General features: G+C 67.3%; 60 protein-coding genes and 2 pseudogenes (2 of these 62 cut by a window edge). 34 read left to right on the top strand and 28 right to left on the bottom strand.

Annotated features, from left to right (window positions below):
* The 3 genes in view from QE397_RS04890 to QE397_RS04880 are tightly spaced (each overlapping or abutting the next) and all read left to right on the top strand, a layout consistent with a single transcriptional unit that may run on beyond the window.
* Positions 1-162, top strand: partial view of a twin-arginine translocase TatA/TatE family subunit gene (locus QE397_RS04890; RefSeq protein ID WP_027505561.1) — the 3' portion only. Its footprint begins 72 nt before the window's first position; the window shows 162 of its 234 coding nt (coding positions 73-234); its start codon lies off the left edge, out of view; it ends in the stop codon at positions 160-162.
* The gene (gene tatC / locus QE397_RS04885; protein WP_307092099.1) at positions 159-941 is read left to right on the top strand and encodes a twin-arginine translocase subunit TatC; all 783 of its coding nucleotides are present in this window, start codon (positions 159-161) and stop codon (positions 939-941) included. Before QE397_RS04890 ends, tatC begins: the two co-directional genes overlap by 4 nt.
* Positions 929-1396 (top strand): preprotein translocase, encoded by a 468-nt coding sequence (locus tag QE397_RS04880; protein WP_307092096.1) that lies wholly within the window; start codon positions 929-931, stop codon positions 1394-1396. The genes tatC and QE397_RS04880 overlap by 13 nt, the downstream gene beginning before the upstream one ends.
* A 154-nt stretch (positions 1397-1550) precedes the next feature.
* On the opposite strand, the gene QE397_RS04875 is transcribed toward QE397_RS04880, so the two are convergent.
* Positions 1551-2498 (bottom strand): ABC transporter substrate-binding protein, encoded by a 948-nt coding sequence (locus tag QE397_RS04875; protein WP_307092095.1) that lies wholly within the window; start codon positions 2496-2498, stop codon positions 1551-1553.
* Positions 2499-2824: 326 nt separating this feature from the next.
* Between QE397_RS04875 and QE397_RS04870 the strand changes: the two genes are divergently transcribed.
* Positions 2825-3166: a hypothetical protein gene (locus QE397_RS04870; RefSeq protein ID WP_307092093.1), complete on the top strand. Its 342-nt coding sequence runs from the start codon at positions 2825-2827 to the stop codon at positions 3164-3166.
* A gap of 9 nt (positions 3167-3175) precedes the next feature.
* Here QE397_RS04870 and QE397_RS04865 read toward each other — a convergent pair whose 3' ends face one another.
* Positions 3176-3796, bottom strand: coding sequence for an NAD(P)H-dependent oxidoreductase (locus QE397_RS04865; RefSeq protein WP_307092091.1), 621 nt, complete (start codon positions 3794-3796; stop codon positions 3176-3178).
* Positions 3797-3894: 98 nt separating this feature from the next.
* On the opposite strand from QE397_RS04865, the gene QE397_RS04860 reads away from it, so the two are divergent.
* From QE397_RS04860 to QE397_RS04850, 3 genes are all read left to right on the top strand, one after another.
* A complete protein-coding gene (locus QE397_RS04860; protein ID WP_307092089.1) occupies positions 3895-4470 on the top strand; it encodes a TetR/AcrR family transcriptional regulator in 576 nt (191 codons plus the stop codon).
* A 100-nt stretch (positions 4471-4570) separates the two neighbouring features.
* A complete protein-coding gene (locus tag QE397_RS04855) occupies positions 4571-5788 on the top strand; it encodes an FAD-dependent monooxygenase (RefSeq protein WP_307092087.1) in 1218 nt (405 codons plus the stop codon).
* Positions 5789-5818: 30 nt separating this feature from the next.
* Positions 5819-6289, top strand: coding sequence for a MarR family winged helix-turn-helix transcriptional regulator (locus tag QE397_RS04850; RefSeq protein WP_027505555.1), 471 nt, complete (start codon positions 5819-5821; stop codon positions 6287-6289).
* Positions 6290-6292: 3 nt separating this feature from the next.
* On the opposite strand, the gene QE397_RS04845 is transcribed toward QE397_RS04850, so the two are convergent.
* The gene (locus tag QE397_RS04845; RefSeq protein WP_051613303.1) at positions 6293-7573 is read right to left on the bottom strand and encodes an EAL domain-containing protein; all 1281 of its coding nucleotides are present in this window, start codon (positions 7571-7573) and stop codon (positions 6293-6295) included.
* A 199-nt stretch (positions 7574-7772) separates the two neighbouring features.
* On the opposite strand from QE397_RS04845, the gene QE397_RS04840 reads away from it, so the two are divergent.
* The 3 genes from QE397_RS04840 to QE397_RS04830 are packed head-to-tail and all read left to right on the top strand — an operon-like array spanning position 7773 to position 9987.
* Positions 7773-8624, top strand: a complete 852-nt coding sequence (locus QE397_RS04840) for an NAD(P)-dependent oxidoreductase (RefSeq protein WP_027505554.1) — start codon at positions 7773-7775, stop codon at positions 8622-8624.
* 59 nt (positions 8625-8683) lie between these two features.
* A complete protein-coding gene (locus tag QE397_RS04835) occupies positions 8684-9337 on the top strand; it encodes a TetR/AcrR family transcriptional regulator (protein ID WP_027505553.1) in 654 nt (217 codons plus the stop codon).
* Positions 9334-9987 (top strand): enoyl-CoA hydratase-related protein, encoded by a 654-nt coding sequence (locus QE397_RS04830; RefSeq protein WP_307092084.1) that lies wholly within the window; start codon positions 9334-9336, stop codon positions 9985-9987. Before QE397_RS04835 ends, QE397_RS04830 begins: the two co-directional genes overlap by 4 nt.
* A gap of 18 nt (positions 9988-10005) precedes the next feature.
* Here QE397_RS04830 and QE397_RS04825 read toward each other — a convergent pair whose 3' ends face one another.
* The gene (locus tag QE397_RS04825) at positions 10006-11508 is read right to left on the bottom strand and encodes an NAD(P)/FAD-dependent oxidoreductase (protein ID WP_056448723.1); all 1503 of its coding nucleotides are present in this window, start codon (positions 11506-11508) and stop codon (positions 10006-10008) included.
* 156 nt (positions 11509-11664) lie between these two features.
* On the opposite strand from QE397_RS04825, the gene QE397_RS04820 reads away from it, so the two are divergent.
* Positions 11665-12519, top strand: coding sequence for an alpha/beta fold hydrolase (locus tag QE397_RS04820; protein WP_027505550.1), 855 nt, complete (start codon positions 11665-11667; stop codon positions 12517-12519).
* On the opposite strand, the gene QE397_RS04815 is transcribed toward QE397_RS04820, so the two are convergent.
* Complete coding sequence (locus QE397_RS04815) at positions 12500-13381, bottom strand: bifunctional 2-polyprenyl-6-hydroxyphenol methylase/3-demethylubiquinol 3-O-methyltransferase UbiG (protein ID WP_162246787.1); 882 nt, start codon at positions 13379-13381, stop codon at positions 12500-12502. The two genes, QE397_RS04820 and QE397_RS04815, sit on opposite strands and share 20 nt — an antisense overlap.
* Before the next feature lie 48 nt (positions 13382-13429).
* Here QE397_RS04815 and QE397_RS04810 point away from each other — a divergent pair, with 48 nt between their 5' ends.
* Together QE397_RS04810 and QE397_RS04805 are read left to right on the top strand one after the other, a co-directional pair.
* A complete protein-coding gene (locus QE397_RS04810; protein ID WP_222629860.1) occupies positions 13430-14242 on the top strand; it encodes a class I SAM-dependent methyltransferase in 813 nt (270 codons plus the stop codon).
* A complete protein-coding gene (locus QE397_RS04805) occupies positions 14233-15219 on the top strand; it encodes a phytanoyl-CoA dioxygenase family protein (protein WP_222638521.1) in 987 nt (328 codons plus the stop codon). Before QE397_RS04810 ends, QE397_RS04805 begins: the two co-directional genes overlap by 10 nt.
* Before the next feature lie 24 nt (positions 15220-15243).
* Here QE397_RS04805 and QE397_RS04800 read toward each other — a convergent pair whose 3' ends face one another.
* The gene (locus QE397_RS04800; protein ID WP_222638522.1) at positions 15244-15411 is read right to left on the bottom strand and encodes a hypothetical protein; all 168 of its coding nucleotides are present in this window, start codon (positions 15409-15411) and stop codon (positions 15244-15246) included.
* A gap of 37 nt (positions 15412-15448) precedes the next feature.
* On the opposite strand from QE397_RS04800, the gene QE397_RS04795 reads away from it, so the two are divergent.
* Entirely contained in the window at positions 15449-16708 is a 1260-nt protein-coding gene (locus QE397_RS04795) for a hypothetical protein (RefSeq protein WP_307092080.1), read from the top strand.
* Positions 16709-16811: 103 nt separating this feature from the next.
* On the opposite strand, the gene aztA is transcribed toward QE397_RS04795, so the two are convergent.
* Entirely contained in the window at positions 16812-17456 is a 645-nt protein-coding gene (aztA, locus tag QE397_RS04790) for a zinc ABC transporter ATP-binding protein AztA (protein WP_307092078.1), read from the bottom strand.
* 54 nt (positions 17457-17510) lie between these two features.
* Between aztA and aztB the strand changes: the two genes are divergently transcribed.
* The 5 genes and pseudogenes from aztB (at position 17511) to aztD (ending at position 21789) form a co-directional block, all read left to right on the top strand.
* Positions 17511-18368: a zinc ABC transporter permease AztB gene (aztB, locus tag QE397_RS04785; protein WP_231476305.1), complete on the top strand. Its 858-nt coding sequence runs from the start codon at positions 17511-17513 to the stop codon at positions 18366-18368.
* Between the two features lie 33 nt (positions 18369-18401).
* Positions 18402-19619: an ABC transporter gene (locus tag QE397_RS04780; protein WP_307092075.1), complete on the top strand. Its 1218-nt coding sequence runs from the start codon at positions 18402-18404 to the stop codon at positions 19617-19619.
* Positions 19619-20029: pseudogene (locus tag QE397_RS04775) on the top strand (metal ABC transporter solute-binding protein, Zn/Mn family); the annotation flags it as partial. The gene QE397_RS04780 and the pseudogene QE397_RS04775, both read left to right, overlap by 1 nt.
* A 28-nt stretch (positions 20030-20057) precedes the next feature.
* Complete coding sequence (locus tag QE397_RS04770) at positions 20058-20543, top strand: metal ABC transporter solute-binding protein, Zn/Mn family (RefSeq protein WP_373425209.1); 486 nt, start codon at positions 20058-20060, stop codon at positions 20541-20543.
* Between the two features lie 70 nt (positions 20544-20613).
* Positions 20614-21789, top strand: a complete 1176-nt coding sequence (gene aztD, locus QE397_RS04765) for a zinc metallochaperone AztD (RefSeq protein ID WP_307092070.1) — start codon at positions 20614-20616, stop codon at positions 21787-21789.
* A gap of 54 nt (positions 21790-21843) precedes the next feature.
* On the opposite strand, the gene QE397_RS04760 is transcribed toward aztD, so the two are convergent.
* Complete coding sequence (locus QE397_RS04760; RefSeq protein ID WP_307092068.1) at positions 21844-22296, bottom strand: hypothetical protein; 453 nt, start codon at positions 22294-22296, stop codon at positions 21844-21846.
* A gap of 29 nt (positions 22297-22325) precedes the next feature.
* Entirely contained in the window at positions 22326-22997 is a 672-nt protein-coding gene (locus QE397_RS04755) for a DUF6745 domain-containing protein (RefSeq protein ID WP_307092066.1), read from the bottom strand.
* Between the two features lie 770 nt (positions 22998-23767).
* Here QE397_RS04755 and QE397_RS04750 point away from each other — a divergent pair.
* The 4 genes and pseudogenes from QE397_RS04750 (at position 23768) to QE397_RS04740 (ending at position 25262) form a co-directional block, all read left to right on the top strand.
* On the top strand, positions 23768-23944 hold the full coding sequence (locus QE397_RS04750) for a hypothetical protein (RefSeq protein WP_156380573.1): 177 nt from the start codon (positions 23768-23770) through the stop codon (positions 23942-23944).
* 61 nt (positions 23945-24005) lie between these two features.
* Positions 24006-24437 (top strand): hypothetical protein, encoded by a 432-nt coding sequence (locus QE397_RS04745; protein WP_027505539.1) that lies wholly within the window; start codon positions 24006-24008, stop codon positions 24435-24437.
* A pseudogene (locus QE397_RS21755) lies at positions 24379-24744 on the top strand (hypothetical protein); the annotation flags it as partial. The gene QE397_RS04745 and the pseudogene QE397_RS21755, both read left to right, overlap by 59 nt.
* 56 nt (positions 24745-24800) lie before the next feature.
* Positions 24801-25262, top strand: a complete 462-nt coding sequence (locus QE397_RS04740; protein ID WP_307092063.1) for a hypothetical protein — start codon at positions 24801-24803, stop codon at positions 25260-25262.
* Positions 25263-25316: 54 nt separating this feature from the next.
* Here QE397_RS04740 and QE397_RS04735 read toward each other — a convergent pair whose 3' ends face one another.
* From QE397_RS04735 to QE397_RS04720, 4 genes are all read right to left on the bottom strand, one after another.
* Entirely contained in the window at positions 25317-26744 is a 1428-nt protein-coding gene (locus QE397_RS04735) for a serine hydrolase (protein ID WP_307092062.1), read from the bottom strand.
* Complete coding sequence (locus tag QE397_RS04730) at positions 26741-27229, bottom strand: DUF3995 domain-containing protein (protein ID WP_307092060.1); 489 nt, start codon at positions 27227-27229, stop codon at positions 26741-26743. The genes QE397_RS04735 and QE397_RS04730 overlap by 4 nt, the downstream gene beginning before the upstream one ends.
* 162 nt (positions 27230-27391) lie before the next feature.
* Entirely contained in the window at positions 27392-29503 is a 2112-nt protein-coding gene (helR, locus tag QE397_RS04725) for an RNA polymerase recycling motor ATPase HelR (RefSeq protein WP_307092058.1), read from the bottom strand.
* Positions 29504-29628: 125 nt separating this feature from the next.
* A complete protein-coding gene (locus tag QE397_RS04720) occupies positions 29629-29829 on the bottom strand; it encodes a helix-hairpin-helix domain-containing protein (protein ID WP_285186157.1) in 201 nt (66 codons plus the stop codon).
* A 227-nt stretch (positions 29830-30056) separates the two neighbouring features.
* Here QE397_RS04720 and poxB point away from each other — a divergent pair, with 227 nt between their 5' ends.
* Entirely contained in the window at positions 30057-31790 is a 1734-nt protein-coding gene (gene poxB, locus QE397_RS04715) for a ubiquinone-dependent pyruvate dehydrogenase (protein ID WP_056448978.1), read from the top strand.
* A gap of 172 nt (positions 31791-31962) precedes the next feature.
* On the opposite strand, the gene QE397_RS04710 is transcribed toward poxB, so the two are convergent.
* The 4 genes from QE397_RS04710 to QE397_RS04695 all read right to left on the bottom strand — a co-directional run bounded on the left by QE397_RS04710 (position 31963) and on the right by QE397_RS04695 (position 34973).
* A complete protein-coding gene (locus QE397_RS04710; protein ID WP_307092056.1) occupies positions 31963-32919 on the bottom strand; it encodes a hypothetical protein in 957 nt (318 codons plus the stop codon).
* A gap of 90 nt (positions 32920-33009) precedes the next feature.
* Entirely contained in the window at positions 33010-33270 is a 261-nt protein-coding gene (locus tag QE397_RS04705; RefSeq protein WP_155957006.1) for a hypothetical protein, read from the bottom strand.
* 582 nt (positions 33271-33852) lie between these two features.
* Complete coding sequence (locus tag QE397_RS04700; RefSeq protein ID WP_027505531.1) at positions 33853-34056, bottom strand: three-helix bundle dimerization domain-containing protein; 204 nt, start codon at positions 34054-34056, stop codon at positions 33853-33855.
* Positions 34057-34253: 197 nt separating this feature from the next.
* Complete coding sequence (locus QE397_RS04695; protein ID WP_373425208.1) at positions 34254-34973, bottom strand: alpha/beta fold hydrolase; 720 nt, start codon at positions 34971-34973, stop codon at positions 34254-34256.
* A 703-nt stretch (positions 34974-35676) separates the two neighbouring features.
* Between QE397_RS04695 and QE397_RS04690 the strand changes: the two genes are divergently transcribed.
* The 5 genes from QE397_RS04690 to QE397_RS04670 all read left to right on the top strand — a co-directional run bounded on the left by QE397_RS04690 (position 35677) and on the right by QE397_RS04670 (position 40967).
* Complete coding sequence (locus QE397_RS04690) at positions 35677-36978, top strand: alpha-hydroxy-acid oxidizing protein (RefSeq protein ID WP_307097351.1); 1302 nt, start codon at positions 35677-35679, stop codon at positions 36976-36978.
* A gap of 405 nt (positions 36979-37383) precedes the next feature.
* Entirely contained in the window at positions 37384-37599 is a 216-nt protein-coding gene (locus QE397_RS04685) for a hypothetical protein (protein ID WP_307092050.1), read from the top strand.
* Positions 37596-37766, top strand: a complete 171-nt coding sequence (locus tag QE397_RS04680; RefSeq protein ID WP_307092048.1) for a hypothetical protein — start codon at positions 37596-37598, stop codon at positions 37764-37766. Before QE397_RS04685 ends, QE397_RS04680 begins: the two co-directional genes overlap by 4 nt.
* Before the next feature lie 521 nt (positions 37767-38287).
* Entirely contained in the window at positions 38288-39316 is a 1029-nt protein-coding gene (locus QE397_RS04675; RefSeq protein WP_307092046.1) for an LLM class flavin-dependent oxidoreductase, read from the top strand.
* A 220-nt stretch (positions 39317-39536) separates the two neighbouring features.
* Positions 39537-40967 (top strand): SgcJ/EcaC family oxidoreductase, encoded by a 1431-nt coding sequence (locus QE397_RS04670; protein ID WP_307092044.1) that lies wholly within the window; start codon positions 39537-39539, stop codon positions 40965-40967.
* A gap of 50 nt (positions 40968-41017) precedes the next feature.
* Here QE397_RS04670 and QE397_RS04665 read toward each other — a convergent pair whose 3' ends face one another.
* From QE397_RS04665 to QE397_RS04640, 6 genes are read right to left on the bottom strand one after another with little or no spacing between them, the layout of a single operon-like run.
* On the bottom strand, positions 41018-41968 hold the full coding sequence (locus tag QE397_RS04665) for an isocyanide synthase family protein (protein WP_307092043.1): 951 nt from the start codon (positions 41966-41968) through the stop codon (positions 41018-41020).
* The gene (locus QE397_RS04660; RefSeq protein ID WP_307092041.1) at positions 41965-43197 is read right to left on the bottom strand and encodes a cytochrome P450; all 1233 of its coding nucleotides are present in this window, start codon (positions 43195-43197) and stop codon (positions 41965-41967) included. The genes QE397_RS04665 and QE397_RS04660 overlap by 4 nt, the downstream gene beginning before the upstream one ends.
* On the bottom strand, positions 43194-44411 hold the full coding sequence (locus tag QE397_RS04655; RefSeq protein ID WP_307092038.1) for an MFS transporter: 1218 nt from the start codon (positions 44409-44411) through the stop codon (positions 43194-43196). The genes QE397_RS04660 and QE397_RS04655 overlap by 4 nt, the downstream gene beginning before the upstream one ends.
* Positions 44412-44413: 2 nt before the next feature.
* A complete protein-coding gene (locus QE397_RS04650; protein ID WP_197074852.1) occupies positions 44414-45214 on the bottom strand; it encodes an ABC transporter ATP-binding protein in 801 nt (266 codons plus the stop codon).
* A complete protein-coding gene (locus QE397_RS04645) occupies positions 45211-46275 on the bottom strand; it encodes an iron ABC transporter permease (RefSeq protein ID WP_307092035.1) in 1065 nt (354 codons plus the stop codon). Before QE397_RS04645 ends, QE397_RS04650 begins: the two co-directional genes overlap by 4 nt.
* Positions 46265-47305, bottom strand: a complete 1041-nt coding sequence (locus QE397_RS04640; protein ID WP_037185744.1) for an ABC transporter substrate-binding protein — start codon at positions 47303-47305, stop codon at positions 46265-46267. The genes QE397_RS04645 and QE397_RS04640 overlap by 11 nt, the downstream gene beginning before the upstream one ends.
* Positions 47306-47565: 260 nt before the next feature.
* On the opposite strand from QE397_RS04640, the gene QE397_RS04635 reads away from it, so the two are divergent.
* From QE397_RS04635 to QE397_RS04625, 3 genes are read left to right on the top strand one after another with little or no spacing between them, the layout of a single operon-like run.
* Entirely contained in the window at positions 47566-48270 is a 705-nt protein-coding gene (locus QE397_RS04635) for a DUF5134 domain-containing protein (RefSeq protein WP_307092032.1), read from the top strand.
* On the top strand, positions 48267-50231 hold the full coding sequence (locus tag QE397_RS04630; RefSeq protein ID WP_307092030.1) for a cytochrome c oxidase assembly protein: 1965 nt from the start codon (positions 48267-48269) through the stop codon (positions 50229-50231). The genes QE397_RS04635 and QE397_RS04630 overlap by 4 nt, the downstream gene beginning before the upstream one ends.
* 10 nt (positions 50232-50241) lie before the next feature.
* Positions 50242-50412 (top strand): hypothetical protein, encoded by a 171-nt coding sequence (locus QE397_RS04625; RefSeq protein ID WP_155957002.1) that lies wholly within the window; start codon positions 50242-50244, stop codon positions 50410-50412.
* On the opposite strand, the gene QE397_RS04620 is transcribed toward QE397_RS04625, so the two are convergent.
* From QE397_RS04620 to QE397_RS04605, 4 genes are all read right to left on the bottom strand, one after another.
* Positions 50409-50942, bottom strand: coding sequence for a vitamin K epoxide reductase family protein (locus QE397_RS04620; RefSeq protein WP_307097349.1), 534 nt, complete (start codon positions 50940-50942; stop codon positions 50409-50411). The genes QE397_RS04625 and QE397_RS04620 overlap by 4 nt on opposite strands.
* A 50-nt stretch (positions 50943-50992) precedes the next feature.
* Positions 50993-51724, bottom strand: coding sequence for a thioredoxin domain-containing protein (locus QE397_RS04615; RefSeq protein WP_307092028.1), 732 nt, complete (start codon positions 51722-51724; stop codon positions 50993-50995).
* 76 nt (positions 51725-51800) lie between these two features.
* A complete protein-coding gene (locus QE397_RS04610) occupies positions 51801-54098 on the bottom strand; it encodes a cation-translocating P-type ATPase (protein ID WP_307092026.1) in 2298 nt (765 codons plus the stop codon).
* A 49-nt stretch (positions 54099-54147) separates the two neighbouring features.
* A complete protein-coding gene (locus QE397_RS04605) occupies positions 54148-54906 on the bottom strand; it encodes a zf-HC2 domain-containing protein (protein WP_027505518.1) in 759 nt (252 codons plus the stop codon).
* 83 nt (positions 54907-54989) lie between these two features.
* Here QE397_RS04605 and sigC point away from each other — a divergent pair, with 83 nt between their 5' ends.
* Complete coding sequence (gene sigC, locus QE397_RS04600) at positions 54990-55562, top strand: RNA polymerase sigma factor SigC (RefSeq protein ID WP_027505517.1); 573 nt, start codon at positions 54990-54992, stop codon at positions 55560-55562.
* Here the strand turns inward: sigC and QE397_RS04595 are convergent.
* Positions 55559-55909, bottom strand: coding sequence for a helix-turn-helix domain-containing protein (locus QE397_RS04595; RefSeq protein WP_042576608.1), 351 nt, complete (start codon positions 55907-55909; stop codon positions 55559-55561). The genes sigC and QE397_RS04595 overlap by 4 nt on opposite strands.
* Positions 55910-55972: 63 nt before the next feature.
* Between QE397_RS04595 and QE397_RS04590 the strand changes: the two genes are divergently transcribed.
* On the top strand, positions 55973-56438 hold the 5' portion of the coding sequence (locus tag QE397_RS04590) for an SDR family oxidoreductase (RefSeq protein ID WP_027505515.1). 377 nt of this gene lie beyond the right edge of the window; 466 of the gene's 843 nt are visible here — the first part of the coding sequence; its start codon is at positions 55973-55975; the stop codon falls past the right edge of the window.

The following is a 56438-nucleotide window of genomic DNA, read 5'->3' as shown; positions in this document are numbered from 1 at the left end:
AAGCTCCCCTCCCTCGCCAAAGGCGTCGGGCAGTCCATGCGCATCCTCAAGGACGAGGTCCGCGACGACACCCCCACGCCGTCGACGGGACGCGTCGACGCCGTCGACTCGACCACGACCGCCGCGGACGGCGTCCCGGTGCCGTACCGACACGCCTCATGACCACGACCACCGCCGCGCGAGGCACGATGCCCCTCGCCGGGCATGTCAGCGAGGCACGCCGCCGCGCGACCCGCGCGGCGGTGTCGCTGGTCGTCGGAGTGATTCTCGGCTTCGTACTCTCCGACCAGATCCTCGACGTCCTGCGCACACCGGTGGAGGAACTCGCGCAGTCCCGTCAGGCCAGCCTCAACTACGACACCGTCACCGGGGCCTTCGACCTGCAGATGAGGATCGGCCTCTTCTCGGGAATCATCCTGTCTAGCCCGGTCTGGCTGCGAGAACTGTTCGCCTACCTCACCCCCGGCCTCACGGCTCGGGAGAAGAAGTACGTCCTCGGCTTCACCGCGGCGGCGGTGCCACTGTTCGCCGCCGGGTGCGCCTTCGGCTTCCTCATCTTCCCCCGCATGGTCACCGTCCTCGCGAGCTTCTCCTCCGAGGAGGACAGCACCATCCTCGACGCCTCCTACTACGTGGACTTCGTCATGAAGATCGTCCTCGCCACCGGGGTCGCGTTCGTCCTGCCCGTGCTGCTGGTGATGCTCAACTGCCTCGGAGTCCTGTCCGCCCACCGGCTACGCAGCAGTTGGCGGACCATCGTCGTCGTCATCGCCCTCTTCAGCGCGCTCGTCACGCCGGCGGCCGACGTGCTGTCGATGTTTCTCGTCGCACTGCCGATGTCGGCGCTCTTCGGAGCCGCCGTGGCCATCACCACCGTGCACGACCGGCGGGCACTCACCTCGAACCCCACCACGATCGGGAGAACCCCATGTTCGGACTGACTCTCGAGAAGATGTTCTTCGTCGCCGTCATCGCCGGCCTCGTCCTCGGACCGAGCCGGCTGCCCGGCTCCGCACACCACCTCACCCGCGCGATTCGAACGCTGAAGCAGTTCGTCGAGACGACGCGCGCCACGGCGGAGCGGGAGATGGGCGTGCCGCTCCACCGTTCGGAGTGGGAGTCGCTCGACCTACGGCAGTACGACCCACGACGCATCGTGCGCAACGCACTCCACGACACCACCCCGAAGACCGTCGTGACCGACGAGATGATCGAGCAGGCGGAGCGGATACGGCCGGGCCAGAAGTACCTGGTGACAGGACCGTCCTCGCACCCCGTCCGCACCCTCATCGCCTCGTTGCCCGCCGACGACCCCCGACGAATCGCTGCGAGACTCGTGACGGAGGCAGACGCGCCTGCCGCTGATGCGAAAGACCTCCAGCGAGAGACGCTGTAGGGCTTCCAGTCGGCAGTGTCGCTCGACATGAGGGACGCCGCACGGGTTCCACGTCGTCCACACCCCCTTCAGCCGGCTGGAGGGGGTGTGGTGCGCTGCGACCCGTGCAGCTGGTCGACGACGCCTGTGCCGAGCACTCCGCGCCGGTGACCGCTCAGCCGGCCGACCCGTACATCTGCTCGACGAGGTCGAGTGACCACTGCGCTGTGATCGGCCCACCGTCGTTGGTGAACTTGTCCGTTCGCACCACCCGCCCGTCCCGCACAGCCGGCAGATCGGCCCAGAGTCGATTCGACTCCAGTGCTCGTAGATCGTCACTCGACGTGATGGCCGCGAGAAGAACGTCCGAATCCGCTGCGACAGGGATGTTCTCCGCTGCGAAGTCGGCCTCGGGACGAGCCGATTGCCAGGCCTGTCCGAATCGAGCTCCGACGTCCTCCAGCACCAGCGAGGTGATTCGCTCCCTGTTGATCGAGATGCCACCGCCGTCTCCGGTGGCGATCGACAGCACCGTCGTGTCACCGAGAGGTCCTGCGAGTTGTTGTCGGAGCGCGGCGACGCGGTCCGAGTACTCGTCGAGCAGGGTGGCGGCCGTGTCCTCGCGACCCAGTGCCGCACCGACCCTGGTCACGTCGTCCTGCCAGGACACCCCGGAATCGGTCGACCCCACGGGGAGCACAGGCGCGACGGCGCTCAACTGGTCGTAGATCTCCTCGACCACCTCGTCACGCGCGATGATGAGGTCGGGATCCGCTGCGGCCACGGCTTCGATGTCGATGCTGTTGCGCGGGAACAGCTCCGCGACTCCCCGCGACAGCAGGTCTCGGGTCGGTGCCGTCAACGGCCCCGGGATCTCCGGCGGAGCCTCGGACTCGACGGGCATGCCGACGACAGGGAGGCCGAAGGACAGGGCGATGTCCAGATCCCGACGCCCGTCGATGACCACGACCGACTGGATCTCGTCGGGGACGACGATGGCCCCCAGGCTGGTGTCGACCGTGCGGCCCGTGGCGTCGTCGGCCGAGACGTCCGCACTGCAGGCGGTCAGCACCGCGACGGCACCGGCAACTGCGAAGACTTTGGTAAAGGATTGGTAATGCACGCCTCACCGTAGCGAGGTGGCCGACAGCATTGTGGTGCCAGCTCGGGCCCGAGCATGTGTGAACGGTCACGATGCGTCAACGACACCGCAACGCCGACCGGACTCGCGCTCACCCACCACCCTGGTCCCTTTCGTCCCGTATCGTGCCACTCGCGTCTTCCTCGTGGTTCAGACGTCTGGCCGTCACAGGTTCCGCAGTCGTCGGCGTACTCGCGACATAACCCGGCCTCGCATCGGCCCACCACCAGGAGTTCACACCCTTCCCGTACAACATCTCACTGGGCCGGGGAATGTCGTTGCCGTGCGCCGGCGAGGTGGATGGCGACGTGTACACACCCCACGACAGGCCCGGCATCGCCGTAGTCACTCTGACCTGGAGGACGTTCGTCACCGACGCGTGCCCACTGGCCGTCTACGTGAACTTGAACAACACCGACGCACCTCGCGTGGATCCCTACAGCGGCGCGAAGCCGACAGGCGGGACCTGGATGGTCCATCTCGAGTCGGCCGCCATCGGCACGGTCCCACCCGCGGGCAGGAAGTGGACCGAGCAGATCGCGATCGACATCGGTTCCGGCCGAGCGGGACTGACCCTCACCACGGACGCTCCACTCAACACCACCCTGCTCGACCCCGCGGGCAACACGGTTCGCTTCACGGTGGCCTAGCCACCGAGTTCACGCCCGCGCACCGGAAGCCTCCGCCGCCGAGGAACGGACCCGGGCCGCCACGCCGTCCACGATCGCCCGCGCTTCCCGGGCGAGAGAGTCACGTGAGCGCGACTCCGCGTCGTGGACGATTCCCGTGTGCCCGGTTCGCGCGCCGGTGTATCCGAGAATGCCAGTGATGATCTGGGTGGACAGGGCGGTGTCGTAGCCGCGCTTCGCGAAGCCCTCGGCGTCCTCCCCCGCGACCATGGCCAGATGCACGGTCAGGTGGTCGAGCCTGCGTCCGGTCGGCGTGACTCCGGTGTCGAATGCCCACCCGTCGGTGAAGACGCGATCGACCCACCCCTTGAGGAGCGCGGGCATCGACCACCAGTAGACCGGAAAGACCAGAACCAGGTCGTCGACACCGTCCAGGCGACGCTGTTCGGCGAGCACATCCGCAGGAGGAGTCCCACCCGCCGGATATCCGGCGCGGTCCTCGAGCGAGAACCGTGGATCGAAGCCCTCGGCATGAAGGTCGGCGACAGCGGTGGACACGGCGTCCTCGGCGAGTCGGTCGGCGACGGAGCGAGCGAGACGCTGGGTGAAGGACGTGGGGTCGGGGTGAGCGACGACGACGAGCGCGGTCATGACGATCCTCTCGGTCGGGATGTACCATCAGTAGGTTACCGATGGTAGGTTACCAACGGTACATAGGAGACGGGGCGGTGTCGATGACACGGGTGCGAATGACGAGAGAGGATCGCCACGGGCAACTGGTGACCCTGGCCTGGACGATCGTGCGCGAGGAAGGCGCCGACGCACTGACGCTGGGTCGACTCGCGCACGCGGCCGGTATCACCAAACCTGTTGTCTACAGTCACTTTCCCTCACGCGCAGCCTTGCTGGTGGCCTTGTTCGAGGCGTACGACGCGACGCAGACACTCGCACTGGAGCAGGCGCTCGACGCGGTCGAGCACTCACTCGCCGAGCGAGCGCGCGCCATCGCCACGGCGCACGTCGACTGCGTGGTCACCCACGGGCGCGAACTGGCGGGCGTCGCCGCGGCCCTGGAAGGCGCACCCGAGTTGGCCGACTACAAGCGCCGGTCTGACGCCGCCTACTCGGATCGGTGTCGATCATTCCTCGAACCGTTCGCCGAGGGAGTGCTTCCGGCGTCGACCATGACCGCCGTTCTCGGTGCAGCGGAGGCACTCTCGGCAGAAGCAGCTGCGGGAAACTTGGACACCCGGGAGGCGTACGACGAACTGACGGCGACCATCGTCGACGGAGTGGAACGCAGCCGTCGACGCGTCGCCGACTGACCGAGACGAGGTCGCAAAATACTCTTCATGGTGAAGTTACTTCACAGTGAAGTTATAGTGGTGGCGGGTCGGCCTCGACCCCCCATCGAAAGGCTCGACCGTGACCGCCTCACAGCAGCACCCCGTCCGCGTCCTCGTCACCGGCGCGAGTGTTGCCGGCCCGACCCTCGCATGGGGGCTTGCACGCACCGGTTTCGACGTCACCCTTCTCGAACGGTCGGCGTCGCCGCGTGAGACGGGACAGAACATCGACATTCGCGGCCTCGGCCGAGAGATCGTCCGACGCATGGGTGTCGATCACTCGATCATGGAGCACCTCACCGGGGAAGAAGGCACCCGCTTCGTCGACGAGCGCGGAGAACCCTCCGCAGTCTTCCCTCGCGAGGAGGGTCGCGACGGCCCCACCGCGGAAATCGAGATCCTGCGGGGCCGACTGGCGCAGATCCTCGTCGACGCGGTCCCCGACAGTGTCGAACGCCGCTTCGGTGACTTCATCTCCGCCGTCGAGCAGGATGCCTCCGGTGTCGACGTGACCTTCGACAGCGGATCCACCGAGCGCTTCGACCTGGTGCTCGTCGCCGAAGGACGCAGTTCTCGCACACGGCGCCTGATATTCGGAGCCGAGACCGAACTGCGCGACTTCGGTGTGAGCATCACCTACGGCACCCTCGATCGGCGTCCCGAGGACGTGAACACGTGGGACTGGTACACGGCGACCCGCGGACGCGTCGCGTCCGTCAGGCCGGACAACGAGGGCACCATCAGAGCGAGCATGTCCTTCCGGTCCGAGCCGTTCGGCTTCGAGAAACTGCCCGTGGCAACCCAAGTGGAGATTCTGCGTGAACGGTTCCGCGGTGCCGGATGGCAGACGGACCGCATCGTGGCGGGGTTCGCGGCCCGGCCGGACGAGTTCTACACCCAGCGCATGGAACAGGTACTCGTCTCCACCTGGAGCAAGGGCAGGGTGGCGCTCGTCGGGGATGCCGCGTGGGGCTCGGGTCCGACCGGAATGGGCACCACACTCTCCCTGGTCGGAGCGCACATCCTCACCGGCGAGTTGGCCGCGCACCCCGATCGACCGGACCTCGCCTTCGCTCGCTACGAGGAGCTCATGCGTGGCTACGCCGACAGCGCGCAAGGACTCCCCCGCGGCGGCGCGAAGCTGCTGCATCCGATGTCTCCCACGGGAGTGCGGGCACTCCGCGTCGGCCACCGCGTGGCGGCTTCGGCGCCGGTGCGCAGACTGTTCCAGTCGACCCTCCTGACGAGCGAGAAGCATGTTCCCCGCCTCGCGGAATACCCTCATCTCCGTGCCTGACATCGCCCACGCGGGAAAGACCACCCACCGATGACCTCACCCCAGACGCGCGTTCTCCAGGCCCTCCGGCTGTACGCGGTGAGGTACCAGGAATCGGCGCATCTCCTCGCCCGCTGGATGGACCTGCCGACCACGGACGGAACCGCACTGGGAGAGGTGATCTGGGCCGAACGCGAAGGCAGCCCGCTGACTCCCGCGGCGCTGTCGCGGCGGGTGGGCCTCACCTCCGGTGCCACCACGGCGTTGATCAACCGGCTGGAAGAGAGGGGGTTCGTTTCCCGCAACCGCGAGAGCAGAGACCGCAGATCGGTGACGCTGCGGGCCACCGAGGCCGCCCACGAGCGGATCGACCCCTTTCTTCGACGGTCCTCGGCGGCGCTCGACACTGCACTCGGGGACTACGACGCCGACACCGTGGACGCGATCAGCGAATTCCTCGTTCGATTCGCCGATGTGCTGCCGGGGGTCTCCGACGCGGAAGGTCACGTCGAGGACGCGTGAGGATCATCCGCGAGACGGCAGCACGCGCCTCATCAGCGACCGTGCCGCCGACACGACCAGACGACGGTCGTGCGTGAGGATGAACTCGAATCGCCGATCGGCGTCGGGAACGTCTACATCGCCGAGGTCGCGAGCGATCAGCGCCGCGAAGTAGTGCCGGCCCACCGCCGTCACCGTCCACTCGCCCGAGAATCGTTCTGTTGCATCCAGTGCGGCACCGCGCACTCCGGGGGCCGGCTCGTCCGGCAGGCCCACCCCCAGCGCGGCGATGAACGGGTGCAGGGCCGCGAGATCGGCGTACCGGTCGACCACGTTCGGCGCGAACCACCGGGCACGTTGGAATGCCGAGAGCACGATGAGTGGGTCCACAGCGCCGCGGGCGTGGTCCTCGATCTCACGAGCCATGCTCAGCACGAACGCTTTTCGCCCCACCAGGGGTGGGATCTCCCCGAACAGGTCGGACGGCACCTCCGGCACTGCGGAACCGGCCGACGACCGTCTACGTGACACCACCGACGGCGTCCGGTCGAGAACGTCGCGGCGTCGCGACGTGTCGGACGGCAACGCCGCGGGTCGGCCGAACAACCAGCCCTGCCCCAGGGTGGCACCGAGCGCTCTGGCACGGGCCAGATGCTCCTCGTTCTCCACACCCTCGGCGAGAATCGTCGCGCCGGTGAACTCGGCGTGCGCACGCACCGCAGCGATGACACGCGCTTGTGCCGGACTCGGATCGGACTGCACCAGCGTGCAGTCCAACTTGATGATGTCCGGTGCCACGAACTCCAGCATGGTGACCGTGGCCTCGTTGGCCCCGACGTCGTCGAGGGCCACCGAGCACCCGAGTCGTCGAGCAGCGTCGACCACCGCCAGCAACGTGGCGGGATCGGACAGCAGCGACCTCTCGGTCAGTTCGATCACGACGTTGATCGGCCGGTCGAAGCTGTCGAGCATTCTCCGTGCGAAGTCGGGTATGACGGGCCCGTTGTGCGGTTCGACGTTGATGAAGACGCTGTACTCGGTACTCAGACCGGCCTCCGCGGCACCGGAGAGTGCGGCCAGTCGGCATGCCCAGTCGAGCTCACGCACCACACCTCGATCCGCCGCCTCGTCGAATACCCGTCCGACATCCACACCGGGTACCGCGGGCCACCGAGCCAATGCCTCGTAACCGACCACCACCCCGGAGTCCAGGTCGACGATCGGCTGATACACCGATCGCGCTCCCCACACGTCCGCCAGGACGGCCTCGACCGCGCGGGATTCGGGATCGACGATGCGCTGCACGCCACCCTCTCCGACGGACTTCCGGGGTTGGTCCGCCGCCGCTCGACTACGGAGCGACTGTGATCACCCCCAGCCTACGGGTCCTGCGCATGTCGGGACGCTGATCGGGGTTCGAGTAACCGAGCATCCGCTCTGCTACGGTCCGAGGTGTCCGCGGTACTCACCGTTCACCGCGACATCGACGAAGGACGGATGCCTCATGACTTTCTCGGGTAAGACCGTGTTCATCTCCGGGGCCAGCCGCGGAATCGGGCTGGCCATCGCGAAGCGCCTCGCAGCGGACGGCGCCACCATCGCGCTGCTGGCCAAGACTGCCGAACCCCACCCCAAGCTCGACGGGACCGTGCACACCGCGGCCGCGGAGATCGAGGAGGCGGGCGGGCAGGCGCTGCCCATCGTCGGAGACGTTCGTGACGGCGAGGCGGTGCAGGCCGCCGTCGGCGCCGCCGTGGAGCAGTTTGGTGGCATCGACATCTGCATCAACAACGCCTCGGCGATCAACCTCGGATCCATCGACGAGGTTGCTCTCAAACAGTTCGATCTGATGAACGGCATCCAGGTGCGCGGGACGTACGCCGTGTCGCAGGCGTGCCTGCCCCACATGAAGGGCCGCGACAACCCGCACGTCCTCACGCTCTCACCGCCCTTGCGCCTCGAACAACGGTGGCTCGTGCCGACCCCCTACATGATGGCCAAGTTCGGGATGACGTTGTGCGCCCTGGGAATCGCGGAGGAGATGCGGGAGATCGGCATCGCATCGAACACGCTGTGGCCTCGCACGTTCATCGCGACCGCCGCGGTGCAGAACCTGCTCGGCGGCGACAAGGCGATGAGCGAGGCACGGAAGCCCGAGATCTACGCGGACGCGGCGTACGCGGTGCTGAGCAGACCGGCCCGCGACTACACGGGACAGACTCTGCTGTGCGAGGACGTCCTGCTGGAGTCGGGCGTGACCGACCTGTCGGCATACGACTGCACGCCGGGAGGCGAACTCGCAGTGGACATCTGGGTCGACGAGCCCAATCCCCCGGGCTACCGACCACCCGCCTGAGGCAGCCCGCCGGCGACCACCGTGCCGTAACAGAGCACATGCTCTGGTATGGTTCGGTGGTGCCTCGCCCCCGCCTCCACGACCTCGACGCGCTGATGGACGCCGCCGAGTCGCTGGCGGTCGACTCCGGCGCCTCCGCCGTCACGATCCGCGCGATGTCGGAGCGCACCTCGATCTCCAACGGCGCCATCTATCATGCGTTCGGGTCACGAGCGGGCCTCCTCGGACGAGTGTGGGTCCGTGACGCACGTCGGATGCTCACTCTGCAGAACGATGCGGTGACCACGGCACTCGAGCACCGACCCGGACGTGACTCCGCCGTCCGGGCCGTCGTGGCAGCCGCAGACGCACCGGCTGCCTTCCTTGCCGAATCACCCGTCGCAGCACGGTTTCTCATGACGGTCTCGCGGCGAGAGCTGTTGGGCACCGACGACCTGCCCGACGAGGTCGCCGCAGACCTGCGCACCCTCGACGAGACACTGGCCGCACTGCTCGTCCAACTCTCCCGAGCCCTGTGGAACCGCGCCGATCGTGAGAGCGTCGCCGTCGTCAAGGACTGCGTCGTCGGGCTCCCGACAGCACTGTTGCTGCGCGGCACCACATCACCCGACATCGCCGCCCGGGAACGACTTGCCGCCGCCGTCCGCGGCATTCTCGCCCTGCCCCCACCGACCACGGATCACGCCCCGCCCACACGAAAGGCCTCCTCATGACCGCCACCCTCGACCTCCGCGACGGCATCGCCGTCCTCACCCTCGGGGACGACGAGAATCGCTTCTCCCCGGACTGGCTCGACACCGTCGGCGCCCAGCTCGACACGGTCGAAGCCGACGCCCGCGGACTCGTCACCGTCGGCACCGGAAAGTTCTACTCCAACGGACTCGACCTCGACTGGCTCATGGCCAACGGCGAGCGCGCCGACTGGTACGTCGGCCGCGTGCACGCTCTATTCGCCCGCATCCTGACGTTCCCGCTCCCCACCGTCGCCGCCGTCAACGGCCATGCCTTCGGCGCCGGCGCGATGTTCGCTCTGGCGCACGACTTCCGCACCATGCGAGCCGATCGCGGTTACTACTGCTTCCCCGAGGTCGACATCGACATTCCTTTCACCCCGGGCATGGCGGCGCTGATCCAGGCGAAGCTGTCACCGCAGGACGCCGTCGTCGCGATGACCACGGGGCACCGTTACGGCGGCGACGACGCACTGGCCGCGAGACTCGTCGACGCCATCGCCCCCGACGACGAGGTCGTCGGTGCCGCGATCGAGCGGATCACGCCCATTGCCGGCAAGGACCGCGGCACCCTCGGCGCGATCAAGACCACCATGTTCGCGCCGGTCGTCGCGGCTCTGCGCGCGAGCTGAGTTCGACCTCGGCGGCGATCAGCCCGCCCGTCCACCGAAGGCGTAGTCGGCCAGGGGGAATCGGCGGCTGCGCCATGCCGCCTCGGGAGTGGTCGACGCCCGGAACGGCACGTCCCCGTTCGCGGTGAAGTAGTAGCTGTTGGCGCCGGCACACGTCGGATCGGTGAAGACCTGCCACGACCGACGTGCCAGTATCGCGCTCATGTACTGCTCCTGCGCCGCCGAGGTCACCTCGGCGAAGGTGGCCCGGCGTCGACGAGCCTCGGTCAGGACACGCACGATGTGCGCGGCACTGTTCTCGACCAGGGTGAAGAACGAGGCGCCGTTGTATCCGTAGGGGCCGAAGACGGTGAAGAAGTTCGGAAAGCCCGCAGTCGCGACGCCCTGATAGGTGTGGAACCTCTCGGCGTCCCAGTGCTCCGCCAGATCGGTGCCGTCGGCGGAGGTGAGCGGATACGTCGGCAGTGCGTCCCTGTCGGTGACCTTGAATCCGGTGGCGAGGACCAACACGTCGAGCTCGTGCTGCACGCCGTCGCTCGTGCGGATGCCGCCGGGCGTGATCGCCTCGATGGACGTCGTCTGCAGAGAGACGTTGTCCCGGTTGAACGTCGAGAGATACGAGTTGTGGAAACTCGGCCGTTTGCACCCGAGCGCGTAGGTCGGAGTCAGGGCGTCCCGTGTGGCCGGATCGTGTACCTGTGCGGCGATGTACCGACGCGCGGCGACCTGGAGAGCCGCGGTGGCGGGAACCCACTTGTGAAAGTGCGCCAGCACCGGGAACGTCGCCTCGACGAACGCCTGGCTCGCCAGGCGGGCGATCTGCCGGACTCCGGGGACTGTCTCGAGACTCGCCCGTCCCATCCGGCCGAGCGGGAAGTCCGGCTTCGGCAGGCACCAGATGGGCGTGCGTTGAAACACCGTCAGATGGTCCACCTCCGGTGCGATCTCCGGGACCACCTGCACCGCCGTCGCGCCGGTACCGATGATGCCGACCCGCTTACCGGCCAGCGAGACCTCGTGGTTCCACCGGCTGGTGTGCATCGTCGCGCCCTCGAAGGTGTCGATGCCCTCGATGTCGGGGAGCTTGGGCTGGCTCAGCGGCCCGCCCGCGTGGATCAACCAGCGTGCCGTCACGTCGCCGGCGCTGGTCGAGATCGACCACGTCGCGGACGGCGCATCGAACGAGGCCCCGTGTACGCGCGTGCCGAACTGCAGATGAGGCGCCAGGCCGTACTCGTCGACGATCTGCTCGGCGTAGGCACGCAACTCGCGGCCGGGGGCGTAGCTGCGCGACCAGGTGGATCGCTGAGCAAACGAGAACTGGTAGCTGAAGGACGGGATGTCGACCGCCACGCCCGGATAGGTGTTCCACTGCCACGTGCCGCCGGGACCGTCACCGTCGTCGACGATGAGAAGATCGTCGAAACCGGCCTTGCGGAGCGCGATAGCGGTACCCAGGCCGGAGAAGCCTCCGCCGACGATGACGATCTCGTGGTGCCTGCGCGGTGACGTGTCGGGCATGAGGCCCCTTCTGCGACGGTGTGTGGCCGTCGAGGTGCGTCCCTCGTGGCCTCGTGACTCTGCGACGGTACAACCGTGACCCGAATCGGACAGCGAAACGTGCAGCGCACGTACTTCCACCGTCATCACGGGGTCCGACCTCCTAGTGTCTGCACCATGACCGTCGAACGAGTACCGGTGTCGGGCGGACACATCACCGTCGAGACACTCACGGGCAGCTCCGATCCGATCCTCGTGATCCACGGGGTGTCCAGCCAGCGCATGCTGTGGAACTGGCTGCACGCGGAGGCGCCACACCTGACGCTCGTCGCGCCGGACCTCCGCGGCCGCGGTGACAGCGTCGACGTCACGGGCGCGTCGTCGCTCGCCCGTCACGCGGACGATCTGGACGCCGTTCTCGAGGCCCTGGGACTCGACTCCGTGCACGTGTGCGGCATGTCGATGGGTGCATTCGCGGCTGTCGAATTCGCAGCGCGGTTCCCATCCAGAGCGAAGAGTCTCGTTCTCGTCGACGGAGGCGTGCCGGTGGAACCGCCGGCCGGTCTCACCCGAGACACCGTCGCAGCCGTGTTCGAGGACAGGATCGCGCGAACGCGGCAGCGATGGGACGACCTCGACGACTACCTCGACTTCCTGGTGTCGACGTCGTTACCGCTGCTGGACCGTGACGATCCGCTCCTCCGGGAGTACGCCGCTCATGATCTGGCCGACGGTGCGATCCGGCTGTCGACCGATGCGGTCGTCGCGGACGCCACGGACGTCTTCTTCGGCGACTCGCGGTTCCGCGACCTGACGGTGCCGATCCGATTCCTGCACGCGCAGTGGAGCGTCGGGGCAGGGTCTCCGCCGATGTACTCGCCGCAGGACATCGACGCTCTCGAGCTGACGTCCGTCAGAGCACTGGACGGCCTCGATCATGCCGGCACGATCATGACCGCCGTGGGCGCGGCTGCCGTGGGCGAGACGATCGACGACGCACTGCGGGACGGGGTCAGTGACGGGACGCGGTGAACACGTCCACCGGATGCGGCACTCGAAGGCCTCCGTCCGCGCCGGGGACCGACACCGCGTCGAGGTAGGCCCGCACCGGGCCCTGTAGATCGGGAGTCAGCCTGGCCTGCACCGCGAAGTCGAGCACCTCGTCGCTCGCGGACGCCAGATCGACCAGCGCGTGCAGAGTGGCCACGTCGTCGACGACGATCCCGGCGTCGACGAAGGCGTCTCCGACGTCACCGCTGAACCACTGTCGATGACCCTCGAGCGGAGGTGCGAGAACTCCCACCAGCGCGTTCAGCTCGGCCGACGGTGCGACGGCCACCCACAGTTCGCCGCCGGGACGTAGCAGCGCGAGAGCAGCGCGCAGGGTCGCCCCGACATCGGCGACGTAGTACATCGAGTGCACGAACATCACGACGTCGAAGGTCTCGTCGTCCACCGGGGAGTCACCGAACGACGCCACGTGGCCGTCGGCACTCAGCTCGTCGGCACCCAGCGCGGCCATCGTGGCGGTGAAGCGCTCGACACTGCCGATCCACGGATCGATTCCGACGTACCGCACGGGGCGCCCTGGCACCGCCAACACCAGACCGGCGGCGAGACGGACGTCCAGCACGCCGTCACCGCATCCCACGGACAGCACCGAGATCGGTCCGTCCCCCCTGGTACCCAGCCTGCCGGCAAGGTGCTCGGCGATCAGATCGCGCTGATCGGAGAGCAGTTCGAAAGCGGAATGCAGGCGGGCGTAGGAGTCGGGTTCGAGGCCGGCCAGGGCCGGAGCTCCCCGCCGCACGGCGCGCACACCGTCGAGAAGCACTGCGGCGAGCTCGGTGGGCGGTGGCGCAGCTATGTTGGACATCAGATACGAGTCAATCACGACGCCTCATCCGGTGTGTTGCGGTCGGCTCCTTTCAGGAGGAGTGACATGAGCAGCGGAGACACAGCAGAGCGCAGCCTCGAGCACTGGAGCGAAGCCGGTCGCACGGGCATGGAGGCGTTCTACGCTCTCGCGACCGAGGACTACCGGCAGCTGGCGTTGGCCGCCGACTGGCCGACGCTCCTCGGCGACCGCGCGCACGAGGGCTGGTCGCTGCTCGACGTGGCGTGCGGCAGCGGAAAGTTCCCCACCGCGCTGCGCCGCTACACAGACCTGTCGGCGGTTCCCGAGCTGGCCTACGACCTACTCGACCCGTCCGCGTTCTCCGTCGCCGAGGCACGCGGCGCGCTCGGCGCGCCGTTCGCGGCCCGGCATGACCTGGTGATGACCCTGCAGGACCTCCCCGCGGATCACGCCGGCTACGACGTCGTCTGGGCCACCCACGCTCTCTACGCACTGCCGCCGGACGAATTGGACGCTGCAGCAGAACGATTCGTGGCCGCACTGGCTCCCGGAGGCCTGGGCCTGATCGCACAGGCCACGGCGGCCTCGCACTACCTCGCGTTCTACGACGCCTTCCGCGCCGGGGTGCGCGAGGCGACGCCATACACGACCGCCGAGCAGGTGCGCGACGCACTGACACGAGCCGGCGCGGACGTACGCGATCAGCGCGTCACCTACACGACCGGTACCTCCGACCGTGGCATCGCCGAAGGTTTTCTCCAGCGCTGCGCGTTCGACGACTCGGTGTCGCTGGAGGAGATGGAAGCCGCTCCGGTGCTGGGCGAGTACCTGGCCTCCTGCCGCGACGCGTCCGGTTCCTACACCTTCTCGCACGAGGCGGCGCTGCTGTGGCTCTGAACGACTCGACCACCAATGATCGCCTGCCCGAACAGAACCGGGACGGCGGTATCGATCAGGACTGGGCAGGCGACGATCAGGACTGGTGGGACTGGTACGTCACCCTGGCCGCGAACGATGCGGCGCCCGCCGAACTGGTCGAGGGTCCCGGCCTGCCCGATGTCGAGGCCGCCACGGACGAGCAGATCGAGCGCGAGCTGGCCGAGCCCTACGCCCTCGATCCCGCTTCCGTCGAGGCCTTCGCACGGCAGGCTTTCGTGCGACTGCCCGCAGTGCTGTCGCCGGCGGTGGTGCGCCGCCTCGCCGAGCGACTCGAGGAGTTGCTGCGCGCGGAGCACGGTGACGACGTCGCCGGGCGATTCACCGCGCTCGAGCAGATGTGGCTCCACGACGACCTGATGCGCACCGTGGCGCTCTCGCCCCGCATCGGCGGTCTGGCTGCGGCACTGCTCGACGTGCCCGGAGTTCGCCTGTACCACGACAATGCGCTGTCCAAAGAGCCCGGCTGCGGGCGCACGCCGTGGCATCACGACGCCGAACACTTCCCCCTGCAGACCACCGACGCCGTCACCGCGTGGATGCCGATGTCGGCCATCCCGGGCCGGATGGGTCCGCTGTCCTTCGCCCGCGGCCGGGACGTGTTGGACGAGGTCGCCGATCTGGAGTTCGACAAGGTCGGCACGTCGTACGACGAGGCCGTCACCCAACGCTTCCTCCAGCGCGACGTCGCGGTGGAAGCGGAGCCGTTCGCGGTGGGAGACGTGTCGTTCCATTCCGCGCTGTGCTTCCACACCGCGGGCCCGAACCGGACGACGCAGCCGCGTCGAGCACTCGCCACCACGTACTTCGCCGACGGCACCCGTGTCGTGGAATCGCCGACCCTGATCAGCGGCACGTGGCGCGAGTTCCTCCCCGGCATCGAGCCCGGCGGACTCGCGGAGTCCGAGCTCAACCCGGTGGTGGGTCGCCGGGACTGAGTCGGCCGGCGGCAGCGGCCGTCGTCAGCGGTACGTGCGCACCATTCCCTGAATCGGATCGAACGACGGCGGCACATCGAGATCGACCTGCGTCGTCTGGGTCTGCACTCCGTCGTCTGTCGGTGACACCGTCTGCGGCAGAACGCGCCAGTGGGCGCGTGGGTCGTCCGGCTGCTCGTGGTCGGTACTCATCGCTGCCTCCGTGTGTCACCGCGGTAGTTTGGTCGCCGTGCAGTGGCGACAGTACGACCCTCGGGCGAGCGCCGCCGCCGGAACGGGCGCCTTCACAGCGTGTCTCGCGGTGATGTCCACCCCGCCCACCGATCTGATGGTGGCAGAGCGCGACTCTCCTGTCAGCTCTGTGTTCCTCAGTCCCGCGTGGGCCGGCGTCGTCGCAGTCGTGGTGGTATTGACGGCTGTCCGTGTGGCGTTCACTCACTCGCGGCGGGGCTTGATCACCGGTGTCGGCGCGGCGGGCACCGCCGTCCTGGCAACGCCGGCGGCGGTCGACATCTCCACGGCGTGGTCCGTGACTGTGGCCGGTGTCGGATCCGGACTGATCCTCGTCACGGCGGTGACACTGGCCCACACCAGTCGCACCGCATTCGTCGCTCTGGCTCTCGGAGCCGCATCGGCCTACCGCTTCTCCCCACTCGTTGCGCAGCAGTATCCGGACCACTTCCGATGGTCGGTGAGTCTGCCGGGCGACGCATTCTTCCCCGAGCCGGTCGTGCCGATCCCGGTGCTCGTGGTGACCGCAGTGCTACTCGCGAGCACGATCTCGATGCCGCACGTCGTGACCCGTGGTCCCCGAACTGTGCACTGGCGCATGGCCGCTGCGGTCGGTCTGCTGTGGGTCGTGTACGCGCTCCTCGGTGACTACAGTGTGTCCGTCGGTCAGTGGACAGTGGCCGCGGCAGCGACGGTCGTCGTGATCGTCGGGGCAGCCATCGGTTCCGCGGACAGCGGTGCATTCTTGTGCGCAGGGCTTGCCGTGGCCTGCACCTTCGTCGGAGGAATGGTGTGGAACGCGTGGTGGCTCGTTCTCCTCGCGATCGCCGGCTTCACCGTCGGCGCCCTCGCAGCGCGGTGGGCACCCTCCACTCCGGTGGGCTGCTGCATCCTCGCGCTCGTCTGCGCGTCGGCTCTGTTCCCGTACGGCCTCGTGTCCACCGTCGGGTATGCCGTGGTCCTGCCTGCTGCCATCGTCTATTCGCTACTGTCGTCCCGACCGTCCGATCCGACGATCACTTCCGTGGGCCTGCTGATCCCGACCATGCTCGCCGTCGTCACACTGTCCGCTCCGCCGGACCGTCCGTACGAGTTCGGATGGACGGGTAGTGCCGACCGGATTCTCGTTCTCGAACCCGGGACCGTGGGTTCCCGCTCGGTACTCGCGGTCGTGGTGGCCATGTTCGCGGCCGTCGTCGCAGCGGGCGTTGCAGCACGTGTCGACCGTCGGAACCACAAGCAGCAGAGCCCCTCCTGAGTCGTAGCGGTCGTGGACTTCCGACCCCGGTGGACGGGGGCGACAGTCCACAATCGATGACCCGTTCGGCATCCACGGTCGATCGGTGACACTCGAACGCCCATCAGCGGACCACCCGCCCCGCCTCGAGCTTCACGACCCGATCGGCCATGTCGATCACGAGCGAATCGTGAGACACGCAGGCGACTGCCACGCCGCGCCGGGCTTCAGCCCTCATGACGTCCCGAATGCGATCCCCGCTCGTCGCGTCCAGACCCGTCGTGGGTTCGTCGAGAAGCAGAAGATCAGCGCGACGCGCAAGGCCCTGCGCGAGCAACGCCCGCTGTCTCTGACCGCCTGACAACGCGGAGAAGGGCCTGTCTGCGAGCTCGCTGATACCGAGGCGATCGAGCGCGTCGTCGACGACACGGCGAGACTCGGCATCGAGACGGTGCCACGCCCGCCTCCCGCCCCAGACGCCGACTGTCGCGACGTCCCGCACCGTCACCGGCAGTCGGTCCGGGACCGCCGCGCGCTGTGGAACGAATCCTAGTGCCCGCGTCGCGACTCGGGTGCCGGACGTCAGCGCACGCGTTCCCGCGATCATCTCCAGCAGTGTGGATTTGCCGGCACCGTTCGGACCTGCGATCGCCGTCACCTCTCCCGCGACGACATCGAGGTCGACCCCGTCGATGGCCACGTGTTTGTCGAACTCCACACGGGCACTGCGCAGCCGAGCAGCGAGTCGGGTCGTGTCGATCTGGCTCATGGACTCACCTTACCGACTTTGAAAACCATTATTATTATCGCTACGATCCCAAGCGTGACAATTCAGGCGCTCGTCGAGCCCTTCTCGCTCGCCTTCGTGCAACGCGCCCTCGTCGGGGGCGCACTCGTGGCGGTGCTGTGCGGGGTCGTCGGTACGTGGGTCGTCATCCGAGGCATGGCTTTTCTGGGAGAAGCCCTCGCGCACGGGATGTTGCCCGGGGTCGCCCTGGCGACGGTCCTGGGGGCGCCCGCGCTGGTGGGCGGCGCGCTCAGCGCGGTCGTGATGAGCCTCGGCATCGCTGCGCTCCAGCGTCGCGGATCCCTCTCCTACGACACGAGCATCGGCATGCTGTTCGTCTCGATGCTGGCACTGGGAGTCATCATCATCTCCCATTCGGGAAGCTTCGCCACCGATGCCACGTCCATCCTGTTCGGAGACATCCTGGCCATCACGTCCGTGGACATCGCACTCCTGGCCGTCGCTGTGGTGGTCGGCATGACGGTGGCCGCGGGCTTCCACCGCTCGTTGGTGGCGCTCGCGCTGGATCCCCGCATCGCGTCGGTACTGGGCCTTGCTCCCCGCGCGGCACAGGCTGCTCTGGTCGCCCTGGTGACGCTTGCTGTCGTGGCCTCCTACCAGGCTGTCGGCTCGCTTCTGGTCGTCGGACTCCTGCTCGCACCTGCCGTCGCCGCCGGGCAGTGGACCACTCGGATACCGACTCGAATGGTGGCGGCCGCCTCGATCGGTGTGCTGTCGGTGTTCGTCGGTCTGCTCATCTCGTGGCACGCGGCCACGGCGGCCGGCGCCACGGTCGCCGCGACGGCGATCGCGCTGTCGGGCCTGTCGGTGGCGGCAAGGGCGGCGACCGCGTCGATCGGACGCACGACATCAGCGCCGGCGCTCTCCGTCTGACACCGGCCGACCCGATCCACCCGAAAGGACACTGTGCGACAACACATCACGACCACCGCTCTCGCCCTCGTCGTCGGCCTGACCGCGTGCTCCACCGAGCAGGCTCCGACGATCCCCGCCGACGAGGTACCCGCCGAAGGCCACGGAGCGATCGCCGACGCCGCGGAACTCGCCGAGCCACGACTCGGCCTCACGACCATCGATCCCACCGGCTCGATCTCGCACCTGGACCTACTGGACGAATCGGTGTCCGACCTCGGCACCATCGGTGCACCCGAGGCGATGAGCACCGACGGACGCTACCTGTTCGCCGGGACGGACGCGGGAATCGAGATCGTGGACAGTGGCGTCTGGACCTGGGACCACGTCGACCACTTCCACTACTACCGCGCCGAACCCCGGCTCCTCGGCACCGTCGAGGGCGCCGGCGACGCGACCGTGGCCACGTCGAATCAATCCACCTCGGGCGGAACCGGGCTCTACTTCCCCGACTCCGGCGACGCCGTCCTGCTCGACACCGCGGCGTTGTCGAAGGGCGAGATCTCCGAGTCGTTCCGGCTGCAGAACCCGCCGGGAGACGGCATGGTCGTGCCCGTCGGATCGTTCGCCCTCGTCACCGACGGGGTCGGCCCCTCACGGACAGTCGTCGGACACACCTCGGACGGAAAGCGCACCGGTCTCGTCGAGTCGTGCCCCGACGCCGCCGGCACCATCACCACGCGTGTCGGCACCGTGATCGGCTGCTCCGACGGCGCGCTGCTCGCGTCCGCCACCGGAGACGAACTCACAGTGGAAAAGATTTCGTACCCGACTGACGTGTCCGCCCCTCCCGCAACGTCGTTCGACAATCGCGAGGGCCGCCCCACCGTCGCCGGCCTCGCCGGCGATCAGGGCATCTGGTTACTCGACACCCGCCAGAGGTCGTGGACGCTCCTTCCCGCTCCCACTCGCTTGACGCATGTGTCGGCGGTCGACGACAGCGACGACCATCTTCTCAGCCTCTCGGCCGACGGCCGCGTGTTCGTGCTGGACGGAGCCGACGGTTCGGTCGTTGCCGAGACGGGCGCGCTCGTCGCCGCATCACAGGCCGCCGGTGAGACACCCACTCTGATCGCCGACCAGCAGCGCGCCTACCTCAGCGCGCCCACCGAACGGAAGCTGTACGAGATCGACTACGCCGACGACGCCCGCGTCTCCCGCACGTTCGAGACCGCGTCCGAACCGGCCTTCACGGCCGAGACGGGACGCTGATGATGCGAGGACACCGGACGGGCAGTCTCCTGGCCGCGGTGGCAGTGGCTGTGGTGGCCCTTCTCGCTGGATGTTCGGCGACAGCCGATGACCGTCCGGTGGTCATGGTCTCCACGAACATCCTCGGCGACGTCGTCGAGGAACTCGTCGGCGACGAGGCAGAGGTCGTGACGCTGATGAAGCCGAACGCCGACCCACACTCGTTCGAGATCTCCGCGCAGGAGGGCGCGCGTCTACGCTCGGCGGACCTCGTCGTCTCGAACGGGCTGGGATTGGAGGAGGGACTACAGCAGCATCTCGACGCCGCAGCCGCAGAGAAGGTTCCGACGTTCGTCGCCGGGGACGTCATCGACGTGCTCGACTACCGGGAGGGCGACGCGGCGGGCAGCCCGGACTCCCACTTCTGGACCGATCCTGCCCGCATGATCGCCGTCGTCGATGCCTTGGAACCGGTGCTCGGCGATCTCGACGGAGTGGAATCCGGCCACCATGTCGACACGAGCGGCCGAGTACCGCGGACAGCTACAGAGTCTCGACGAGGAGATGTCCGCCTTGTTCGCCGCGATCCCCGACGAACGGCGTGCGCTCGTCACCAACCACCATGTCTTCGGTTACCTCGCTGACCGTTTCGACTTCGAGGTCGTCGGGGCGGTCATTCCCGGCGGCACCACCCTCGCCGCACCGTCGGCGTCCGACCTGTCCGATCTCGTCGATGCCGTCGACTCCACCGGTGTCCGCACCGTCTTCGCAGAATCGTCCTCGCCCGACCGACTCGTTCAGGCACTCGCCAGTGAAGCCGACATCAGCGTGGACGTCGTGCAGTTGTTCACCGAGTCGCTCACCGGTCCTGACGGCGGCGCCCCCGACTATCTGACGATGATGCGCGTCAACACCGAACGCATCGCCGCCGGCCTCTCCCCCTGATCGGTATCGTTCCCACACAGAAAAGGATTCACATGCGTCTCAATCACTTCCGGCGCTGGCAGGCTCCACTGTGCTCGCGCTCGGCGCGGTCGTCACTCTCGCGGCGTGCTCCTCCGGAACCACCACGACCGCCGCCGACTCCACCACGAGCACCACCGCAGCGATGCAGGCCGGCCCTCGTGTCGCGGTCTCCTACGACGGCGGCGTACAGGTGCTGGACGCCGCCACCCTCGAGACCGTCGCGGACTTCGACTCCGAGGACTACACACGCCTCAACCTCGCCGGCGACGGGCGCAACGTCATGGTGACCACGAGCAAGGGCTTCCAAGTACTCGACACCGCCGCGGGCACCACGGACGCACCACAGCTCACGGACACGGTCTTCGAGGCGGAGAAGGCGGGCCATGTCGTCCGGCACGGCGGCAAGACGATCTTGTACGCCGACGGTACCAGCGACACCACGATCTTCGACACGGCAGCACTGGAGTCGAGCGACGGTCTCCCCGAGGTGGAGAGCATTCCCGGTGTGGAGGCGCATCACGGAGTCTCGGTCGTTCTCGAGGACGGCACGTTCCTCACCACCGTTGGTAATGCCAACGGACGCACCGGTATCGAGGTGCGCGATGCCGCCGGTGCGGTCATCGCGCGCAACGATCAGTGCCCCGGCGTCCACGGCGAGGGAACGGCACAGAACGAGATCGTCGTATTCGGCTGCGAGAACGGTGTCCTGGTCTACGACAAGGGCGAGATCACCAAGCTCGACGCTCCGGACCAGCCCTACGGGCGTACGGGCAACGCGTACGTCAGCGAGACCAGTCCCTTGGTCGTCGGCGACTACAAGAACGACGCAGACGCGGAAGGCTCACTGCTGCAGGCGGTCACCGTCATCGACACCGTGGCGAAGACGCTGGACGTCGTCCAGATGCCCGACGGTGCCGAGTACACCTGGCGCGGGGTCTCCCGTGGACCCGACGACAAGGCCTACATCATCGGAACCGACGGCGCCCTGCACGTCTTCGATCCCGAGACGCGCGAGTTCACCGCTTCCTACCCTGTCATCGGTGAGTGGGAAGGCCCCAGCGAGTACCAGGACGCACACCCCGGCATCTCCATCACCGGCGACACCGCCTACGTCACCGAACCGGACACCGACAGCATCCACGCCGTGGATCTGACCACCGGTGACGTCACCGTCAGCAGCGAACTCGACGTCACTCCGAACGAGTTCGTGGCCGTCACCGACTGATCCTGTCGTCACCAGGGGCGCGGTGTCAGCCGCGCCCCTGGCTGGTCGCGTGCGTCAATCCGCGACCAACCGCGCTGATCGGAAGTGTCGACCCACTCCACGCTCGCGTTGCCTGCTGATGACGTAGGAGCCGGGCGCAATTCCTGTCGCACCGTGTTCGGGATGAATCAGGTACGCCGTGACCTCGGTGTCGAGGATGCCCAACGCAAGGCCGTTCGGATCGAACACCGGAGTGGACCACATGCAATGGCCTTCCTCGCAGACGAGGCTGTGAGGGTTGCCGCCGGCGGCGCTGCGAAGCAGTTCGACGCCGGTGAGGGGCACGTCGTCGGCCCGCGTGCCCCGAACTGCCTGCACGTGGAGGATCATCGGACGCGGCACGACGATCAGGTCGCCCTGAGCTTGAAGCCCGTCGACGACGGGTATCGACACGTCTCGATCGAGATAGTCGAAGACGTCGAGGCCGGTCAGGGCCGTGAGTGTGGACAGAGTCATGGTCGTGGTCATCGAAGTCACCTCGGGTCGGCGGGATGTGGTCACGTGCGGCGCACGAGACGGGAGTAGTCGTCGCCGGTGATGCCGTAGGTCCATCCGGCGGCGTCGAGTGCGGACGTCATACCGTTCGGAACCGGCAACCCGTAGCGTCGCCGCCGACCGTCCCGCTCGACAGAACCGTTGACCACGAGCAGAATTCGGCCGTCGTCCACCCAGCTGGTCGGCGTGGCGTAGAGCGACAGCGGGGCGCCGGCATTTCCCGGATCGTCCGTCCGGTCGACGAGTTCGAGTCCGGCCTCGTCGATGTAGACGTCCCACCCGATGCGCTCTATGGCGCACCGTCGTACCTCGATGTTCCGTTCGCGTGCGATGCGCTCGACGGTGGGTTCGGTGATCACCCACTCGGGAACGATGGTCCCGTGATCGACATGAACGGATCGTCCGTCGGCGAACTGGACTGCGGGCTCGTTCTGTCCGTGCAGTCGCCGTTCGTTGTGCACCGCTCCCGGAAGAGGTTCGGTCTGAAGAATTCCAGGTCGCTCGGACATGACGCAGACACTGTCGAATGCCCACCACCAGCCGGTCGCCCCCGCGAGGGCTGTCTGAGTATCGAGGATGGCGTGATCCGTACCGCGGAAGGCAGAGATGCCCAGTGTGCGATGGATGTCGTAGTACGCGAGCCGGTGCGCTTCCTGCTGCCCGTACCACGCCACGCTTCCCGTCGGTCGCTGAACGAGTGACCGCACGGCGGCCGCCACTCCATCGAACAGGCTCGTGCGCAACGAATCCCACACCGCGATTCGCAGCAACTCGTCGGGGCGCGATCCCCTGCCGCGCGGACTCCGCCAGTGGCTGCGTGCGTGCAGCCCAGAGGGAGCGACTGTCGGAAGGCCATCGTCGCGACACCCCGCCCGTGCGGTTGTCCATACGTTCGCGTGACCGTGAGACGGTCGACGCGATTCGAGCGGCAGCACCGGACGTCAGAGAGTTCGTACCCGACAACTGTTCGGAGACAATCAGTTCGGCGCCAGCCGGTGGGGACGGTACCCACACGAACTCGGGACAACGGAACCCTGCATGCCTGTACAGATCCGCTACGGCGGCCTCGGCGGTCGGCCTGTCGGACGGCAGAGTGGACAGACCCAGCGCGAGCCACGTGTCCCGCAACGTGGGTACGGATGCCATCTGATGAATCGAAGACGATGCGGTTCTTGCCCTGACCGCGAAGGGTGTTGCTGCGGCGCTCACGCGAGGGTGGCGGTGTCCGCCTTTCCGGTTGTCATGTGTCCGAGAATGACACGTCGCGCGACGCAGCGCAAGAGTCGGTGCCGATACCCGTAGCAGGATCGGCACATTCGGCCGAAAGTTCTCCCAGGGGGGCAGCGCACCGGATCTGACACCGTCGAGCGATAGACCATTCGTGCGATGCCACTCATTCGCCTTCGGCGTTGATGCGGCGTCGATACAGGCATACGGTGCCGTCATGGGAAATCCACGCACCGCCGCGATCGGCCTCTACCTACTTGCGGTGATCGTGCGCGTGGCGACCTGGGGAGGCACGTCGGCGGCCGATCGCAGCGACGACGTGGTCCTCCTCCTGCTGGTCGGAGCAGTGGTCGCGGCGATTCTCTCGGTCAGGTCTCGCACGGACACGCCGTGACCCGCCCGTGCGCGGCAGCGGCGAGCACGATCTAGACCGATCAGTTGGTTACAGTGGTGCGATGTCGTGGACGTCGTCGCCCAAGGATTCGGTGCTGGGCCTCGCCGTCCTCCTGTACATCGGAACGGCATTGGTGGTGCCCATCTCGGTCGCCGCAATGTCCGCCCTCGGCGACGCTCCCTACGACGTTGTCCCCGGGTGGTTCGCGATGGGTGTGTTCGCGTTCTGCATCGGTGCGTACACCACGGTCTATGCCGCCTACGGGTTGTACCTGAAGGCGGTGTCGGCGCACAGACGGAGAACAGGGCCAGTCCTGGCGGCGCGCCTGGAGACCGGCGCAGTGGTCCTCGCATGGGTGTCACTCGTTGCGGGATTGACCTCCCTCGCACCGGGCGTCGCCGTCGCGAGCGGCCTTGTCTGCGCTGCGGTGTGTAGTGTCGCCGGCGCCGTCGTTCGTCGACGTGTGTTCGGACAGAGCGAACGCCGTACGTGACGCATCGGTGCGTCCGGGCAGTCCGGCTCTACTGTCCTTCCGACACGGTGGAATTGTCCAGGGCCGCGGCGAAAGCGTTGATCGCTCTCGTGTAGCGCTGAAAGCTCCTGTTGGTGCCGTAGTCAGTAAGAAAACGATCCGGCGAGCATTCGCCGCCGATATGGGACTGACCTACGGATGCTGGCGGACACGCGCTCGAATGATCGTTGCGGCCGACCTTCTCGAGCGGGGGACACACCTCGCCGACACGGCAGCAGTGGGTTACAGCACCAGCAGCGGGATCATCGCTGCCTTCGCCCACGAGTTCGGCGTGGCACCGTGGTCGGGCACCTGCGCGAGGACGACCGGACGGGTCGCGCGGAAATGCTCCTCGCTACCGCCGTCTCCCCGCTGTCTCGTCTGCTCGCCGCTGCCGCCACGGCGACAGTCACGGCAACCCTCGTGTTGCTTCTGGCAGGTGTCGGGCTCGTCACCGGGGCTGCTGCCGTCGGCGGAGACGGCCCCGGTGTCGTCGACGTGCTCGTCGGAGCGGTGTCGCAGCTGCCGGCAACCCTTGCTGTCGCCGCGATCGCCTACGCCGCATACGGATTCGGAGGCCGGTGGATCGCAGTCGGGTGGGCCGCAGTCGTCCTCGACCTGCTGCTGGGGCCGCTCGGTACCCTCATCGGCGCTCCCCAGTGGTTGCGCGACACAGCACCGCACACGCATCTTCCCGCCGACGTCGGCGCGCCGGTTCCACTCACCGCCGCAGTCATCCTCATCGTCGTGGCCACAGCACTTCTGGCCATCGGATCGTGGGCTCTGCGCCGCCGCGACCTCGTGTGAACGCCGGACAGGGCGTCGGCGAGTGCACACCAGCGACACTCCCGATGCCTGACCTCACTGCGCCCCACGGACACGTCGGCACCCCACGACCTGCCCGAGCACGTCGACCACGGCGGCCGCAGCGATCGCCACGAGCAATACCCACACCAGCAGAGCCACGTCCGGCGCCCACCTGCCTGCCACCGACAACCCCGCGCCGGTCGAAGTAGACAGTCCGAACAGGACGGCGACAGCGGCCGCTGTCCCTACCCCGACCGCAACGACCCCGCGCACGACGGCGACTCCTCTGGTCCGCTGGGGCGTCCTGCCCGAGACGATGCGGACCGCGTGAACGCCGATGCCGACCACCAGCGTCGCGATGATCGCAGCGAGCGCTCCGAGCACGGTGGACGCCGAGGAGTCGGGAAGCTCGCTCGTCCGTCCACCCGTCACCGATGTCGTCAGGTTCCGACCGACGGCCGCGAGTCGCTCGGCCTCGATTTCACCGTATCGGTTCGCCGCCACCACGATTGCTGTGTCCAGGGACGGAATCAGAGAGACGTAGGTGTAGTAGCCGGGCACCGCACCCGCATGCCACCAGACATCGTGGCCATCGATCCTCTCGTGGAACAGGCCGTCACCGTAGGTCGAACCCTGAGCCGTCGGCACCTCGCGATACCGGGCTACGCCGCCGTGACGTTCCCGCAGTCGCCACGACGCATAGCGTCCCAGGTCATCGATGGAACCGGCGAGGTAGCCGTATCCCAACCCCGCCGAATCGACACCGACGTCGACCGGGCGGGTGGAACCGAAGAACGGAACGTGTCCCCGCGGAACACTGTCGACGAACAACTGCGGGTCGGTGATGGCGTCACTGCCGGCGGGATCGAGTACGACGCGGCGCACGGCGTCCGCGTAGGAGGACCCTGCCGCCTGCTCGATCACAGCCTGCAGGAGCAGGTAGTTCAGACTCGAGTACCGGAACTCACCACGAGGACCGGCCCCCTTCGGCGCGTCGAGGGCGGTGACGGCGTCTGTCGCGGAACCCCTTCGGGTCCACTCGTCGGTGACGGTGATGTCGTGCGGCAGCCCGCTGGTGTGATGAACGAGGTCGTCGACGGTCACTGCGGGGTCGGAGAGCACTCGGCGAGCCTGCGGGACCACCTCGACGACAGGGCTGGTCGCATCGAGAACACCCTCGCGCCCGAGGCCCCTCGCTGTCGCTGCCGCGAACTGCTTCGACACCGACCCCCAGACGAAAGGGGTCGACCCGTCGATGTCGTGACCGTCCCCGTCGACTCCCACGAATGCCGCAGACCGTGCACCGTCGCTGTCGACGATCCGTGCGGCCATGCCCGGTGCACCGATCTCCGAGGCCCACCGAGTGACGAGGCCCTGCAACGACTCCTCGTCGTGCCCTCGACCGGCCGCCGGGCAGATCGACAGTGCGAGCAGTGTCAGGGCGCCCAGAAACACGGCGACGACTCGTCGTGCCGCGGTCATCGTCGTACTCCCGTCAGCGCTGTGGCCCGGTGCGTGGTGGACCACAACCCGGTCAGCAGCGCTGCTCCCCAGACCGTGAACAGCGGATCCCAGACCACGGCATGCCCGATCATCGCGGTCCGGTCGTACCCGCCGTCGGGCACGATGACGCCGGCGAGCACCGCTGCCGCGGACACCGTCGACACTGCGCCCCACACGGAAAGCACACCGCCCGCGCACCACCCGCACATGCGGACCTGCCGATGACCGTGGCCTCGGACCCGCTCGTTCACCCACGGAAGGACAGCAGCGCCGGCCTTCACGACAGCGACGACACCGAGCGCGAGACCGCTCGCCACCGGTCGGTCGTCGGCCAGGGTCACCGCCCAGTCCCCCACCGAGGCGAGCTGCCATCGACCACCCACCGCCCAGTACGCGCTCGCGGCCGCATGCAGCAGCCCGGCTGCCGCAGCGAGGAGAAAGGCCACCGCCGCAGGCATTCTCATGCGTGTCGTTCCCGAGGGTGTCTGCACACGATCGACACTAGGAACGTTCCGCTCGCCCGAACATCCGGGAACACCCCGACCCCACCCTGAGACAGACGAGGTCTCGACCGACGAGGGACACCAGGAATGCCGTCTCGGAACCATCCCACCCGCACCAGTCGATCAGCTCAGCACCACGAGTTGCCGGGTCGCCCGCGTCATCGCCACGTATCGGTCGACGGCGCTGTCCACACCCGGCCCCTCGACGAGGACGACGAGATCGAACTCGAGCCCCTTGACCGACCGTGCGCTCAGAGAACGGATCCGCTCGGTGTCCGGCCGAGCCGGCACACCGATGACGCATGCCACGCCCTCACCGGCCGCGGCCCACTCGTCGAGAATCGCGTCCAGGTCGTCCACTCCGGCCTGGCGAACGCCCACCCCGGTGCTGCGGACCGAACGAGGCACGTTCGCGTCGGGGAGGACCGCTCTGATGACCGGTTCGGCCGCGGCCATGATCTCGGCCGGTGTGCGGTAGTTGACGTCGAGCGTGGACACCGCCACGTCGGTGAATCCGACACGCGCCAGCCGCGCCTCCCAGGATTCCGGGAAACCGCTGTGGGCCTGCGCCCGGTCACCCACCACCGTGAGACTGCCCGACGGGCAGCGGGCACGGACCATCTGCCACTGCGCATCCGTCAGTTCCTGGGCCTCGTCGACGACGACGTGGGAGAACGGACCAGCAAGCCGATCCGGTTCGCCCGTCGAGAACTCGGTCTCGTCCAGCACGTTCTGCAGGTCGTCGCCGCGGAGCATCGACATGACGCGAAGCTCCGAATCGTCGGACTCGACGAGATCGTCGACCACCGCGCGTCGGCGCGCACGCTCGGAGGCGATCGTCAGGGCACGGCGCACGCGCATCGTCGTCGCCCGTGGGTCTCCGAGGCGGCGACGAGCGACGTCCAGAAGAGGGAGATCCGCTGTCGTCCAGGGAGCACCGAGGTCTCTGCGGACCGCGGCCCTGTCGTCCTCGTCCAACCAGGGCGCGCACTGGCGTAGGTATGCCGGCACGGCCCAGAGGTCGGCGACGAGATCGGGAGCATCGATCACCGTCCACGACGACTCGACGCAGTCGCGAAGCTCGTCGATCTCCCGCAGCGACGACGTCAGCTCGGCGTCCGACACGTCGCCGGCGAGGCGGTCGACGACGATGTCGCCCAGCGCCGCCCAGATCTCCTCTCTCGCATCGTTGTGCGGAGTCTCCGCGTCGGGTGCCGCGAAGGCTTCCGCCCAGTCGGTTGCCCGGAGCAGCACTGCACCCCACTCGGTCTCGACGACCATGTCGTTCGCGGGCGGTGTCTCGTAGAAGCGGATCGCGCGATCGATCGTCTCCGTCATCGACGCGGAGCCTTTCACCGCGGCGGCGCGTGGCGAGCTCTCTGCGACTGCATTCCGGCCCTCGGGAACCATCTCGTCGAGCAGGCACACCCGGACACCGTCCTCTCCGAGATCAGGAAGCACGTCGGCGACGTACGACAGGTAGGGCTCGTGCGGTCCGATCACCAGGACCCCGCCGCGGTGGTGCCCGACCTGCGGATCCGCGTACAGAAGGTAGGCCGCACGGTGCAGCGCGACCACGCTCTTTCCCGTTCCGGGGCCGCCGTCCACCACACGCACTCCTCGGGACGGAGCGCGGACGATCGCATCCTGGTCCGCGGCGATGGTGCCCAGCACGTCGCGCATGCGGGACGACCGCGCCGCCCCGAGATCGGCGACGAAGGCCGACCGATCGTCCAATGCCACGGCGCCGTGCAAGATCTCGGCGGTGAACACCTCGTCCCAGAAGTCGCTCACTCGTCCTCCGGTCCACCGGTAGCGACGACACCAGGCAACACCCATCGGACGTGCCGGGGTCGCGGCGAAGAACGGTGCTGCTGCTGGTGAGCGCCAGTCGACGAGCAGTGGATGACCGGCCTCGTCGAGGAGTCCGCGCCGCCCGACGTACACCGGCTCCGTTCCGTCCGCCGGCACGAGTCGCCCGAGACACATGTCCCGCCCGACACGTCGCACTGCGCAAATCTCGGCGGTGAGCCGATGTGTCTCCAGGTCGCGTTCCATCGCGTCCTGGCCGGATCGGCCAGGGGCGGCGCGAGTCCGGGCGAGGCGTCGTTCGAGATCCGCGAGGGACCGACGCAGGGCCGCGTCGATTCTGGCGAGATGTCGATCATCCGCCGCGATCGAGGCGGGGTCGGCCTTGGCTCGGCGGTGCGGGGGCAGGGCGAACACGGTGTCCACAGGTCGGCTCCGATCGGGGAAACGTGCAGTTCATGGCATCGAGCGAGCCATTCTGCGCCGACCGCGGGGGCTTGCCGCAAGCCCCACCGTGCGCTATATCTTGGAGGTGGAAGGGATCGTTCCCGTCAACGCCGATCGTAGCGCGCCTCGGCCAACCGCCTGATCGCCGACGGCCCCACTCCGTGCAGCGCGAACAACACCGCGAGGTCCGCCGGAAGGTCGAGCACCGTGCGATACCCGGCGTCGATCAACGCGCCCGTCGCAGGCCTACCGATGCGGACACCGTCGAACACGGGCCCACGATCGGTCGGCGCGTCGTTCGTCATGCTGCTCACCGCCTTCCGCTCGTCGTCTTTCTCTGCATGGATCCATTCTGACGCTCCCCGGGACGACATAGGCCCGGCTGTCCCCGGAGCTCGCCCGGGCACCTGCTGCAGTATTCGCCCACAGCGCTTTCCCCGGTCCTCACCGATCTCCACGAGTGTCCGAGCCAGGACGATCGGTCACTCGTTCCACGACGCTTCCGGTGCGGATCCGGCGCATACTGTTCGCCATGGCGACCGTGGCAGACCATTTCGTGCAGACCCTGACCGAGAGCGGCGTGACCCACGTCTACGGTCTTCCGGGCGATTCGTTGAACGGCTTCACCGACGCGATCCGCCGGAACGACGGCATGACGTGGCAGCACGTCCGCAACGAGGAGACTGCCGCCTTCGCCGCAGCCGGTGACGCGGCGATCACCGGCGAACTCGCGGTGTGCGCCGGCAGTTGTGGGCCCGGCAATCTCCACCTGATCAACGGGCTGTTCGACGCGCACCGCAGCCGTGTCCCCGTGCTCGCGATCGCGGCGCACATCCCGCGCAGCGAGATCGGATCGCAGTACTTCCAGGAAACTCACCCCCAGAACCTCTTTCAGGAATGCAGTGTCTACTGCGAGCTGGTCAGTGACCCGGAGATGGCGGAACACGTGTTCGCGATGGCGATGCGGGCGGCGATCGAAGAACGCGGTGTCGCAGTGGTCGTCGTCCCGGGCGAAGTGCTGCTGGCGCATGCCGAACAGAGAAAGGCCACCCCGGCCATCCGCGCGACCACGTCCCACGTGCGTCCCGACGATGCCTCGCTCGACGAGGCGGCGTCGATCCTGAACTCGTCCGACAACATCACCATTCTGGCCGGCGCCGGTGTGGCGGGTGCGCATCGACAACTGCTCGAGATCGCCGGCGCGCTGCAGGCTCCTGTCGTGCACGCACTGCGCGGCAAGGAGCACGTCGAATACGACAATCCCTACGACGTGGGGATGACGGGGCTGCTCGGCTTCGCCTCGGGGTACCGCGCGATCTCGCATGCCGACGTTCTTCTCATGCTGGGCACCGACTTTCCGTACCGCAACTTCTATCCCGACGACGCAAAGATCATCCAGGTGGACATCCGCGGCCAGAACCTGGGCCGCAGAGCGACCCTGGACGTCGGCTTGGTGGGTACCGTCGCCGACACCGTGGACGCTCTGCTCCCCCGTGTCCACGCCAAGACGGACAGCAAGCATCTGGACACATCGGTCAAGCACTATCGCAAGACACGCAAGAATCTCGATTCGTTCGCTGTGGACGACCGGCACCGCACACCCATCCGGCCGGAGTATCTGGCGCGCATGGCGAACGAGCTGGCAGACGACGACGCCGTCTTCACCGTCGACGTGGGGTCGCCTGTCGTGTGGGCCGCCCGGTACCTGACGATGAACGGCAAGCGCCGATTGCTCGGGTCGTTCAATCACGGATCGATGGCCTGCGCGCTCCCGTTGGCGATCGGTGCGCAGACCGCTCAGCCCGGAAGGCAGGTGGTGGCCTTCGCCGGCGACGGCGGGTTGACGATGGGCTTCGGTGAGCTGATCACGTTGATGCAGAGCGGTCTGCCGGTCAAGGTCATCATCTTCGACAATTCGTCGTTGAACTTCGTCGAACTCGAGATGAAGGCTGCCGGCATCGTCAACTACGGCACCGACCTGAAGAACCCCGACTTCGCCGCTGTGGCACAGGCTCTGGGGATGTTCGGCCGACGAGTGGAGAAGCCGCAGGATCTGGAGGCGGCTCTGATCGACGCGTTCGCGTACGACGGTCCCGCCGTCATCGACGTCGTCACCGCGGCACAGGAGCTCTCCATTCCTCCCAAGATCACCCTCGAGCAGGCAAAGGGGTTCACGCTGTACGGCATTCGGACGATCCTGTCCGGCCGGGCCGACGAACTCGTGGACCTCGCGGACACCAATGTCCGTCGGCGGATCTTCGACTGAGAGCTTTGCTGGCCGGACTGGCGTGATCCGATGCCACGGTCGTGGTCGACGCGCAACCATGCAGGCGTCGAGTGGTGAAACGTGCGCCCCAACCACGTTCTGCTCTGTGAACGGCGATCAACGGAAACCACGGCCGTCAGGGCTCGACCCGACGTGGCCGACAGACGTCAGGTCACGACGCTGCGCTGACGATCGAGTCGACGACAGAGGCGGGCGCCGACAACGGAGTGAAGCCGTCGCCCAGGATGCGCCGGCACCCGTCGAGTTCGATGTGGACGTCGATCATGACCAACTCGTCCCCGATCGTGGACTGCGTCGAGGTGGTCGCCAGCGATGTCCCGCGTTCACCGCAGGGACCGGCGGGCTCGACGTCGATGAGGGCGGCGTTCCAGTCGAGGGACGGCTCGGATTCGTACCGATCCGCTCCGGTGAACATCAGATCGGGTCCGGCGGTGTCGAAGCGGCAGAACCCGGACGGTGTCAACGTCAGGTCGAGTAGCGACCGAGACCCCGGCACCGGTGTCGAGACGATCGGCGAGCACGAGTAGAAGTAGGTGATACCGGCAGCATCGAGGCGGACGCTGTGTTCGGTGGCCTCTACCTTCGGGAGCTCGAGAACCTCGGCGAGTCCCAGGGTGTTGTCCAGGCCGCAGTCACCACGCGGGTACGACGGTTGTACGGCGCGGCCGTCCACGTCGACGAGCCACATGTCGACCGGCGCCGCAGCGAGCACGGACGCCAGACATTCGGCGTCGAAGATCGAGCGACGTGTGGGCGGCCCGTTCAGCTCCCGCACGGCGCTGCCGAAGTCCCCGGCGTAGCGGCGTTCGACGTAGGTCACGGTCCCGTCGGCCTCGACATGGTCTCCGATACCGATGTCGCACACCACGGCTGCCACCGGCTCGAACCCCTCGGGCACCGTGCCCCGCGCCGGACGGGGAGCGACGCTCTGCTGCGGCGGCGGGGGCGCCAGATAGCCGCCGACGTCCTGTGGCAACGCGCAGACGAAGTGATCGGCCGAACCGATCTCGGCGACCGACCTCGGCTCAGGAGTGGTCAGGACGCCGTAGGACGCGAGAGCAACCGTCACCACCAGAAACAACGCGAGTCCCACATGTCGACCGGTCACGGCCGGAAGCATCCCACCTCGCGCAGTCGCGGTGAGTCTCGCCGAGGACGACTCAGCGGCAGCTGACGAAACGTTTCGAGGACCAGTGGGTCACTGCCAGGCGGGGACGTTGTGACGATGCAGCGAGCGGGTACGGCACTGCAGGCGCAGCGCCGCGATCTCGGGCGCCGACAACGCCTGCGCCACCGTCGGGTCTCCGCTGTCGAGGACACGAGCGAGCCGCTCGTGGAACTGATACCCGGGGACACCGAACGTCACGAGGATTTCCTCGTCAGGACCGCCGCCGTAGGGCAACCACCGACGCGCGAACTCGATCATCCCGCGAAGGCCCTCGGCCTGACTCGTGCTCATCGCACCATCATCGCGGCCGACGAGCCGTCCCACCCGGCGGTGAGCCGAGTCGACACCCGCTGTTCACCGCACCGCCACTCCGACTACCCGCGGAGCGGGCACCCCTCACTCGGCGCAGCCCCACCACGACCCGACCCGAGGAGTCCCCCGTTGTCCTACATCCTCTTCGACACCCTGCTCCCCTACCTCGGTGAGCATACCGCCGCGTACTGGGCTCAGCTGCTGGTGATCACCCCGGTCTGATCGGAACCGTTCACGGCGGCAACCCCATTGGGACAACCGATGATCCACCGTTCGTTCACCAATGCTCGGTACCAATGAACAGGCATTCCTGCCACCACCACTCGACCACGGGAGCTCCCATGATCACCGACCTCGCAAGCTTCGTCGACTTCCTCGGCGCCCTGTCCGACATCTTCGGCGGCAGCGGCGACTTCCTCGACGGACTCAGCTTCTTCAGCTGACACACCCCGGGCCGATCTGATCCGCGCCGCAGCAAGCGCGATCCGATCGGTGAATGGCCGCACCGTGCACGGTCGCCCGCGTTCTGGGCGGCCGTGTATTGCTGTGCGACAGGTGGTGTCAGTGCGGTGCGACGGAGCGCAGTGCCTCTCGTGCGTTGCGCTCGACGAACAGCGGCACGAAGTCGCGCACCGAGCGTCCCTCGAAGCGGGCGTACTCAGCCGCCACGGTCTGTTCGATGTCGTGTCGGCTCACCCCGGGCAGGGCGGCGGTGAGCCGGTCCTGCACCGCCGCGAGATGCTCCGATTCGTTGGTGGTTGTCATCTACTCAGAATCGACCTCGTATCGGGACCGAGTCAACGTTTCGACGATATTGTTCGCAGCAGTAACGATCACTCGGCAATGAGCGCGAACCTCGTGCGCAGGTTCTCCGACTGCCGGGTCACTTCGCGTGCTTTTCGCTCCGAGAATCCGACTGTGCTGCAGTTGCCGTTGCTGCCGCACCCAGACTCGGGCACGCCTCATCCAGCACAGTCCAACCACGTCCGGAGCGCTGCGGCAAACTCGATGGGCCGGCCCGTCTGACCGTACTCACCACCGAGAAACCCCTGGTGTCCGCCGGGGAAGACGACAGCGTCCTGGCCCAACAGCCGGGCGACCGCATACGCTGCGCGACCGGCCATCTCGCCGTCCTCAGGCCCACCGGACTCTTCGCCTACCGCGATGACGATGCGAGTCGACGCTGCCGTCAGACGCTCCACGTCGGGCACGTAATCGACGCCCAGTCCACGCATGTTCGACATCAGCGGATCGGTACGAGAACCGTCGTCCTCGGTCGGGAGTCCGAACTGCGCCGGGCCCGGCGCCGGCCATGCGAGGTACGCGTCGTCGACAGGACCGCGGTGCATCACCAGGCGGATGAACTCGGCCATCGCCGGCCCCGTCCCCGCCGCGTCGTAGGACTCCACCATGTGCGTGCAGGCAGCCGAGATGTGGTTGTGGTCAGCGAGTGCACCACCGGCGGGTGGCTCGTGGGCGACGAGAGTTCGGATCGCGCCCGGCCGGCGTTCGACGCAGACGAGGGCGTTGACCGCGCCGCCGCTCGACGCGAACACGTCGACAGGTCCGGACCCCAGCGCTGTGATCAACGCATCCAGATCGGCGGCGTGCTGCCACGGCGTGACCGCAGCCGTGGGTTCGCCACAGACGCTGCGGCCGGTGTTGCGTGGGTCGTAGGTCACGACCGGTCGATCGATGAAATGCTCACGGAGCGTAGTGAACCCACTCGCATCCATCGGTGAACCGATGAGCAACAGGGGTGTATCCGAGGTCAGTGGACCATGGACGTCGTAGGTGATGGTGGCGCCGGAAACGGCGAGCGTGTGTGTAGTCATGCCGTGTCGACTCGGGTGCGCTGCCGAACTCATCACCGGACAGGCACGCCGTGTCGACGTCACATCGGCACCTCGCCGTCAGACCTGTGGTCCACGGTCTCGAAAAATAGTAGTGAGTAGCATCTGAACCAGAAGGGACTCGAACCCCGGACCCAGTGACTGTCCCCGGCCGAACTCGGTAATCCAGTGGGACCATGAATCCCACCTCAGTAGCGTGGATCAAGAGTCACATGACCATGTGGGACCATCACGGTTCCGATGAGACCGCAATAGCAGTCGGGAATCATTGCTGTCAGTTACCCCGGTCGCACGGGCAACGGCTTTCATGACGAGACGGCGCACAACCTTGTAGGTGAACGACGAGGCGGACGAGGACGCAAGGGCAACCGCGCACACGGGCACCTCACCGAATTTGTGCCGCTGCACACCCTTGAGCTGCGCATTCATCGCTAATCCGAGCTCGTGTACCGTCCCCGCCATGCCGACGCACCATCGATCGGTCGACGGCAATGCCGACCAAGTGGGCCACGACTCGGGAACGGATCCGCACATGCCACTCTCCACCGGACGCGAACGCCAGAACCACATCTACACAGCGGGGGTGGCCGGACGAACACCGACTGTTCCCACGGATTTCCCTGGATTGGAACGGCGTGCACTCACGAAGATGTCCGACCGAGCGCGTGCCTACATTGCGGGTGGGGCCGGCTCCGGCACCACGATGGACAACAACCGCCGCGCTCTCGACCGATGGAACATCGTGCCTCGGGTCCTTCGGGACGTGTCTGCGAGAACCACCGAAAGCGAACTCCTCGGCCTCACGCTTCCGGCACCCGTGTTGTTCGCTCCGGTCGGAGCCGGGGGCGCAGTGCATCGACAGGCAGATCTGTTGATCGGCCAAGCCGCCGCCACACTGGGACTTCCCTACATCTTCTCCAACCAGGGGTCCGTCGCGATGGAGGAGGTCGCTGCCGGCATGGACCGGATCGCGCCCGGGTCCCCGAGGTGGTTCCAACTCTACTGGTCGACCGACGACGACCTGGTCGATTCCCTGCTCACGCGGGCCGAGCGCTCCGGTGCCAGCGCGATCACGGTGACCCTCGACACGACACTGCTGGGATGGCGACCACAGGACCTCAACCTTGGATCGCTACCGTTCTCACGTGGTATCGGCATCAGCCAGTACACCTCGGATGCTCGGTTCCGTTCGATCGTCGCGGAGCGCCTGGCGGCCGGCGCCGAAAAGCCGAATCTCCCCATCACGGGCCCGTCGAGTGCACTGTCCGCGCTGTCCACCCTGTTCTCGATCGCACGGAACGCACCGGGCAGCACCGTGGCCAATCTCCTGTCGCCCGAGCCGCGCACCGCGGTGACGACGTTCACCGACATCTACTCGCGAGAAAGCTTGAACTGGAACGACATCGCCGGACTGCAGGACCGCACGTCCCTGCCGATCGTCTTGAAAGGCGTTCTGCATCCGGACGACGCCCGACGCGCCGTCGATCTCGGCGTCGCCGCAATCGTGGTGTCCAACCACGGGGGACGACAGATCGACGGAGCGATCGGAGCCGCTGACGCTTTGCCGGGGGTCGTCGACGCAGTCGACGGACGCGTGAGGGTGTTGTTCGACTCCGGAATCCGATCAGGGTCGGATGTGTTCAAGGCACTCGCCCTGGGCGCCGACGCCGTGTGCATCGGCAGACCGCACATGTACGGACTCGCTCTGGCCGGTGCCGCCGGTGCCGCCGACGTCGTCGCCAATATCGTTGCCGAATTCGACCTCGTCATGGCACTCGCCGGCCACTGCTCACCCGACAGCATCGATCGAGACTCCCTGTGGCGAGCACCATGACACGATCGAGTGCAGCGCAGTGAGCCACGACGGAGCCGCGGCGCGAACCCTACTTTCCTCGCGAATACAACAGACCCTGGACGGCGAACCGCCGTCCGGCATCCCGGTGTGCCGATCACTCGCAGCTCAGCTCCGATCATCAAGGCGATCGCCCACAGACGGAACAGCAAGACCACCCAAACGCACTGCGAGCAAAGTCGTTCGGGCCGCGGCCGAGTAAATACAGGACGCCACCATGACCACGCCGACACCCTCGGGTACGACCGGACCCCAGCGACGTGCACGGAGACTACGGACCACATCTCGTCTATTGGTCGTCGGCGTCCTCGCCGTCGTCGGCGTTCCTCTCACCGTCCGACAGCGCACTGTCGCAGACAAGCGCGCCCAGGCCCGGCAACGCATCACATGGTGCCTCGAACGCACACCAGTGACAACGGCGACGAGGCCGAACTCGGCCGGGACATCTACGCCACGGTCACCGACTCGGCGCTGACCACCAGGACCGAGGAAGACGTTCTGGTCGCTGTCACCGACCGTGCAGCGGCACGGCGGGCGCTGGTGCCGCCGACCGAAACCGAGGACACTGACAGCCAGAGCAAGCAGCAGGAGGACCCCCGATGACCGCCACCGAGGAACGCAGTGACCGACCGGCCGAGCGGCCCAGGGTGGCTGCTGTCGCGACCCGCGCCTCCATCGCCATCCGCGAGCGAAGCGGACGAGAGGTACCGCAGTGGCTTCGCGACACTGCTGCCGGCCGTCCCACCACGCCACCGCCTGATCTGACCTGACCTTTCAGCGGTGCAGCGGCTGCGTGGAAGGTGAACACCAACTGGCGCAGCAGGCGTAGAACACTTGTCCTTCGCTGTGGCGTTGCTCGGGGAACCGACCGATCAGCGCGCTCAGCCCGAGAAGGGCCGTACGCGGTTCATCCGTCGCTGCGGCGTATCACCGCCGTCTCGATACCACGACCTCGAAGCTGAGAGGCTCGGTCATGGAGTCTTTCTCCCGGCTCGGTAGAGGTAGCTGTGTCTGGCTGTACTGCGCAAAGCGGTGCTCGTCGAACTGGGTTGTGTTCTTGTCCCAGTTGCCGCCCCGGGTGCCAGGTTGCGGGGCGGCATAGCCGTCGAGTGTCAGTAAAGGTCCGGGGTTCGAGTCCCTGTGGGCGCACCACAAAGGGCCCCTGATCAGCAGCCGTGCTGATCAGGGGCGCGGAGAGGTGGGTAGCCCCGGGAACACTTTCTCGCTCGAGATGGTTGACTTGTAAACTAAACCAGGGTCGACGTCGTGGCCCCGACCCAGAGGCTCAGCAATGCATGTAGGTGTGGACAGCTTCGTGTCCTCCGTAACCGACCCGACCGACGGCCGCGTGATCGGCGCTGCCGAGCGTATGGAGCATCTGCTCGAGGAGATCACCCTCGCCGACGGGGTAGGTCTCTACTCGTTCGGGATCGGCGAGCACCACCGCAGCGAGTACTACGATTCCGCTCCGTCGATCATCCTGGCGGCCGCGGCAGCTCGCACGGAAAGGATCCGGCTGGGCAGTGCGGTCAAGGTACTCAGTGCGGACGATCCGGTGCGAGTCTTCCAGGAATTCGCCACCCTGGATCTGATCTCGAAGGGGCGGACGGATCTGGTCGTGGGCCGCGGCTCGTTCACCGAGTCGTTTCCCTTGTTCGGTCTGGACCTGGCCGACTACGACTCGCTGTTCATCGAGAAGCTCGAGCTGCTGCTGCAGATCCGGGACAACGTCGAGGTGACGTGGTCGGGCAAGCACCGGCCGGCGCTGACGCGGCAGAGCATCTATCCGCGTCCGATGCAGGATCCTCTGCCGATCTGGGTGGGTGTCGGCGGCAGTCCCGAATCATTCGCTCGCGCAGGTCTGTTGGGGTTGCCGCTGATGATCGCGATCATCGGCGGTGAGCCGCGCCAGTTCGCGCCGCTCGTCGATCTGTACCGCCGCGCGGGTGCGCAGGCAGGTCATGCGCCGGAGAAATTGAAGGTGGGCCTGCACGTGTTCGGGTTCGTCGCGGAGAGCACGCAGGCGGCGGCCGACACCATCTACCCCGGGTGGAACGAGATGTTCACGAAGATCTCGCGGGAGCGAGGATTCGCGCGACCGACCCGAGCGCAGTTCGATGCCACGTCCGGACCTAACGGTGCCTTTTTCATGGGTGACCCGCAGACGGTGGCCGACAAGATCGCGCGAGTGGGCGAACAGCTCGGCGGTGTGGATCGGCTGTCCCTGCAGATGACCAATCCCCGCTTGGCTCACAGTGATCTGCTCCGCGGCATTGAGCTACTGGGAACGGAGGTCGCACCGCTGGTGGCCGATCTCTGAGCGTGGGCTTGATCGTCACGAGCTGCCCAACCGTCGCACGGCAGGTTGGGCATCTACGGCACCCGAGTGGTCCCGACTTCGGTCGCCATTGAGCACCTGGGAACACCTGTGCGTACCGGTGTACACCGCCCGTCACCGTTCCCACTCCCTCCTCGCGCACTGCCGCCGGACGCGCCCCTCTCCCAGCGGCATTCGCCGTTCTGGCTGTCGCTGCCGTGTCGTGTTCCTCGGACACCGCCGCGCAGCAGTCCCCCGTCGGGGGTACCGAGGCTGCACCTCGTCTGCATGGCTCGCCTCGTTCCTCGGTGCCCATTCCTGGCTTCTGTCCCACTTCCCCGAGCAGGCACAGGCCGACGTCTGGTCCGACGGACCCGATGTCAGCATCGGCGGAATCTTCGCTCCGATGGGCAAGGCGAAAGCCGTCGACGGAGGCTACGTGCTCGACGGCCGTTGGCCGTGGAGCAGCGGCATCATCCACGACGAGTGGACCATCCTGGGGGCCTTCATCGAAGGCCAGACACCGCCCAAGCTCCACATGTTCCTGATCGCCCCGGGCGATTTCACGTGGGAGGACACGTGGCACAACGTCGGCCTGTCCGCGTCCGGCAGCCACGACACCGTCGTCGAGAATGCGTTCGTTCCCACCCACCGGGTCATGCCGTTCGAGTGGGCCCGTGACGGCGTCGGACCGGGCGTCGAGTCCCTCGGAAGCTCGCTGTACCAGGTTCCCCTGGCCCCCGGCTTCTCGTACAACGCCGCGTACGTCGCACTCGGCGCGGCCCGCGGCGCCTACGAGTACCTCCGGGAATGGACCAAGTCCCGCGCCTCCAGCGTGACCGGCGCCGGGGTTGCCGAGCATCCCTCCACACAGGCGGAACTCACGGAGACCGCAGTCGAACTCGACTCCGCTCAGCTGCTGCTCGAGCGCACCGGCCGTCGAATTTTGAATCCCGCCGCTCTGGATCTGAAGACGCGCGTCGAGTGCCGACGGGACAACGTCTACTCGGTCAAGGTGATCCTCTCTGCCCTCGATCGAATGCAGCGCATGGCCGGGGCGCGCGGAATGTACGTGAGCAACCCGATCCAGCGAGCATGGCGAGACGCCCATGCCATCGCCACCCATGTCGTCTTCAACTTCCAGACCGTCGGCGAGTTCTACGGTGCCTCGAACTCGGCCTGGAGCCGCCCGCACGTGACCCCTACTTCTGAGCCGACCACCTACACCGTCCATCCGATGAGAGAGGGAACTGAATGTCCACCCCCCCCAGTCACATACGAGAAGGCTGCGACACCCACCGACCTGGTGCGCATCTTCTCGCAGTACCTCAATGCAGGCGACGTCGAAGGATTGATGTCGATGTACGACGACGATGCCACGTTCTCACCGGAGTGCGGGACTGTGGCACGAGGAACAGACGAGATCAGGGCAGTGGTGACCGCCATGGTCGATCCGCCACCGAGCGTGAAGTCGACTGTCACGTGGGTCCAACAGGTAGGTGACCACGCCCTCGTTCTCAACGACTACACGATCACCGCGGTGGGGCCGGACGGAACCTCGGCCGAGACGACGGGACGAAGCGCAGACGTGGCCCACCGCGGATCCGACGGCGGATGGCGGTTCTTCATCGACTGCGTCTGGGCCGGTTCCTGACAGCGCATCCCCGCGGATTGTCACGAACGCCCCCTTCGGCCGGTCCTGAGTCACGTCACGACGTAGTGCGAGATGCGTCCGTCGCGTAATCGAGGGATGCCGCAGCGCCGCGCGTCTTCGTGGCGTACCAGTTCAGGCATTCCATCGGCGTTGTAGAGAACAACGGAATGCCACGGTGTGGTCCACGCATCAGCATGGTCGAGCAGTCGAATCCCCAGCTTGTCCGCTCCGCGCGGTTGCGGGTGAATCGACAGACGCACGTGATTCGGGAAGTGCGCGGCGATCACCCGACCCCACCCCTGACTTCGCGACACGACGTGTCGCGCCGCGATCTTCGCTCGGCGATGTCGGTACGACCTGGTGTGGCCGTCACCGCTCGGAGCGTCCTCGGTCAAGAACTTGATCACCCCTCTGAGTTGCCGCGCGGCTGCCTCGTCGTGTCGGGCGCGTGCTCGAACTTCCTCGGGTCCGTCACACCAGGCGGTGTCGAGCAGTGTTCGTTTGTCCTCGAAGGTGCGACCCGGCCAGAGTGCGCCGAGATCGAACCATTCGAGATGGCCGAGGCGCTGGACGTCGAGGAGTGCACGCAGGGCGGTGCCGTACTCGGTGATGGCGCCGTCCTCCACACCGATGTGGTCGGCGAAGACGTGGCCGTCCGAGCAGATGGTCAGTGTCGCCCCCGGTTCGTAGATTTCGCCGATGCGCCGACACAGATCGTCGAGCTCCATCAGGGCGAGACGTTCTCCTTCGTCGGGCAGAACTCCACACACCTTGTCCGGACTCGGCGACTTACAGGGAAAGGCGGGCAGCGTCATCCGAATGGGACGCTGCTGCAGAACGTGAGCCATGATCTGCGCGAACTGCGTCGACGCCTCGAGCGCTGCCGGAACCGCGCTCGGTGCCTCGCCGGGCACCGCGCGGCGGCGACCGAGAAGTATCTCGAGAATGTTCTCCGCCATCGTCACGTCGTCTCTCAGGTGACGGGGAAGCGTGACGGTCATGCGCTGGCGCTCCGTCGGTACGAGTAGTACACCGGCAGTGCGGCGACAGCCCGGGTGATCGGTGAACTCGACCAGTCGAGGTCGTCTCTATGGTCGTAACCAGGCCTGAGCCCGTCCAGGCGAATGATCAATGCTGTCAACGCTTCCTGCAGCTCGACGCGCGCCAGACCCGCTGCCGGGCACGCATGACGCCCGTATCCGAATGCGAGGTGCGGATTCGGCGATCGGTCGATGCGCACGTCGTGAGGACACTCGAAGACCTCGGGGTCCCGATTGGCCGCTCCCAGAGCCACGATGACCGAGTCACCGGCCGGCACCGCCACACCGTCGATGTGATCGTCCGCCTCGAGGAACCTCCACGTCGTCAGATTGAAGGCCGAATCGTGGCGGAGCAGCTCTTCGACGGCGGACGGTACGAGGTCGGGGTGGTTCCGAAGCTGCTGGAGAACGGCCGGGCGTTCGAGTACTCCGACGAGGGCCAGTTCGAGTTGTGCGGCCACCGGATCCTGGCCGGCGGCGAACAGTTGAAAGATCATCGAGTCTCGTTCCTGCACAGTGATGATCGCTGCGTCGGCGGCGCGAACGATGTCGCCGAGCACGGTCTCGTCACGGGCCTCGCGTACCACGTCGTCGATGTAGTCCTGCAGTTCCACGAGGTTGTTCTCGTAGCGCTCTCGTCGCGGGTGTCCTGGCGGAACCGGAGCGACGACGGTCCGCCACTCGGGCTCGAATCGGTCCCGCAGATGATCCGGTAGCCCGATCGCGCGAGCGAGGGCGAGCATCGGCAGCGCCTCGGCGACGGCAGCGACCAGATCCACCGATCGATCGTCGGCCGTCGCCGGCATCGCGTCGATCAGAGCATCGATGTCGGCTCTGATCGCATCGCGGTGGGCTTCGGATCGGCGTGCCGAGAGGTGGTCTGTGACCAGTGATCGCATCCGTGTGTGGTGCGGTTCGTCCCTGTGGAGCAAGTGCTTCTGCAGCCGGGATCGTTGCGGCTCGGGCATGATCGACGCCTTGGCCAGGAACTCGGAGTTCGCTCTGACGTGGTCCTTCCCCAGTCGTTGGTCCGTCAGCGCACGTCGTGCAGCGGCGTGTCCGGTGATCAGCCAGGCGTCGAGCGCCGGGAAGGAGACCGCGTGCACGGTCCCGGACGAGGTCAGGGTTGCGAACAGCGGATACGGGTCGGCGCGGTAGCGAGATCCGTCCAGCAGGGTGCGGTCTGTCATCGGGTGTCCTCTCGTGACGTGGTGCGATGGTGAGTTCGGTGGTGGGCGAGCAGGATGGCGGCGCACGCGGCGACCGCGGCGGCGACGGTGAGAGCGGGATTGGGTACGACGGGCGCCGTCCAGAGCGACGCCGCGACGAGAGGCCCGACGATGAAGCCTGTGGTTCTGGCGAGTTGCATGTGCGATGCCGCGATCGCGGCCCGTGCCGGAGCGACCGAGGACATCACCCACGCCTGCGCAGGGCCTCCGTAGAGCCCCATGCCTACCCCGACCAGCGCCAATCGCCATGCCAGCTCGCCGATGCTCCAGTCGCCGCGGTGCAGGACCATCGCGACGAGTCCGACAGTCACCGCCGCAACCCCGATCACGACGAGTCGAGACGGTCCGATGCGATCGGCGAGCATGCCCGCGACGAGACCGACCGCAGCCATGGCGGCCGCTTGGACGATGATGACCATCGCTGCGTCGGTGGCGGACCCGCCTGCCGTTTGCAGGGCGATCGACACCCCTAGCGGGACCACGGATGCAGCACTCGCGACCAGACCCACAGCCAGCACGATGTGTTTCGTCGGTGTCTCGTCCTCCGGCCGGCCACCGTCGCTCCGCGGCGGTCGGCCACGTGCCCCGGCGAGCGACCCCGGCGGCGTCCGCGCGAAAATCCACCCGGCGGCGACACACGCCGGAATCTTGAGGAGCAGCGCGGACTGCCAACCGAAATTGTCGATGAGCGGACCGGCCAGAACCGGGCCCATCACGATCCCGAGTGACCCGAGTCCTGTGGTCACGCTCAGGGCACGAGCTCGACGCTGCGGGGACACCGCTCCCGTCGACAGCAGCGGCATGCAGACGAACAGAACCGCCGCCGCCGCACCCTGCAGCGTTCGCCACGCCGTGGTCCACACGATGCCGATCTCGTCGCCGGGCGCGAACGCGGCGAGCACTCCGGTGGCGGCGAAGAGAGTCAGTGCGCCGAGGACAGTGCGGCGCGCGTCGTGCGCGGCGAGGAAACGCCCGGCCGGAATCAGGCAGATCGTCAGCATCGCCTGATATCCGATGATGGCGATCTGCGCGACCGTCGTCGTCGTCCCCGTGTGTCGGGCGATCGCCGGCAGTGCGAGATTCAACGCGGACATCTCCATCATCGCCGTGAAGGAGAGAATCCCGGCAGCGACGACGACGATCCAACGGTCACCGCTGCGGACGATCGGGCTCACCGTCACGTCGCTTCGCTCAGATAGTCCACCGAGATCTGGACGCCTCCGGTGAGCGGATGTCTTCCGATTGCCGCACGCACGCCGAACACGTCTCGGAGCAGCGCACCGGTCAGGACCGCCGAGGGCGGACCCGACGCCACGATGGCGCCCTTCGACAACACGTGCACCTCGTCGCACACCGCAGCGGCGACGCCGAGATCGTGCAGCGTGATCAGGCACGTGCAGCCCGTGCGCTCGAGCAGCGCCAGCATCTGTACCTGGTGCGCTAGGTCGAGGTGATTGGTCGGCTCGTCGAGCACGAACACCCCGGCCCCCTGAGCGAAGCATCGAGCCAGCAGCGCTCTCTGCTTCTCCCCACCGGACAACGACTGGAAGGTCCTGGCTGCGAGATCCTCGATCTCCACATCGGCGAGAGCTCGATCGATCACCGCGCGGTCCTCCGACGACTCGCGGCGGAAGCTCGACTGGTGCGGGATCCGGCCGAGGGCGACGACGTCACGTACGGTCGCACCCGGTGCGCCCTCTCGTTCCTGCGGTACCGCGGCGACGAGGCGGGCCGACGCTTCGGTGGACATGGTCGACAGGTCGCGATCACCGACGACGATGCGCCCATGCGTCGGTGACACGTGGCGGTAGACCGTGCGGAGCAGGGTCGACTTGCCGCTGCCGTTGGGTCCGACGATCCCGGTGATGCACCCTGCCCGAGCGAGGACGGAGACATCGGAGACGATGTCGTTGCCGGACAGTCGAACCGACAACTTCTCGATCGACAGCGGCACGGGCGGTGGTCCGGTGTCGGTCATGGGCGGCCGGTCCGTGTCATGAGAAGTACGAGCAGGACCGGGCCTCCGAGCGCGGCGGTGACCACGTTCACGGGCAGTTCCTGATGAACCAGACGCCCTGCGACACGGCACGACAGATCGACGAACACCATCAGCGTCGCCCCGACCAGAGCCGCGGCGGGAAGCAGCCGGCGATGGTCGACGCCGACGACGAAGCGGCACAGGTGAGGGACGAGCAACCCGATGAATCCGATCGCTCCCGACACGGCGACGATGACCCCCGTCATCAGGCTGACGACGACGAACACCTCCCGGCGGACACGGAGCACGGAGATGCCCAGAGAGGACGCGGTCTCGTCGCCGAGCGCGAGAGCATTGAGGTGACGGGCACGGCCGTAGAGCACTGCCGCGCCGAGTGCGACCCCGATGACGGTGACAGGTAGCTGCGACCAGGTGGCCCCGCCGAGCGAGCCCATCAGCCAGAACAGGACACTGCGGGTCTGCGCCTGGTCGTCGGTCTGCAGCACCATGAAACTGGTGATCGCGGTGAGGATCTGGCCGACGGTGACTCCGGTCAGGACGAGTCGGGTGGGCCCGAAGGCTCCGCCGATGCCGCCCGCGGCTCTGGTCACCGACCACACGACCGCGAGGGCGATGAGAGCACCGAGGAACGCCGCGACGGGAAGGACCACCGCGGATCCGATGATGCCGACGAGCGTCCCGACGACGCCACCCCCGAACACCAACACCCACACGGCACCGACGGAGGCTCCCGAGGAGATACCGAGGAGGTACGGATCCGCGAGATCGTTGCGCACCAGCGCCTGCACGGCGACCCCGACCGTCCCCAGACCGGCACCCACGACGACGGCGAGGATGGGGCGTGGAATGCGCACCTGCCACACGATGAGATCGATCGTGCCGGGGGCGAAGGGTGTACCGAGCAGACCTCCTCGAACGGTCGACCACACGGTCGACACGGGAACCGACGTCGATCCGTAGCTCACCGCCAGTGTGAATCCCGCGACGAGCAGGACCGTGGTGGCGCCGGTGAGCAGCGCGGCACCGCGGTCACGAACCATCGACGGCGTTCGCGATGGTCGCCACGGCGGCCGCGTTGGCGATGCCGGGGAGCGTGGTCTCCTCCGCACCCAGGTCGATGAAACTTTGCTCGCGGACGGCGCGAAGGTCACGCGCTCGCGGATCGCTGCGGAGAGTTTCGAGCGCTGCAGCGTACGCGGCGGACTGCTCCGCGGCGGATGCCTTGTTCCTGACAGCGATCTGGATGAAATCAGGGTCGGCGGCGATGACGTCTTCCCAGGACACGGGTCGCATGCTCGTCGCATCGTCGGTGAATGCGTTACGGGCTCCGGCCAATTCGTAGATGGCGTTCGCGATCTGCTTACCGCCGACCGTGGTCATCCCCTGCGTGGTGTGGTCCGGCGAGTAGTAGAACACTGTCGGTCGGTCGTCCCGCGGTGGATGTGCGACGGCGACCTCGGCGATCGTGTCCTTCATGTCGGCCACGAGGTCGGCTGCGGGGGCAGATGCGTCGAGGATCGCGCCGATGCTCTCGATGTCGCGGTAGACGGCGTCCAGGTCCGTGCGGGCACCCTGGAGTGTCGCTGCGCAGGCACTCGACGACAGCACCACGTGTCGCATATCGGCAGCGGTCATCTCCTCCTCGGACAATCCGTCTCCCCCCATCATCTGCATCGATCCGAAGGCGTCGATGTACGCCTGCGCTCCGGTGGTGAGCAGGACCTCCTTGGGAATGCCACCGGTCGACAACACGGGAACCGTCTCCGCGGCCTCGCGGACGTCGTCCGGGAGCGTGGACACTCCGGACGCCCACCCGGTTCCGGCGACACTGTCCGCCCGCCCCAGACGGATCACCAGCTCGAGTGCGGCCAGATTGGCTGTCACCACCGTCGCCGGTGGCCCGTCGAACGTGGTGGGCTCACCGGCACAGTCCGCCACCGTGACGGGGAAGGGCGCGGGCCGGACGGCACCTCCGTCCGCCGTCGGATCGGGTGCGTCCACGGTCCGTGTGCACGCGGACGCCACCAGGGCCACAGCGACGAGCGCCGTCGAGAAGGTACGAGTGTTCATGCCTCGGTAGTCGGCTGTGGGCGCGGTCGGGTTCCCCTCCGTCGGGAATTCGTCCGGACGAGTGCGGTTGTGGTGCATCGGTTTCGGCTTCGAGAGCGCGGTCGTCGAGTCGAACCGGGACTGTCGGGAACTTTCGGTACGCGGTACCCGACCACTGGTGGACGATCACGGGCCTACGCGCCCGTGCGGCCCGAGCAGAGGAACGAACCGCGCATGCAGCCACGTGTGATGCCCACCTCGATCGTGGACGAGGACCGGTCGTGATCGCCGATGGCACGTTGCGCTGGATCTGTACGGCCCTGTTCGTCGCCGCCGCCGGCTATTGCGTGTCGCGGCTGGCCCACGTCGGGCGGACCCGCGGTGTGATCGATCATGGCCTGCACCTGGCGATGTGTGTGGCGATGATCGCGATGGCGTGGCCGTGGGGCCTCGGTGTACCCCTGCTCCCCCAGGGCGTCTTCTTCGGTGCGGCCACCCTGTGGTTCGTGTTCACGGCCGCGCAGGGTGTTCTCGCGAGTGTGCGGCGACGGGTGGACGTCGGTCGTCATGGTCCCGTGATGGCCGCTTATCACGCATTCATGATGGCCGCGATGGTGTGGATGGTGGTCGTCATGGCCGGGTGGTTGCCCGACACCGCCGCACACGATCATTCCGGTGGCGATTCGATGGCTGGTGACGCGTCCGCGCACGCCCATCACGCGGCGATGGAGACTTCTGCTCGGACGAGCGCGGGTTCGGAGTGGGTCTCCCTCGTATCTTTCGCTCTGACGCTGGCGTTCGCCGCGGCCGCGATCCTCTGGCTCCACCGCATGTTCGCAGTCGAACAGGACGCCGCCCTGGCCCCCACCACCGCGGAGCGCGGTGCAGTGGCCACCGTGGGACGCGTGTACCAGCCGCAGACCGTCGCCGCCGCGTGCGAGGTGGCCATGGCCGGCGGGATGGCCATCATGATGGGAGTGATGTGACGTCTTCGTCGACCCGTATTCTCACTGCGACGATCGTCGTCGCAGTCGGCCTCGTCGTGTCGGTCACCGCGGTCTCCGGTGACACCCGCTACCTCGCGAGCGGAGACTCGTATCCCGGCATCGTCACCTCCCAGCTGTACGTGGTGCTGCGGTTCGTCGCTGCCCTGTCCGGCGCGGTCACGCTCGGGGCGCTGGTGCACGCACTCACCTGCACACGGGTCACCAAGTCCGGGCGCATCGGCCCGGAGGGCTATGCGGCACTGTTGATCGCCGCGCGTTCCAGCTCCGTCTGGCTGATGTCGTCCGCAGCATTGATTCCGGTGTCCGCGGCGGATGCCACCGGGATCGGTCTGGGCGATGCCGTGCGGCGCGGCGCACTTCTCGACCTCGTGGCGCCGAACGAGGCACCGAAGGCGTGGATGGTGAGCGCAGTCGCCGCTCTCGCCGTGGTCGTCCTCACGCGTTGGACTCTGAACTGGGTACCGCTAGCCGCGTCGGCCGCTGTCTCCGTGATCGGGATTCTCCCGGCCTGGGTGATCGGCAACGCCGGGCAGGGCCGCGATCACGACATCGGTACCAGCGCAGTCATCGTGGCGATGGTCGCCTTCTCCGTGTGGACCGGCGCCGCGATCTCGTTGCGCTCGATGATCCTGCGCGTGGACGGACGCGACGCGCGCGAATGCGACCTGGCCGTGTCCCGGCATCGTGTCGTCGCCTCGTGCGCGGCGGTTCTCACCGTGGGACCAGCGATCGTGGTGGCCGTCATCCTCCTTCCGTCGGGAGCTGTGTTCAATTCGGAGTACGGCCGATTCGCCCTCGTGGCAGGGGCACTCGTCCTGGTCTCCGCGGTCCTCGCCGTGACTGCGGCTGTTCGGCGTCCTCCGTCCGATCGGTACATGCGAGTGTCGGCACAGGCGTCGTCGGTGATCCTGGTGTTCGTCTGGGCGCTGGTCGTGCTCATGGCCGTGCGGCCTGCTCCGGCTTTTCTGGTCACCGCGTCCACCGTCTATGACGTCTTTCTCGGGTTTCAGCCCACTGGTCCCCCGTCGCTCTCGCAGTTCGCCTCGTTCTGGCGCTTCGACTTCGTCACCGGCGCAGGCGCGGTCCTGTTGGCCGGGCTGTACGGGTGGGCCGTCGTCCGCCTGCGCAGGCGCGGCGACCCGTGGCCGCTCGGACGCACCGTCGCCTGGGCATCAGGGTGCCTGACCCTGTTGGTGGCGACCAGTTCCGGGGTGGGCGCCTACGGTTCGGCGATGTTCGGCGTCCACATGGGCGTGCACATGACGTTGAACATGTTCGTTCCTGTGCTGCTCGTTCTCGGCGGGCCGGTCACTCTTGCGCTCCGCGCACTGCCGGCCGCGCGGGACGGCAACGCCCCCGGGCCGCGCGAATGGATCGTCATGGTCGTGCACTCACCGCTACTTCGAGTTCTGTCCAACCCGGCTGTCGCCGTCGGACTGTTCGTGCTCTCACCGTTCGCGGTGTACTTCAGCCCACTGTTCGACGAATTGGTGCGGTACCACTGGGGTCACGAACTCATGAACATCCATTTCATCGTCACCGGATACCTCTACTACTGGGTCATCATCGGGATCGATCCGGGCCCGAAGCGTCTACCGCACCTCGGTCGGCTGGCGTTGCTGTTCGCGGCCATGCCCTTTCACGCGTTCTTCGGTATCGCGGTGATGACGATGGACCGTCTCATCGGCGGTACGTTCTACCGATACCTCGACCTCCCCTGGGTCCAGGACCTCGCAAGTGACCAGCGCTTCGGCGGGGGCTTGGCGTGGGCGTCGAGCGAGGTCCCGCTGGTGATGGTCGTCCTCGCTCTGGTGACGCAGTGGGCGCGCCAGGACAGGAAGACCGAGGTGCGGGAGGACCGGGCAGCCGATCGCACCGACGACGACGAGCTCGCGGCCTACAACGCGATGCTGGCCCAGTTGTCCAGAACGCGAAGGTGAACGTGCGCGCATGATCGACGTCCATCTCGTGGTTCTCGTCGTTCTCGTCGCGTTGGCGTCGTGGTTGGGAGCACGGGTCGAACACCGGCGGGACGCGCGACTGGTCGGAATCCTGGCGATTGCCCTGCTCGCGGTCGTCGTCGGCGTCGATGCGGCTGGGACAGTGCCGTATCCGAGCTAGAGCAGGGTCTGCCAGTAGTCGAGGAATCGTTCCCCGCACAGCAGGATCACTGCGGTGAACCAGAGGGCGACGATGGTCCATCTCCATCTGACGAACGGTGCCCACTGCGTCGCGCGGGAGACCGCGACGACCCACAGCGGCACGGTGACCGCCCACACGACCATGCAGTAGGGACACAGTGCGCCGATCCGGTACAGGCTCTGAAAGATCAACCAGTGCACGAACACCACCCCGACCGACAGTCCGATCGCCAACCCCGCCCAGTACCACCGCGGGACACGGACACCGCCGAGACAGAGGACGCCGGTCACCACCACCACCGTGAACGCGGGGATTCCCAGGATGGGGTTGGGGAAGCCGAACAGCGCGGCCTGCGGCGTGGTCATCACCGACCCGCACGACAGAACCGGGTTGAGACTGCAGGACGGTAAATAGCTGGGATCGAGCAACAGCCGATATCGCTCGATGACCAACACCAGCGCCGCCAGGAGTCCGATCGCCCCGGCGACGAGGATCCCCCCGCCCGCGATGCGGCCGAGCGGGGGGCGTCCGGACACCTCGGTGCTCGCGAGGACGTCGGTCACGAGATCGCGAGCACGGCGGCGGTCAGTGCCTCGGGGGTTGTCAGCTGGAGGGGTTCGCCGTTGAGCAGGACGGTCGGAGTCGAATTCACGTTGGTCTCTAGCACCGACTGGGTGGAGGAGGCGACCCAGTCGGTGTGGGTTCCGTCGGCGATGCACTCGCCGACCGTCTCGGGTGCACCCGCCGCCACTGCCATCTCGGTGAGCTGATCGTCCGTCAGTCCGGCACCACCTTCGGCGGGCTGCTGTTCGTAGGCTGACGAATGGAAGCGCAGCCAGTTGTCCATCGACGAATCAGCCACGCACAGCGACGCGTTGGCAGCGCGTGTGGAGTAGTCGGTGGTCGACATCCTGTCGAGAATTGCGATCGGCTGGTAGTCGATCGCCGCGGCCCCGCTCGTGCGGAGCTCGTCGAGAGCACTACCGAAGGTGGCTTCGAAGGCTCGACAGCTCGGGCACTGGAAGTCCTCGTAGATCGTCAGGACTCGTGTGGGTGTCTGCCCGCCGCCGAGGGTCTCGACGTCGGGCTCGGCTGCGCGCAGGGCGCCGGTGTCGGTGACCGACGCCGGCGCAGCCGCTGCGCCGGGGGTGTCGCGGCCGGAGATGACCACGATGCCCACGACCAGCGCGAAAACGACCAGGGCGGCGGTAATTCCGGCGCGGATGAGCACCGAACGTCTGCGTTCGGCTTCCGCCAGCGCATTACGCTGGACACGGTCGGTCTTGGACACGATGTGGTTCTCTCTTTTCGTGGAGTGGTGACGGAAGAGAAGTCGGCCGCTCCATCGAGAAAGTTCCCGCGAACCCTCAACGCGGCGATTCCCGCTCGCCGGTGACCGAGTTGGAGGTTGTGAAACGGCGTAGTCGCAGAGAGTTCGAGACGACGAAGAACGAGGAGAACGCCATGGCCGCCCCGGCCAGCAGCGGAGTGAGCAGTCCGGCCGCTGCGACGGGGATGGCGGCGACGTTGTAGCCGAACGCCCACACCATGTTTCCCTTGATCGTCGCGAGCGTGGCCTTCGCCAGGCCCAGGGAATCCACCACGGCGCCGAGGTCGTCCCGGACGACGATGATGTCGGCGGCACCGATGGCGACATCGGTCCCCGCACCGATCGCCAGACCGAGGTCCGCTGTGGCGAGGGCCGGTCCGTCGTTGATGCCGTCGCCCACCATGGCGACCGTGCGGCCGCTCTCGCGCAGCGACGAGACGATCTCGACCTTGCCCTCGGGGAGCACCTCGGCGACGACGTCGGTGACGCCCACGGCGTCGGCGACTGCCTGCGCGGCGTAGGCGTTGTCTCCCGTGACGAGCAGAGTGCGGAGCCCGAGCGCGTGCAGCTGCGCGACGGCCGCCGCGGCGGACGGCTTGACCGTGTCGGAGACGACGAGAACTGCCCGCACTCGGTCGTCGACTGCCAGATAGACGGCTGTCGCTCCGAGTTGCTCACTCTCGTGCTGTGCACGGGCGAGAATTCCGGGAACGGGCCACTGCCTGTCCTCGAACAATCGCCGCCGTCCGATCTCCACGGCTCGGCCGTCCACGAGCCCTCGTGCCCCCAGTCCGGGGAGCGCGACGAAATCGTCGACCGACGGAAGTGTCCCCAGTCGGTCACGAGCGGCGCCGACGATCGCGGCCGCGATCGCGTGCTCGGATGCGACCTCCACGGCTCCGGCGAGTCGGAACAGATCGTCCTCGTTCTCCCCGTGAGCGACGACGATCGATTCGAACGTCAGCGCTCCGGTGGTGATGGTCCCGGTCTTGTCGAAGACGACGGTGTCGACCGTGCGTGTGGCCTCCAGCGCCTGATGTCCCTTGATGAACACCCCCAGTTGCGCCCCGCGGCCGGAGGCCACCATCAACGCTGTGGGTGTGGCCAGGCCCAGCGCACAGGGACAGGCGATGATCAGGACCGCGAGTGCAGCGCTGACCGCTGCGTTCATGTCGCCGCTGCCGACAACCCATCCGGCGAATGTCGCGGCCGAGAGCAGGAACACCACGGGAACGAAGATGCCGGAGATGCGGTCCGCCAGGCGCTGCAGATCGGCCTTGCCCGACTGGGCGGCGTCGACCAACCTGATCATGCCGGCCAGCGCGGTGTCGGCCCCGACCGCGGCGGCCTCGACGACGAGACGTCCGTCCAGCACGACGGTGCCGCCGGTCACCGCCGTGCCGACCTCCTTGTCGACGGGAAGCGACTCACCGGTCATGGCACTGGTGTCGACAGTGCAGTGTCCGTCCACGACAAGACCATCCGCGGCGATCACCTCCCCCGGACGGACGACGAACTGCTGCCCCTCCTTCAGTTCCGAGACGGGAATCCGTAGTTCGCCGCCACCGCGGACGAGCACCGAGACATCCCGAGCTCCCAGAGCGGCGAGAGCTCGAAGGGCGCCGCCGGCGCGGCGTTTGGCTTTTGCCTCGAAGTAGCGGCCGGCGAGTACGAACACTGTGACGCCGGCTGCCACTTCGAGGTAGATCGCATCGCTCGACGTGATGGCCGCCCAGATGCCCCGAGTCTGATCCGCCGTGGAGGTCTGGAAGAACATCGAGTAGACGGACCACCCGGTGGCGGCGATGATGCCCGTGGACACCAACGTGTCCATCGTGGTGGTGCGGTGCACGAATCCGGACAACGCTGCCCGGTGGAACGGCAACGCCGACCACAGGACGACCGGGGCAGCGAGCGCCAGCAGGATGAATTGCCACCCCGTGATGCGTGTGTCGGGCACGACGGCGAACATGATGGACAGATCGGCCAGCGGAACGAACAGAACCAGGGCGACGACGAGACGGCGGAACAGGTCTCGGGAATGCGCGTCCTCGGCCGTGGTGTCGACGCGGGTGTCGTCGGTGAACTCCGCGGCTGTGAATCCGACGGCCTCGACCATCCCGCACAGGTCTGCTGTGGTGACGGACGGCGGAGCCTCGATGGTGGCGACCGCGGTGGCGTAGTTCACCGAGGCCTTCACCCCGTCGACCTTGTTGAGCTTGCGCTCGATCCGGTTGGCGCAGGCACCGCACGTCATGCCCTCGACGGCGAGTGCGACACGCACGGACGTCGCATCGTCGGCGATGTCAGTGTTCTGGTGGGTGCCGACGGACATGGTGATCAGCTCTTTCGTTCGACACTGCGGTTTCGGTGGAGTGGGGATGTCACGCGGCGGAGTCGTCGGCGTCTCGCAGGTGGCCGCGTCGGCGCCCCTGGCGCGCGCCGTCCGGAACGATGACGCCCTCGTCGTCGCTGTGCGACAAGCGTTGCGGTGATGGTGATGTCGACCCGTTCGCGCTGCGCCGGACCATCGCGGTGACCGCGACACCGACGGCGATGATGGCGTGGGACGCGACGCGTTGGACGGTCACTTGGCCGGATATCGAGTCGGTGATCACGAAGACCGCCAGCAGCCCGGTGAAGGCGACCAGGACCGGCATCAAGCCTGCCGACGCTGCCGGTCGCCACGCGGCGACGAGGAATCCGATCCCGACAGCGATGTTCCACGCGGTGCTCTCGTTGAACAGGTGTCCGGCCATCGACTCGTGACCCATCGCCATGGGGTCGGCCGCAGGGGTGTGTCCCACTCCGAGGAGTTGTACGACGCCGAGCGAGATCTGCGCCATGGCCACGAGAACGAGGGCGGCTCTCCACGGATGGTCTCGGCACACCCACCGCGCCACGCGACGGGGACGACCGCGCGGCGCACGGAGGCCGACGGCGTCGAGTATCTGCGGTGTCAGATCCGGGGTGCGTGGGGCGGACCCGACACGGAGACTGCGCGTCAGCTCGGTCGCGGAGGCGTACCAGTTCTGGCACCGGGCGCAGGACTCCAGGTGCTCGTCGGTCCGGGCGGACGGTACGGGCTCCCGTTCGCCGTCGATGCGCGCCGACAACGCTTCTCGCGCGAGTGTGCAGTCCACGAGTCAATGGTCGCCCGGGACTGCGGAAAAGTTCCCGACGGGCCTTTTCAATAACACTGAAGGTCATCAACTATACTGAAGGTGTGAGTTCCCGAGCCGAGCACGACGCGCACACCACCGAGTTGGCGCTCGCCGCCGGCCGAGGTGATCACCGCGCACTCGAGTCCTTCGTTCGAGAGACACAGCGTGACGTGTGGCGATTCGTCGCCCATCTGAGCTCCCCGTCCGCCGCGGACGATCTCACGCAGGAGACGTACCTCCGCGCGATGACATCCCTCCCGCGGTTCGCGGCGCAGTCCTCCGCGCGCACCTGGCTCCTGTCCATCGCACGACGCGTGGTGGTCGATCAGGTCAGGTCGGCGATGGCTCGCCCGCGGCTCGTCGGAAGCGACGACTGGGTGGCCGTGGCGGATTCCGCGCAGAGTGCCTCCACGGGATCGAACGTCGCGGAGGACCTGGTGGAAGTTCGCATGATGCTGGCCGATCTGCCCGCGGACCGACGCGAGGCACTGATCCTGACGCAGGTGCTCGGGCTGTCCTACCAGGAGGCGGCTGATGTGTGCGGGTGCCCCATCGGCACAGTCCGCTCACGGGTCGCGCGTGCGCGTGAACAGTTGATCGCCGGGGTCGGCGAAGTCGGCTCCGACACGGGTTAGGCGCGTTCGCCAACACCGGCGATCGGCACGGTCATGGCCCACTCGTTCATGGCGTCCAACACCGGCCGGAGCCCCTGCCCCAGCGGCGTGAGCTCGTAGACCACCCGCGGCGGAATCTCCGGGTACACCGTCCGTACGAGCAACCCGTGGGTCTCGAACTTGCGCAGACGATTGGTCAACGTGTGGGCACTGATTCCGTCGAGTGCAGTGAGCAGTTCGCCGAACCGGTGGGGACCACCCAACAGTTCGCGCACGATCAACGTGGCCCACGGGCCGTCCAGCAGACTCAGGAACCGCGTCACTCCGCAGGTCTCGACGGAGCAGTCCTCGAACGCGATCGGCCTCATGTATCCCCACGTTACAGCCAGTGCACTTGATGTAACCACTGCATCGCATGCACTAATGGGGACATGACCTACATCGTTCACGGCGCCACGGGCGCTCAGGGTTCTCCCGTCCTCGCCGCACTCACCGCGGCCGGCCACTCCGGCACCGCCGCTGTCCGCGACACCTCGTCCGTCGAGGGCCCGGCGGTGGCCGTCGACTACACCTCCGTCGACTCGCTCGTCGACGCCTACACCGGCGCGGACGGCGTCTTCGTCCATATTCCCATCGGTCCCCTCGATGTCCAGATGGCCGCGGCCCACGCTGTCGCCGAGGCCGTCCGGCGCGCGCGCCCTGCCCGAGTCGTGTTCTCCACCAGTGGATCCACCATCGACGACTCGACCCCGCCGACGTCGGCTCCCGAGGTCCTCGCCCGCGAGCTCGCCGACAGCGGCGTGTCCCATGCCGTGATCGAGCCCCGCGTGTTCCTCGAGAACTTCCTGCTCCCCGTTTCCCTCGGTCCGGTACGTGACGACGGCGTCCTCATGTACC

The organism is Rhodococcus sp. SORGH_AS_0301 (genome assembly GCF_030818285.1).
In the GTDB taxonomy this organism is placed as follows: Bacteria; Actinomycetota; Actinomycetes; order Mycobacteriales; family Mycobacteriaceae; genus Rhodococcoides.
This window is presented reverse-complemented; position numbering and strand designations above follow the sequence as displayed.

Coding starts and splice junctions, on each gene's coding strand:
- QE397_RS04760 (WP_307092068.1), bottom strand. CDS start 22,296: ATGACCACGACCATGACTCTGTCCACACTCACGGCCCTGACCGGCCTC.
- QE397_RS04690 (WP_307097351.1), top strand. CDS start 35,677: ATGCCACTCTCCACCGGACGCGAACGCCAGAACCACATCTACACAGCG.
- QE397_RS04880 (WP_307092096.1), top strand. CDS start 929: ATGTTCGGACTGACTCTCGAGAAGATGTTCTTCGTCGCCGTCATCGCC.
- QE397_RS04840 (WP_027505554.1), top strand. CDS start 7,773: ATGACTTTCTCGGGTAAGACCGTGTTCATCTCCGGGGCCAGCCGCGGA.
- QE397_RS04750 (WP_156380573.1), top strand. CDS start 23,768: ATGGGAAATCCACGCACCGCCGCGATCGGCCTCTACCTACTTGCGGTG.
- QE397_RS04810 (WP_222629860.1), top strand. CDS start 13,430: ATGAGCAGCGGAGACACAGCAGAGCGCAGCCTCGAGCACTGGAGCGAA.
- poxB (WP_056448978.1), top strand. CDS start 30,057: ATGGCGACCGTGGCAGACCATTTCGTGCAGACCCTGACCGAGAGCGGC.
- QE397_RS04685 (WP_307092050.1), top strand. CDS start 37,384: ATGGTGCCTCGAACGCACACCAGTGACAACGGCGACGAGGCCGAACTC.
- QE397_RS04680 (WP_307092048.1), top strand. CDS start 37,596: ATGACCGCCACCGAGGAACGCAGTGACCGACCGGCCGAGCGGCCCAGG.
- QE397_RS04675 (WP_307092046.1), top strand. CDS start 38,288: ATGCATGTAGGTGTGGACAGCTTCGTGTCCTCCGTAACCGACCCGACC.
- QE397_RS04640 (WP_037185744.1), bottom strand. CDS start 47,305: ATGAACACTCGTACCTTCTCGACGGCGCTCGTCGCTGTGGCCCTGGTG.
- QE397_RS04820 (WP_027505550.1), top strand. CDS start 11,665: ATGACCGTCGAACGAGTACCGGTGTCGGGCGGACACATCACCGTCGAG.
- QE397_RS04625 (WP_155957002.1), top strand. CDS start 50,242: ATGATCGACGTCCATCTCGTGGTTCTCGTCGTTCTCGTCGCGTTGGCG.
- QE397_RS04720 (WP_285186157.1), bottom strand. CDS start 29,829: ATGACGAACGACGCGCCGACCGATCGTGGGCCCGTGTTCGACGGTGTC.
- QE397_RS04770 (WP_373425209.1), top strand. CDS start 20,058: ATGCCTTGGAACCGGTGCTCGGCGATCTCGACGGAGTGGAATCCGGCC.
- QE397_RS04830 (WP_307092084.1), top strand. CDS start 9,334: ATGACCGCCACCCTCGACCTCCGCGACGGCATCGCCGTCCTCACCCTC.
- tatC (WP_307092099.1), top strand. CDS start 159: ATGACCACGACCACCGCCGCGCGAGGCACGATGCCCCTCGCCGGGCAT.
- QE397_RS04740 (WP_307092063.1), top strand. CDS start 24,801: ATGCTCCTCGCTACCGCCGTCTCCCCGCTGTCTCGTCTGCTCGCCGCT.
- QE397_RS04865 (WP_307092091.1), bottom strand. CDS start 3,796: ATGACCGCGCTCGTCGTCGTCGCTCACCCCGACCCCACGTCCTTCACC.
- QE397_RS04650 (WP_197074852.1), bottom strand. CDS start 45,214: ATGACCGACACCGGACCACCGCCCGTGCCGCTGTCGATCGAGAAGTTG.
- QE397_RS04860 (WP_307092089.1), top strand. CDS start 3,895: ATGACGAGAGAGGATCGCCACGGGCAACTGGTGACCCTGGCCTGGACG.
- QE397_RS04825 (WP_056448723.1), bottom strand. CDS start 11,508: ATGCCCGACACGTCACCGCGCAGGCACCACGAGATCGTCATCGTCGGC.
- QE397_RS04850 (WP_027505555.1), top strand. CDS start 5,819: ATGACCTCACCCCAGACGCGCGTTCTCCAGGCCCTCCGGCTGTACGCG.
- QE397_RS04730 (WP_307092060.1), bottom strand. CDS start 27,229: ATGAGAATGCCTGCGGCGGTGGCCTTTCTCCTCGCTGCGGCAGCCGGG.
- QE397_RS04645 (WP_307092035.1), bottom strand. CDS start 46,275: ATGGTTCGTGACCGCGGTGCCGCGCTGCTCACCGGCGCCACCACGGTC.
- aztA (WP_307092078.1), bottom strand. CDS start 17,456: ATGAGCCAGATCGACACGACCCGACTCGCTGCTCGGCTGCGCAGTGCC.
- QE397_RS04745 (WP_027505539.1), top strand. CDS start 24,006: ATGTCGTGGACGTCGTCGCCCAAGGATTCGGTGCTGGGCCTCGCCGTC.
- QE397_RS04735 (WP_307092062.1), bottom strand. CDS start 26,744: ATGACCGCGGCACGACGAGTCGTCGCCGTGTTTCTGGGCGCCCTGACA.
- QE397_RS04610 (WP_307092026.1), bottom strand. CDS start 54,098: ATGTCCGTCGGCACCCACCAGAACACTGACATCGCCGACGATGCGACG.
- QE397_RS04700 (WP_027505531.1), bottom strand. CDS start 34,056: ATGACAACCACCAACGAATCGGAGCATCTCGCGGCGGTGCAGGACCGG.
- QE397_RS04660 (WP_307092041.1), bottom strand. CDS start 43,197: ATGACAGACCGCACCCTGCTGGACGGATCTCGCTACCGCGCCGACCCG.
- QE397_RS04665 (WP_307092043.1), bottom strand. CDS start 41,968: ATGACCGTCACGCTTCCCCGTCACCTGAGAGACGACGTGACGATGGCG.
- QE397_RS04800 (WP_222638522.1), bottom strand. CDS start 15,411: ATGAGTACCGACCACGAGCAGCCGGACGACCCACGCGCCCACTGGCGC.
- QE397_RS04595 (WP_042576608.1), bottom strand. CDS start 55,909: ATGAGGCCGATCGCGTTCGAGGACTGCTCCGTCGAGACCTGCGGAGTG.
- QE397_RS04705 (WP_155957006.1), bottom strand. CDS start 33,270: ATGAGCACGAGTCAGGCCGAGGGCCTTCGCGGGATGATCGAGTTCGCG.